Below are 57671 nucleotides of genomic sequence, written 5' to 3' on the forward strand. Positions count from 1 at the left end.
CGTGCTCGATCGCCGGGCCCGCCTGGTGGTGAACGGCGAGGCCGGCGTGCTCATCGCCCAGGCCGGGCAGGACATGACACTGCAGGCGGCCGAGATCAGGAACGAAGGCAGCGGCCCCACCGTCCTCCTTGCCCAGCGCGACCTGCTGCTGCCCACGGTGAGCACCGGGGGCACGGACGACATCCACTGGAGCGCCGACCACCGCCAGAGGACCGAGCGGCGCGAGGACATCGGCACCGACATCGAAGCCAATGGCGACGTGACGATGCTGGCCGAACGCGACCTGCTCGGTCGCGCCGTGAACATCCAGGCCCAGGGCGACATCGACGCCCGCGCCGCCGGTGCCCTGCTGCTGCAGGCCGGCGAGCGCAGCCTGAGCGTGGACGAGCACCACCGCGTGCGCCACGGCGACAGCTTCAGCCGCAAGACCGTCACCGAAGACTTCACGCTGCGCGAGAGCAACGCGATCCCCAGCGAACTGAGCGGGCGCAAGAACAAGTGGATTGGAACCAGTGACAGTGGTATTCAGATTGAAGGATACCGGCAGCCGAGAACTACCGCATATCCCCTGAGAGAAGAGAGGAAGCCATGAAAGCGCGCTACTACGTTCACTGCTTCGAGGGATTTGATCCGCTCGATGAATATCGGCTCTTGCGTGTCGGAGGCCTCATCAACAGCGCCGAATCTCTGCGAAGTGTTTTCAATAGCTACCTTTTCAGTTCCATAACATCGGATTTCTACGAGAACCGTTACGGCGATGTGGACGAAACGCTGGTCGCGATCGAACAGATTGAACACGGCAAGCTCGACGCATACGACACGGGTGGGAATGGCTTCTCTCACCACATCACCCGCGAGCGCGTGCGCTTCGAACACAGCGTCTTCGGCGAATGCCCCGAATGGCCTATCTGGTGCTGCACGCTGGCCCAATACAAGGCCGCACTGCAAGGCTACCGACGCTTCCTGGACATGCCCAAGTCCATCGACAGCGAACTGATCATCGACCTACCGGACGGCGAAGCGCGTTGCGATTGAACAGCGTTGAATGCGTAAACGCACCCAACGCCGGCCACCGCAGCGCACCGCCTCAATAGCAAACCATCAACGCTCCCAGTCCCTCTCCGGCTTGGCCCCGCGCGCCTTCATCGCCGCCATGTACTGCGTCAGCAGCGGCTTGGCCTGCACGCCGCGGGCTTCGTTGTTCTTCACCCATTCCTGCGCCAGGTTGGGCAGGCCGTCGATCCACTTGCGGCGCTCGGCGTCGGGCAGCGGCGTCACCGTCACCGGCGGGTTCTGGCCCTTGCCCAGCTCCACCATGCGGTTCATGGCCATCTGGTGGCGCTGCACCAGGTCTTCACCGTGGCGGCGCGTGTACTCGGCACCGGCCTCGCGCATGGCCTGCTGTACCTCGGGCGGCAGCTTGGCCCAGCTGTCCTTGTTGATGGCCACGCCACCCGAGAACACCACGCCCATGTTCACCTTGGTCACATAGGGCGCCACCTCATAGACCTTGGCCGGCAGGATGCCCGTGGCCAGCGAGACCACGCCCTCGCTCACACCCGTCTGGATGTCGGTGTAGTAGGTGGTGAGCGCGCCGTCCACCGGCGTGGCCCCCACGCCGCGCAGCCACAGGCCCAGGATGCCCGGCGCCGAGAGCTTGCGGCCCTTGAGGTCGTCCACCGACTTCACCGGAAACTTCGTCCAGATGTCGTAGGTGTCGGAGCCCGTGGCGCCCAGGAAGACGATGTTGTACTTGTCCCATTCGGCCTTGAAGGCCGGGTTCTTCTCGATCATCTCCGTCATCGCGCCCAGCACGATGCGCGGGTCGCTGGTGGTGAAGGGCGTGTGCGCCGCCAACTGCGACAGCGGCATCTTCGCGGGCTCCAGGTAGCTGAACACCCAGCCGATGTCGGTGATGCCCTGCTCCACGCTGGTGAGCGTGGCGTTGGCCTTGTAGAGCTGACCGCCGAAGGCCTCTTTCCACTCGATCTTGTACTTGCCCCCGGCGGCGAGGCGCTTGTCCACCTCGGGCATGAACACCTGCTGGATGAAGCCCACCCAGGGAATGGTGGTGGGGTGGCTGGAGGCCACCGTGAGCTTGATGGTCTGCTGGGCCGAGGCGGCCAGCGGCAAGGCCATGGCCGCCGAGGCGGCCATGGCGATGGCCGTGAGGCGGACGAAGGTCGAACGTTTCATGCTTGTCTCCTGTTGTGAATGTCTGAACGCGAACACGAAAACGAAAACGGCGAGGGAAATCTCAATCAACCTGCGCGCCCGACTGGCGCACCAGCGCGGCCCACTTGGCCACCTCGCTGCGCGCGAAGGCGTCCATGGCGTCAGGGCCCAGGGGGCGCTGCTCCACGCCTTGCGCGGCCAGCTTGCCGGCCGTCTCGGCCTTGGCCAGCGTGGCGGCCGTGGCCTGGCGCAGGCGTGCGAGCACCGGGGCCGGCGTGGCGGCCGGCGCGTACAACATGAACCAGGCCACGAGGTCGAAGTCGCTGCCGGTCTGCTCGGCGATGGTGGGCAGGTCGCGCGCGGCGGCACTGCGTTGCGCGCTGGACGCGCCCAGCGCGCGCAGCTTGCCACCCTGCATGTGCGGCAGCACGGCGGCCGGGTGGTAGAACATGAAATCGGCGCGGCCGGTCATCACGTCGTTCATGGCCATGCCACCTTCCTTGTAGGGCACGTGCAGCATCTGGCCGCCCAGGCGGGCCTTGAGCAGTTCACCCGCCAGGTGGCCCGAGGTGCCGTTGCCCGCCGAGGCGAAGGTGGCGCCCTGCCCCTGCGCGGCCTTGGCCTTGAGGTCGGCCAGGGTCTTCAGCGGCCCATCGGCCGCCACCACCAGGAAGGTCGGCGTGTAGCCCACCAGGGCGATCGGCGCGAAGTCCTTGAGCGGGTCGTAGCTCAGGTTGCGGAACAGCGTGGCGTTGATGGCGTGCGTGCCCACCGTGCCCATCACGAGTTGGTAGCCATCGGCGGCGCCCTTGGCCACCTGGTTGGAGCCCACGGTGCCGCCCGCGCCGGCGCGGTTGTCCACCACGATGGACTGGCCCAGCTCGCGGCCCAGGCCCTCGCCCACCACGCGCGAAATGATGTCGGTGGTGGTGCCGGCACCAAAGGGCACGACGAGGCGGATCGGGCGGTCCGGGTAGGTCTGCGCGGCGGCGGGCAGCGCGATGGCGCCGGCCGCGGCGCCCAAGGTCAGCAGGGCGTCGCGGCGGGTCAGGGAATGGCGGCTCATGTGTTGGTCTCCTTCTTGGTGTGTGTCGCGCCGGGCCAGCCCTGGGCGTACAGCGCGTTGTGCTCGCCCAGTGTGGGCGGCGGGGTCACGTGCAGGCAACGCTGCCCGTCGAAACTGATGGGCGAGCGCACCGTGCGCGAGGGGCCCATCGTCGGGTGGTTCGTGTCCACGAAGAGCTGCAGGTGCTTCGCCTGCGCGTCCTCGGGCACCTCGTCGGTGCGGTACATGGGCGCGTGCGGCACGTCCTGCGCGAGCAGGCGGTCGCACCACTCCTGGCGCGTGCGGCGCTGGAAGATGTCGCGCAGGATCACGATGAGCGCGTCCTGGTTCTCGATGCGCGCGAAGCGGTCGCGAAAGCGCTCGTCCTCGAAGATGTCGGGCTTCTCCATCGCCTGCGCCAGGCCTTGCCAGAACTTCTCGGGCGAGGACATATGCAGCGCGATCCAGCCGCCGCAGGCGCATTCCAGCACGTAGCTCTGCGACACGCTGGGCCGGCTGTAGGGGCCCATCACCTCGCCCTCGGAGAAGAGGTGGGTGAAGGCGTCCAGGTTGAAGTGGGCCATGGCCTCGAACATGGACACGTCCACGCGCCGGCCGGCGCCCGTGGCGTGGCGCTCGTGCAGCGCCCCCAGGATGCCGAAGGCCGCGTAGTAGCCGGTCATGGCGTCGGCGATGGCCGGGCCCACCACCCGCGGGTTGGCCGGGTTCACCAGCAGGCGCAGGTAGCCGCTGGCGGCCTGGGCCACGGTGTCGTAGCTCGGGCGCGCGGCGGCGGGGCCGTCCTGCCCGAAGCCGCTGATGGCGCAGTAGATGAGGCGCGGGTTGAGTTCGCGCAGGCGCGCCTCGCCGGCCTGGATCTGCTCGGCAAAGCCCGGGCGGAAGTTCTGGATGTACACATCCGCGCCTTCGATCAGGCGGTCGAAGCTGGCGCGGTCCGCGTCCTTGCGCGTGTCCAGCGCCACGCTGTGCTTGTTGCGGTTGTAGGTCTGGTAGTGCGGGCTGTACAGGCCGCCCTTGAAGGCGCGGAAGGGGTCGCCCGTGCCGGGCAATTCCACCTTCACCACCTCGGCGCCCAGGTCGGCCAGCACCATGGCGGCGGCCGGGCCGGTGATGAAGGTGCCGTGTTCGACCACGCGCAGGCCCTTGAGCACTTGGGTCATCGTGCGCCCTCCTCAGTCGATCTTCTGCACCGGCACGAAGCCGGCGGGCACGTGGCCGGTGTAGCGCTGCTCCAGCGTGGCCTGGTAGGACAGCGCAAAGCCGATGGGCTGTTCCAGCTCCTCGCTCATGTGCGCGATGAGCCCGGCGCAGCGCGCCAGCATGGGCACCCCCTTGAGCGCGTTGAGCGGGAAGCCCACGCCCAGCAGCACGGCGGGAATCGCCGCCGACACATTCAGGCGCAGGTCCTTGCCGATCACCTCGGGCAGCACCTGCTCCACCGCTTCGGCGATCTCCACGTAGCGCTGGCCGCCACCGGCCTGCTTCGACACGCGAAACAGCGCCGACACGCGCGGGTCGCGCGCCTTGTGCACGGGGTGGCCGTAGCCGGGCACGGCCTGGCCGCGCGCGCGCCATTCGCCCACCACGGTGCGCGCGGCGGCCTTCAGGTCGCCGCCATGCTGCTCGCTGGCGCGGTGGATTTCATCGAACAGGCGCCCCGCGGTTTCCGAGGCCCCCAGGATCACCGATCCACAGCCCAGGATGCCCGCCGCCACGGCGCCCTGCAGCGCGTCGGGCGCGGCGGCCAGGGTCATGCGCGCGGCCTGCACGCTGGGCACCAGGCCATGTTCGGCAATGGCCACCAGGGTGGCGTTGAGCACGGCGCTGGCGGGCGCGTCGGGGCGCTTGCCGGTGAGCAACAGGTAGAAGTAGTCGCCGAAGCCGAGCTGGCCGATGAGGTCCTGGCACAGGTCCTCGCCGCGCACGACGATGGTGTCGGGGTTGTGCGCGCAGATGGCCGACTGCGGCACGGTGGCCTTGCCGATTTTCAAAAGTCTCTCCGGTGAAAAGGAAGGGTCAGCGCGCCGGCACGAGGCGGAAGTCGTACGTGGCGCTGTGGTACGGCGTGTCCATGCGGCGGCCGTCGGGTGCGGTGCCGGCGGGGTGCTGCTGGAAGGGCACGATGAGGCTGTTGCGCACGCCGAAGACGGCGTCCGAATCGAGGTAGGGGCTGTCGGCCACGAAGAGGTGCGTGGTCACCGTCTGGTGGCCGGGTGCGTACACCTTCATGTGGATGTGGCCGGGCCGGTTGGGGTGGCGGCCCATGCGGCGCAGCATGCGGCCCACGGGGCCGTCGTCGGGCACGGGGTAGAAGCTGGGCTTGATGGACCAGAAGCGGTAGTTCCCCTGCGCGTCGGTGCGAAACCGCGCGCGCAGGCGCATGCCGGCGTCCTCGCCCATCTGCATGTCGTAGATGCCCTCGCCGTCGCCGGACCACACGTCGAGGCAGCAGTTGGCGATGGGCTGGCCCTCGGTGTCGGTGACCTGACCGTGGTAGTACGCGGGCTCGCCGGGCATGTTCTCGCCGATGTCGGCGCCCAGCGCCATCTCGGGCGAGCCTTCCCAGTAGAACGGACCTTGCACCGTGGCCTCGGTGGGCGTCTGGGCGCCACCGCCGCTTTGCTGGAAGGCACGCGCGGCCTTGATCTGGTTCAACGCCACCACCAGCATGGAAATGCCCAGCGTGTCCGACAGCAGGATGAACTCCTGGCGCTTGTCGTCGCACATCTTGCCGGTCTCGGTGAGGAAGAAGATGGTGTTGATCCATTCCTCCTCGCTCAACTCCACCTCTCGGATGAAGGCGTGGGCGTGTTTCACCAGGGCGCTCATCACCTGCTTGAAGCGCGGGTCCTGGCAGTCGGCCATGCGGTCGAGCACGGCCTGGGTGATGTCGTTGGCGTCCAGTTGGGCCATGGGGCTTGTCTCCTGTGGGCGGGTGCCTGTTGTTTTGATTCGCAGCGCAGTCTAGGCACCCGATGACTGCGACGGAAGTGATGAATTTCGACCGCTATGATCGATCGCATCGATCATCCAAGGAAGGACCAAGCGATGGAACTGCGTCACCTGCGCTACTTCGACACCTTGGCCGAGACGCTGAACTTCACGCGCGCGGCCGAGCGGCTGCACGTCACCCAGTCCACGCTGTCGCACCAGATCCGCCAACTGGAGAACGAACTGGGCCTGGTGCTGTTCGACCGGTCGCACAAGAAGGTGGCCTTGACCGAGGCCGGCGAGTTGCTGCGAAGCCACCTGGTGCCCGCCCTGCAGCAGATCGACCGCGGCCTCCAGGCCCTGAGCCACCCGGGCGAGGCGCTGTCGGGCGAGCTGCGCATCGCGGCCACGCACAGCTTCAACACGCGCCTCATCCCGCTGTGTGTGTCGGCCTTCCTGGGCCAGCACCCGAACGTGAAGGTGGGCGTGGAGGAGCTGTCGGCGGAGCACATCGCCAAGCGCCTGTCCAGCGGGCACCTGGACCTGGGCGTGTCCTACCGGCCGGCCGATCGGCCCGAGCTGTGGTTCGAGCCGCTCTACAACGAGGAGCTGCGCCTGTGCGTGGCGGCGACGCATCCGCTGGCCAAGCGCCGTCGCGTGCGCCTGGTGGAACTGCACCAGCGTCGCCTGGTGTTGCTGCCCAAGCAATTCAGCACGCGCGGCCTGCTCGACGAATGCTTCGAAGCGGCGGGCGCGCAGCCACTGGTGGTGGCCGAGCTCAATTCCATCGCCCCCATGATCGAGCTCATCCGCCAGACCGACCTCGCGGGCATCATCGCCGAGACCGCCTTCACGCCCTCGCCCGAGCTGCGGCTGATTCCGCTGGAAGACCCCTCGCCGATCCGCACGCCGGGGCTGCTGTGGAAGAAGGGCGTGAACCGCTCCCCCACGGTGAAGCACATGGCTTCGGTGATCCGCCGCGCGGCGAGCGGGCACGCGGGCTGAGCGGGCCGTGCTGTAAGACGGGCCGGCGTGCCGCGACTACCGCCCAATCGTGTGCCACTTCCACCGGATCGCGCCATGTCGTCTCGCTTCTTCACGTTTTCCGCCGTGCCCCGCGGGCCCTGGCGGGTGCTGGACCAGATCACCGTGTCCGGACCGTCGCTGCCCAGCGCCAGCCACATCCGGGTTCAGGCCGGCCCCGAGGCCCCGGCGCCGAGCGACTGGTCCCTGCGTGGCATCACCAGCCACGAGCGCTACGTGGAACGGGCCGAGCGCGAGGCGCTGGCCGCCCGGCAGGTGGGCCTGGGCCAGCCCGGTCACACCTGCGCCGCGCTGATTCCGATCCGCAAGAACGCCGCCTGGTGGGGCCTCACCCAGGACGAGCGCCGCCGGGTGCTGGAGGAACAATCCCGACACATCCGCCTGGGCATGAACTACCTGCCCCAGATCACGCGTCGCCTGCACCACTGCCGCGACCTGTCGGACAGCGAGCCCTTCGACTTCATCACCTGGTTCGAGTACGCGCCACAGGATGCCGGCCGGTTCGACGAACTGGTGCGGGAACTGCGGCAGACCCCGGAGTGGCAGTACGTGGAACGCGAAATCGACATCCGCCTGCAGGCCGCGTGAGGACTGCTACGGGGAGCCCAACACGGCCTTTGCGAGCCCCACCAGCCCCATCAGCACCGGCTGGTGCAACAGGTAGTAGCTCAGGCTCCAGCGTCCCCACAGGGCCATGAAGCGGCCGACCGCGCCGCCCTGCCCCGAGCCGCCCAGCCAGCCGGGCCGGTGGGCGCACACCCAGCGCCCGGTGGCCAGGCCCCACCACACCACGCCCATCCACGGCAGCAGCGGCACGTAATCTTCGGCGAAGGGTTTGCGGCTGATGAAACCCAGCACATTGAGACCGGGCTGGTTCAACGCTTCCAGCGCGGGCCAGGCGGCCATGGCGGCCGGTGCCAGCCAGGGCAGCACGATGGCCAGTGCGCCCAGCGGCCACAGCCAGCGCCCCCAGCCCCCCGTGAGCCGCGCGATCACCAGCATGACGGCGATGCCGTGCAGCACGCCGAAGTAGATGAAGCTCTTGGGGAACATGAACCACGAGCCCACGGTGACCAGCAGCGCCGCACCCGCCACCTGCGCCCAGCGGCGCCAGAAGCGCGGCCAGCCCTGGCCCTGGTGCAGGGCCACCGCCTGCGACAAGCCGGCCGTGAACAGGAAGAGGCTGACGATGGCGGTGCGCTGCGTGGTCCAGAACGGGTCGCTGAGGAAGGCCTGGTGAGTGAAGCCGAAGTGGTCGAGGTCGAAACAGAAGTGGTAGGCCGTCATCCACAGCAGCGCCACGGCGCGCAGCTGGTCGATGCGGTCGTACCGGGTGGTGCTCATTGGCTGGCTTGCGCGTGGTTCCAGATGCCCAGGAGGTGCTCCGCCAAGGCCTTCGGCTCGCTCACCATGGGGCAATGGCCCGTGGCCATCTCGATGAGGTTCCAGCCCGGCTCGCGCCGCACGCGCTCGCGCGAGGCCTTGATGGTGCCCAGCGCGGGCGCGGTGCAGTCGATGAAGGTGCGCGGCGCGCGCGCCACGGCGTCGCCGTCGAAGTCCAGGGGCTGATCGTAGAGCCGGTAGGGCTGCGGGGTCTGGCGGCGGTTGAGCCAGTCGCGGTCGGCCCCCTGCAGGCCGAAGACCTCGGCGTCCGGCGGCGCGAAGTGCAGGCCCCCGCTGGCCTTGGCCGCCTCGAAGCGCTTGGCCTTGGTGGCCTCGTCGTGCGGCGTGCTCCAGGCCTCGCCGGGGTACGGCAGCACCGCGTCCAGGTAGACGAGATGCGCCAGCGCGCCGGGCGCGGCGGCCTGCAGGCGGTCGGCCACGCCGGTGACCACCATGCCCGCGTAGCTGTGGCCCACCAGCACCACGCGCTTGAGTTCCTCGGCCTCGATCAGGCCGAGGACGTCCTGCACGTGGGTCTGCAGGTCGATGGACTCGCTCATCAGGTGGGCCCGCTCGCCCACGCCGGTGAGGGTGACGGCGTGCGATTCGGCACCGGCCGCGCGCAGCAGCGGCAGCACGCGGCGCCAGACCCAGGCCCCCAGCCAGGCGCCGTGGACCAGGACGATGGACGTGGTGTTGCTCATGCGGGTTCTCCTGGAAAATACCGGACCCACGCATTCTGCCCGCGCCCCATGCTGCCCCACCAGATCGAGCTGCTATCCCCCGCCCGCACGGCCGACATCGGCATCGAGGCCGTCAACCACGGCGCCGACGCCGTCTACATCGGCGGCCCATCGTTCGGCGCGCGCACTTCGGCCGACAACAGCGTGCAGGACATCGCCCGCCTGGCCAGGCACGCCCACCGCTTCGGCAGCCGCATCTACGTCACGGTCAACACCATCCTGCGCGACGACGAGCTGGAGCCGGCCAGCAGGCTCATCCGCCAGCTCTACGACGCGGGCGCCGACGCCCTGATCATTCAGGACATGGGCCTGCTGGAGCTGGACCTGCCGCCCATTCAGTTGCACGCCAGCACGCAGACCGACATCCGCACGGTGGAGAAAGCCGTGTTCCTGCAGAACGCCGGCCTGTCCAAGCTGGTGCTGGCGCGCGAACTCACGCTGCCGCAGATCCGTGCGATCTACGACGCGCTGGACGACCAACGCTGCATCGTCGAGTTCTTCATCCACGGCGCGCTGTGCGTGGCCTACAGCGGCCAGTGCTACGTGAGCCACGCCCACACCGGCCGCAGCGCCAACCGGGGCGACTGCTCCCAGGCCTGCCGCCTGCCCTACGAGGTGAAGGACAGCCAGGGCCGCATCGTGGCGCACGACAAGCACGTGCTGTCGATGAAGGACAACAACCAGAGCGACAACCTGCGCGCCCTCATCGACGCCGGCGCGCGCAGCTTCAAGATCGAGGGCCGCTACAAGGACCTGGGCTACGTCAAGAACATCACGGCGCACTACCGGCGCCTGTTCGATCAGATCCTGGACGAGCGCCCCGAGCTGGGCCGCGCCTCCAGCGGGCGCGCCACCTTCAGCTTCACGCCCGACCCCGACCAGAACTTCAACCGCGAGTTCACCGACTACTTCGTCAACGGCCGCCAGGACGACATCGGCGCCTTCGACACGCCCAAAAACCCGGGCCGTGCCATCGGCTTCGTCACGCAGGTGGGCCCCAACTGGGTGGAGTTGCAGTGCGACGACGAGGCCACGGTGATCCACAACGGCGACGGCCTGTGCTACCTCGACCTGCACCGCGAACTCGTGGGCCTGCAGATCAACCGCGCCGAACCGGCGGGCGCGCCCGGGCGCTTCCGCATCTTCCCCAAGGACGCCATCGAGGGCCTGCGCCACTTGAAGCGCGGCACGGTGGTGAACCGCAACCGAGACATGGACTGGGTGCGCGCGTTGGAGAAGAAGTCGGCTGAGCGGCGCATCGGCGTGTGGATGAAGCTCTCGCGCACGGCCGATGGCCTTCGCCTGGACCTCACCGACGAGGACGGCCATGCCGCCCACGCCGAACTGGCCTGCTCGCTGGAGCTGGCTCGTGATGCCTCACAGGCGCACGACAAGCTGCGCGAGGCCTTGGGCCGCCTCGGCGAAACGCTCTTCACGCCCATCGACATCGCCCTCGCCTTCAGCGAGCCCTGGTTCGTGCCGGCCTCGCTGCTCAACCCGCTGCGCCGCGAGGCCGTGGCCGCGCTGGAGGCCGCGCGCGCCAGGGCATTCAAACGCCTGCCGCGCGGCGTGGCGGTGGAGCCGCCCGCGCCCTACCCCGAGGACACGCTCACCTACCTGGCCAATGTGTTCAACCACAAGGCCCGCGCCTTCTACGAGAAGCACGGCGTGAAGGTGATCGCCAGCGCCTACGAGTCGCACGAGGAGACCGGCGAGGTCAGCCTCATGATCACCAAGCACTGCGTGCGCTTCTCGCTGAGCCTGTGCCCCAAGCAGGCCAAGGGCGTCACCGGCGTGCAAGGCACGGTGCGCGCCGAGCCGCTCACCATCACCCACAACGACGAGAAGCTCACCCTGCGCTTCGATTGCAAGCCCTGCGAGATGCACGTGGTGGGCCGCATCAAGCCTTCGGTCATGAAAGCGGCGGCGCACAGCCCCATCACCTTCCACCGCACACGGCCCACGGCGCGCGGGCCGCACTGACTCAGCCGTCTTCGGGCTCGGCGCCTGAGTCCTCCGGCACCTGGAGCACGGCCAGCAGGCGGTCGAGCATGGCGTAGACCTCCGCCACGAATTCAGGGCCCAGGTCGGCCTCAAGCTGGCGGTAGACGTCTTCGAGGTCGCCGCTGACGTCCTTGAACATGCGCATCGCCCGCGGCGTCAGCGAGACGTGCTGGCGGCGCTGATCGCCTTTCATGCGTTCGCGGCTCACCAGGTCCAGCGCCTCCATGCGGGCCAGCACACCCGCCAGGCTGGGGCTGGAAATGTGGCAGATGGTGCAGATCTGGCGCGGCTCCAGCGTGCCGTAGACGTCGAGCGCGCGCAGGATGCGGAACTGCTGCTCCGTCAGCCCCGTTTTCTTGAGCACCGGCCGAAAGCGCGCGATGAGCCCGCCGCGCACCTGCAGCAGCAACAGGGGCAGGTTGCGGCGCGCGCGCGGAGCGGCTGGGGGAACGGGGGTGGCTGGGGGTGTGCGGGATCGCGGCAAGGTGTCAGAAGGGGTAGGCCTGGGGTTCGGTCTGGATCGTAATCGAGCGCAGATCGGTGAACTCCGCGATGGCCGCCTTGCCGCCGAAACGGCCGTACCCGCTGTCCTTGACGCCGCCGAAAGGCAACTGCGGTTCGCTGCGCACCGTGGGCGCGTTGATGTGGCACACGCCGCAGGCCAGGCGCTGCGCCACCTGCAGGGTGCGGGAGATGTCGCGTCCGAACACGGCGCCGGCCAGGCCGTACTCGGTGTCGTTGGCCACGCGCACGGCCTCCTCCAGGTCGTTCACCCGCACGATGGCCGCGATGGGGCCGAAGGACTCGTCACCATAGACCTTCATGCCCGGCTTCACGTGGTCCAGCACCAGCGGCGCGATGCGCGCGCCGTGGCGCCGCAGCGGCACCCGGAGCTTGGCGCCGAGGGCCACCGCGTCGTCCACCATGGCGGCCACCTGCTCGGCGGCGCGTTCGCTGATGAGCGCGCCCGCCAGCGCGGGCACCTCGCGGGTGGCGAGCCGCTCGGCCTTGTCCGCCAGGGCCTGCGCGAAGCGGTCGGCGATGGACGCTTCCACCACGATGCGTTCCGTGGACATGCAGATCTGGCCCTGGTTCATGAAGGCCCCGAAGGCGGCGGCGTTCACGGCGGCATCCACGTCGGCGTCGGCCAGCACCACCAGCGGCGACTTGCCGCCCAGCTCCAGCAGGGCCGGCTTGAGGTATTGGCCCGCCAGCGCACCGACGATGCGCCCGGTGCGCGTGGAGCCGGTGAAGTTGACCCGGCGCACCGCCGGGTGGGCGATCAGCGCTTCCACCACCTGCGGCGCGATGGCCGGGTCGTGCGCAATGACGTTGACCACGCCAGGGGGGAAGCCCGCGTCATTGAGCAACTCGCCGATGAGGCGGTGGCTGTCGGGGCAGACCTCCGAGGCCTTCATCACCACCACATTGCCACAGGCCAGCGGCATGGCCAGCGCGCGCAATCCCAGCAGCAGCGGCGCGTTCCACGGCGCGATGCCGAGCACCACGCCCACCGGCACGCGCAGCGTCATGGCCACGCAGCCAGGCTGGTCGGACGGAATCGTCTCGCCCCCCACCTGCGTGGTGAGCGCGGCCGCCTCGCGCAGCGCGGCAATGCCGCCCTTCACGTTGAACTGCGCCCAGCCCACGGACGTGGCGGTCTCGGCCACCATGCGCTCGACGAACACGTCGGCACGCGCCTGCAGCAGATCCGCGGCCTTGCCGAGCAGCTCTCGCCGCAAACCCGGGCCGGTGCGCGACCAGGAGACAAAGGCCTGGGCGGCCGAGTCGACGACGGCGCGCGCGCCCTCCACCGTGTGCCAGTTGTGTGTCATGTCGGTAGCTCCTTCAAAGCGGGGCGATGCGCGCGTGCAGCACCGCGCTGCGGCCTTCGTCGAGCGCGCGGATGCAGCGCGCGACGGCGTCGTCGATGTCCTTCGGGTCGCTCACGCGCTCGCCATGCGCGCCGGCGGCTTCGCCCACGGCGGCGAAGTCCATGTCGCGAGGCAACAGCGAGGCGTATTCGCCGCTGTGAAAGGCGTGGCCCCCGGGGTACATGCGCAGGGTCGACTCCTTCACCGCGGCCCAGCCGCTGTTGTCCAGCACCACCGTGAAGATGGGCACGCCATATTCGCGTGCCACCGCGTAGGTGGACGTGGGGTTGCTGAAGTAGAAGGTGCCGTCGCCGACGAAGTGCACCACGCGCCGCTGGGGGTGGGCCAGCTTCATGCCCAGCGCCGTGCCGGCCGAAAAGCCCAGCCCGCCCCCCGGAAGGCCCATCAGCGTGCCCGGCTGTTGGCGCGGCACCTGCTCGAACACGGTCAGCGTGTGGCGGATGCCTTCGTTGAGCACGATGTCGTCTTCACCGAGGGCGCGGTGGATGGCAGCGCACAAGTGCGCGGCGTTGATGGCGCCCGGCTCGCCCGGCGCGCGCGCGGCGTCGGCCACGCGCTGGCCACGCTCGGCGTGCTCGGCGCCCAGCCGCACCAGACGCGCGGCCGCGCGCGCTTCAAAGGCCGGTGTGGCCAGGGCCTTCACCGCTTCGATCAGATCGGTCAGCAGCAGCTCGCTGTCGCCTTGCAGGCGCAGGTCGGTGGCGAAGCCCCACATCGGCATGTCGCGCTTGAGCGCATCCACGTCGATCTGCGCCCACCAGGCCTTGGGGTTGACGTTCGTGGTCTTGGGCACCCAGGGCACGTCCACGTCCAGCATCAGGCCAACATCGGCGCGTTCGGCGAACGGGCCGGGCAGGTAGCCGCCGAAGCAGGGGCTGTCTCGGCGGATGTTCAGGTGCACGCTGTTGAATTCGCACACGCGCATGCCGATCAGCGTGGACAGCGCCTCCACCAGCGCCGGCACGCGGGGGTTGCGGCCGGCGTAGGCGGTGACCAGCAAGGGGTCTTCTGCCGCCACCAGGCGCTCGGCGATTCGTTGGATGTCGTCGGGCCGGGCGCCACCCGCTCGCACGGGCTGGTGATGCGCGGCCGTGAACGGGTGCAGCTCGTCCGGCGGGCACGGCGCGGCCAGCACCTCGCGCGGCAGCATCAGGTACACGGGGCCGGGTGGGTCGCTCTGCATCACGGCGTGCGCGCGCGCGATCACCTCCTCGGCCATCGACGGCCAGGGCAGCGTGTATTCCCACTTCACGTACGGGCGCACCACGCTGCCCTGGTCGAAGGGTTCCTGCACGAAATGCACGTAGGTGTCGCGGCCGCCCTCCACGCCGTTGAAGGTGGTGGCCGGCGCGCGGCCCGCCATCAGCAGGATGGGCACGCGCGCGCGGAACAGGTTGTGCAGCCCCATGGCGGCATTGGCCGTGCCCGCGTCCACGTGCACCAGCACGGCCTGGCCACGGCCGGTGGCCACCGCGTAGCCGCCGGCCATGTGGATCGCCGTGTTCTCGTGCGGGCACAGCACCAACTCTGGCAAGCGCCGGCCCGCTTCGCGCCAGCGCGCCATCTCCTCGATGAGGGGCGCGTGGTCGGTGCCGAGGTTGCAGAACAGGTAGTCGATGCCACGGTCCAGCAGGGCCTGGAGCAGGTGGTGCGAGGCGCTGCGCGCCGTCTCGTGGGGGCTGTCGGGGAGCATGGGTTCCTGGTCAGTTGGTCGTGGCGGCCAGGCCGGCGGCGCGCACGGCGGGCGCGAAGGCCTTCTGCTCGGCCTGAATGCGCTGGCGAATCGCCTCGGGGCCTGCGAAGTCGCTTTCGTGGCCGAGCTTGGCGAAGGCTTCTCGCATGGCCGGCGTGGCCAAGGCCTTTTCCAGCTCGCCCGACAGGCGCTTGAGCACGCCCGGGGGCGTGCCGGCCGGGGCGTACAACGCCAGCCAGACCTCGTACTCCGTGCCGGGGAAGCCCGCCTCGGCCAGGGTCGGCACGTCGGGGAGGAAGGGCGAACGCTTCTGCGAGGCAACGGCCAAGGGACGCAGGCCGCCGGACTTGATCTGCCCACTGAGCGGCGCCAGATCGGCCATCACCATGACCGCACGGCCCGTGACCAGGTCCGAGATCGCTGGCGTGAAGCCGTTGTAGGGCACGTGGATCATCCTGGCGCCGGCACTTTGCACCAGCATCTCGGTGCCCACGTGGGCCATGGAGCCCACGCCATTGCTGGCGTAGGCCAGCGAGCCGTCCTTGGTCTTCGGATCGGCGAACAGCTCCTTCACCGTCTTGTAGGGCTGCGTGCTGGACACGGTGAGGAAGAACGGCAGGCGCGACACCATGCCGACCGGCGCGAAGTCCTTGAGCGGGTCGAACGCCAGCTTGGCCTGCGTGAGCGGCAGCAGCGTCATGGTGGAGCCACCGGTCAACAGAAGCGTGTAGCCATCGGGCGTGGCGCGCGCCACCGTGGAGGCGCCGATCACCGTGTTGCCTCCGGGCTTGGCCTCCACGATCACGCTCTGCCCCATCGAATCGCCCAGCGCCTGCGCCACCAGGCGTGCGGCGGCGTCGACACCGCCCCCGGCCGCATAAGGAATGACGATGCGAATGGTCTTGTTGGGAAAGCTGTCCTGCGCGTGGCCCGCCAGCGTCGCAGCGCACAGCAGCGCGGCGACGGCCCATCGAACGAGTTTCATGCCTTGTCTCCTGGATGTTTTTTCCAGCGGACAACGGTGTCCGCCGCAAATCACTCACATGTGAGTGATTTGCGGAGCATAGGCCTCCGGCGCAGGTGCGGCTCTAGGCAATAACCCGAAGTTGTGCCGGCCTGCTCAGATGTACGGCACCGGCTGCGGCGCGTGCCGCAGGTGCAAGGACAGGCCCAAGGCCGCCATGTGGTTGCCGTTGCGCCCCAGGATGGTCTCGGCCAAGGGCAGGAACTCCGACTCCTCCAGCCGCGCGTGGGCCGAGTAGTCCGCCACCAGGCGGTGCACGTCACCCACGTCCAGCTCGCTGTCCTGCCCACGCGCCACGCGCTTGAGCTCGCGTTCCAGCGAACGCCACAGCGTTTCAAGCTGACGGTGCTGCGTGGTGAGGTGCTCCACCAGCCGCTGCGCTCGTTCGCGTTCCGGCCCGGGTTCGGCGCTGGCCAGCACGGCGGGGAACAGCTCGCGCTCCTCGTCCAGGTGGTGCTCGAAGATTGCCTCGCGGAAGAAGCCCAGCGCATCCTCGGCGATGCGCCGCGCGCGGGCGGCCGGCTCCAGCAGCGCGGGCAGTTCGTCCAGCGCATGCAAGTGGCGCACGATGCCCGCGTGGCACTGGGTGAAGTTGGTCAGAGGTGCTTCGCCGCGTGACGTGATCGTGTCGTTCATGGTGGTCTCCATCGGCTTGGGCCGGATGCGACCCAGTCTAGGCAGCGCGCCGCCGGACGCCTTGACCCAGGTCAAGCCCACCTTCTCTAGGGCAACACCACACCGGCGGGAACGAACACGCCCGGCGTCGTCGCCGACTGCGGATACACCACAGGGCCGTCCACCACGAGATCAACCCGGCCATCGCCGGTCAGCTCGCCAGCGGCGATGAAGCTGGCCGAATACGGGCCTTCCCACACCTGGGACACGGCGTAACTGCCGGGGCTGGCGGGCGTCTGCAGGAGCACCGTGATGCGGGTGCTGTTGGCTTGCGTCTGGTAGACCGTGGAGATCACCGCCAGATCGGGCCGCCCGTCCGCATCGAGGTCACGCACCAGCACGCGTCGCGCGCCATCGGCCACGCCTTGCGCCTGTGCGCTGAAGACGCCCGGCGCGGTCTGGCGCCACCAGCGCACCGCGGCACCACCCGACCCGCCCGACGGCGCATTGCCGGCGTCCGCCGCCACGGCGTCAAGGCGACCATCGCCGTCCAGATCGGCCAGCACCAGGCCCACCAGGGCCACGCCCGTGCCCAACACGGCGGGCGGCGCGATACCGCCACCCGCCTGCGCCCGGCACCACCAGAGGCGATCACCGCCCACGCCCACCAGATCGGCCAGGCCATCGCCGTCCAGATCGCCCACGGCCAGGGCGCTCCAGCCCCGTCCTGCGCCGGCACACACGGGCACTGGCGGCGCGAAGGCACCGGCCGGCAACTGCGTCAACCACAGCGCCCGGCTGTTCACGATGACCCCGTCGGCCACCAGCAGGTCGGTGCGGCCGTCGCCCTGCACGTCGCTCAGCGACACATCGTTCGCCACGCCGCCGGTGGTCAGCACCTGGGCCGCGCCGAACTGTCCGGAGTTCACGGCCGACTGCCGCAGCAGCGCGACCGCGCCGCTGTCGGCCGGCGCGTTGACCGGGGCCGGCTGCGTCATGGGCGAGGCACTCACCAGGTCGGGCCGCCCGTCGCCATCCACGTCGCCCGCGACCAATACCCAGGGGTCGGCCGCAACCGCGTGGCGCTGCAGCGGTGCGAACGCTCCGCTCGTGGTCTGCCGGCGCACGTCGACGTAGCCCGGGTGCGGAGGCGGTCCGTCGACATGGCGGATGGCCATGGCCACGTCGTCCCGGCCGTCGCCATCCAGGTCGCTGACCACCACGCCACCGCTCACCCAGTACGGCGCGATCACGGCTGTGCCGCCATCCCCGCCACAAGCCACCAGCGCGTTGGCCGCAGCGCCCAGCAGCAGGCAGCGCCACGAATGCATGCCGACCGAAGGGAACATGGGGGGGCTCCTGCGCCGCGCGCCCCGTGGGCACCGCGCCCGCGTCACCGCAGCCCGCACCAATCTAGGCCCGTGGCCCGGGCGCGCATTGACGCGCGTCAATGGCCGCGTCAGCCCCCCTGGCGCGACACCAGCTCGAACACGTCGCGCTCGATCTCCTGCCCGGCCGCGCTCATCACTCGGCGCTGCAGGCGCACGTAGCGCCTGACCTCCGGCGCGTACCAGACGAGGTAGTGGATGCGCACCGGTTCCAGCTGGGCCGAGGCCTGCCCGCCCGTGGCCATGCGGTTGCTCCAGACCTCGACCTTCACCGCCTCGAAGCGCCCGGCGGGCACCATGACGGATTCACGGCCCAGGGCCTCGCCGCTGGAGTGCCATTGCGTCCACTGGCCGTCCACGTCGGGCGTGGGGAAACCACGCCCGCGCCAGGACCCGATTTCGCCCGCCACGAGGTAGGGGCTGAACTCCGCGCCGATGCCCGGCCACGACACGAAGCCGCCCTGTCCGGCGCGCGAGCGGCGCTGCACAGGGTCTGCCATGGCGGGGTCTTGCAGGCTATCGACCACCATGTCGCCGTTCACCTGGTTCACGCGGATGACCACGGTGCGGTTCGGGCTGGTGGGCCATTTGCCCCGCACCTGGTACGTCCAGCTCTGGCCCACAGCGGGCAGGCGGCTGTCGGGCGAGCGGACGACGGGCGGGGCGGGCGCAGGTGCGGCGGCAGGTGCAGGTGCGGCGGCAGGTGAAGGTGCGGCGGCAGGTGCGGGCGTGGGTGCGGATGCAGGCACGGTTGGCGGCGCCGCGCGCGTCACGGGTGGCACGGATGCCGGCAGTGGTGGGCGTGACGGTCCACTGGAGGCCGCATGCGGCGCGGGCACGGGCGCCGCTGCCACCACCGTTTCGGGCGGCCGGGGTGCGCCTGGGGCCGATGCCGACCCCGAAGACGCGCGGCGCCCGCCACCGGTGCCGTCCATGACCGGGGCTGGCGCCGACGCCGCCGGGGAAGCCGCGGCCAGCAGGCCCACCTCCTCTTCCTCGATCGGCGGCTGCGGCACGTTCCTCCAGGTCCACCAGGCACCCGCCCCCACCGCCAGCAGGCCGATCCCGGCGGCCACGCTCCAGCGGACCGCGCCCGCTCCGCCTTCGCCCGCCTTCTCGCCCAGCAACTTCTGCAGTGCCTGGATCAGGGTGGCCGTGGAGGCATCCCACTGCTGGTGCTGTATGGCAATGGCCTGGCGCCGCGCCAGCGGCTTGAGTTCATCCGGCAGATCGTCCGCGCCGGGCATGGTGGCTCGGTCCAGCACCACCGGCACCACGCGGATGTCGCGCTTGAGCGCGGCGGCAATCTCCAGGCGGATGAAGTCGTGCGGGTCGTCGAGCCGGCGACGGCCCTGCGCGTCGCGGATGTTGAGCCACTCGTCGCCGATCAGCACGATGAGCACGCGGCAGGAACCCACGGCCTGCTCGATCGCGACGACGAAGTCCGTGCCGGGCTCGATGCCCTCCACATCCATGAACACACGATCGGCGCCAAATTGCGCCTTGAGGCGATCGGACAGTCGCCCGGCGTAGCCGGCCGCGTCGTCGCGACGGTAGCTGATGAAGATCCCGTCCATGCCAGCCCCCGCGCCGCCCTGACGGTGAGCGGCCGAACCATTCTAGGCAGGCACCGGCGCGCGCGATACCCCAGGCGTGGGACGCGTCGAAGCGGCTCAGGCCGCCTTGGGCGTTCCGCGCAAGCGCTTGATCAGTTCAACGACGCCGACCACCACCGCGCCCGCCGCAATGCCCACGAGTGCACCGGCCAGACTGGGCACGAAGGCGCCGAACCAGCCCAGGCTCTCCGACCAGGTCTCCACCCCATGCGCCAGCAGCGGCAGGCCGTGCAGCAGGATGCCGCCGCCCACCAGGAACATCGCGGCCGTGCCCAGCACCGACAGCGACTTCATCAACCAGGGCGCGAAGGCCAGGATGCCGCGCCCGATGGCCTGCTTCCAGGCCCGCGCCTGGCGGGTCAGGTGCAGGCCCAGGTCGTCGAGCTTCACGATGCCCGCCACCAGGCCATACACGCCCACCGTCATCAACAGCGAGATGCCCACCAGCACGCCGATGCGCTGGCCCATGCTGGCGCTGGCCACGGTGCCCAGGCTGATGACGATGATCTCGGCGGAGAGGATGAAGTCGGTGCGGATGGCGCCCTTGATCTTGTCCTTCTCGTAGGCCACGAGATCGACCTTGTCGTCGGCCACGGCCTTCACCAGCTCATCGTGGTGCTTCGTATCGTCGACCTTGTGCGCGCCCAGCGCATGCACGAGCTTCTCCACGCCCTCGAAGCACAGGAACAGGCCGCCCAGCATGAGCAACGGCGTGATGAGCGCGGGCACGAAGGCGCTGATGAGCAGCGCCGCCGGCACCAGGATGGCCTTGTTGACGAAAGAGCCTTTGGCCACCGCCCACACCACGGGCAGTTCGCGGTCGGCCTTCACGCCGGTGACCTGTTGCGCGTTGAGCGCGAGGTCGTCGCCCAGCACGCCGGCCGTCTTCTTCGCCGCGACCTTGGTCATGACCGAGACGTCGTCGAGCAGCGTGGCGATGTCGTCGATGAGGGCGAGAAGGCTGGTACCGGCCATGGAAGGCTCCGTTGGGGGTTCAGGTCGGCGCGGGCGGCCAGACCACGGGAAACAGGGGATCGTCCATCGCCGTGCCCGCCGGCAACCGCGCCTCCAGCCCCGGGAACGGGGGCGAGGTGCGCCAGCGGCGCGGCGCGTGCACGCTGTCGTCGCCCAGGTAGCGGGCCGAGAACACGCGGCGGCGCGCGCCCGGGCCGGTGCCGCTGGAGGCGTGCAGCGCCAGCATGTGGAAGGCCACGCAGTCGCCCGGCTCCAAGGCCCAGGCCAGTTGCGGGTAGCGCTGCGGTTCCTGCTCCACCGGGGGCAGTTCGGCCAGCGTGCCTTCGGGGAACCAACGGGCCTGCTGGTCGCGGAAGGTGCGTGGCATGTACCAGGTGCCGTGGTGCGAGCCGGCCACGAAGCGCAGCGTGCTCTCCAGTGGCACCGGGTCCACGGGAATCCAGAAACTCACGTTCTGCGCGCCGTCGACGTTGTAGTACGGCTGGTCCTGGTGCCAGGGCGTGGGCTGGCGCGTGCCGGGTTCTTTCACCAGCAGGTGGTCGTGGTACAGCCGCACCGAGCGGCTGCTCATGAGCTGGGCCGACAGGTGCGGCAGCGCGGAGTGGCGCAGCACGTCGTCGTAGGCCGGGTTGTCCGCCCATGTGCAGAAATCCTCGACGAAGCGGCCCGGGTCGTCGGGCTCGCTGGCCACCAGGGCCAGCGGGCTCAGGTGCGCGAGGTTGTGCTCGATGCCCTCTTCCAGTCGTTTGAGTTCTGCCGGCGTGAGCACGCCGCGCAGCACCACGGCGCCGTCGCGCGCATAGGCCTGCACGGTGGCGCTGTCGAGGGCGTGTTCGCGCGCCATGCGTTCAGCCTACCCAATGGCGGGCGTTGCGCCACATCCGCGTCCAGCCACTGGGAGCGTTGATGTCCTGGTCGGTCCAGCTCATCAGCACGTTGCGGAACACGCGCTCGGGGTGCGGCATCAGCGCGGTAAAGCGGCCGTCGGCGGTGGTGACGGCGGTGAGGCCGGCCGGGCTGCCGTTGGGGTTGTGGGGGTAGCGTTCGGTGGCCTGGCCCCGGCTGTCGACGAAGCGCATGGCGGCGATGGCCTGGGCCGGGTCGCCGCGGTGACGGAAGTTGGCGTAGCCCTCGCCGTGCGCCACAGCGATGGGCAAGCGCGTGCCGGCCATGCCCTGGAAGAACAGGCTGGGCGAATCGAGCACCTCCACCTGCGACAGGCGCGCCTCGAAGCGCTCGCTCTGGTTGGTGGTGAAGCGCGGCCAGGCCCCGGCGCCGGGGATGATGTCGGCGAGTTCCGCGAACATCTGGCAGCCGTTGCACACGCCCAGGCCGAAGGTGTCGGTGCGCGCGAAGAAGGCCTGGAACTGCTCGGCCAGGCGCGGATTGAAGGTGATGGAGCGCGCCCAGCCGATGCCGGCACCCAGGGTGTCGCCGTAGCTGAAGCCGCCACAGGCGACCACACCGCGCACGTCCTTCAGGTCGGCGCGGCCGGTCTGCAGGTCGGTCATGTGCACGTCGATCGCCTCGAAACCGGCCTGGGTGAAGCACCAGGCCATTTCCACGTGCGAGTTGACGCCCTGCTCACGCAGGATGGCGACCTTGGGGCGCGAGAGGTTCAGGAAGGGCGCGGCCACGTCCTCGGTCGGGTCGAAGGTGAGGTGCGTGTGCAGGCCACCGTCGGCCGGGTCGCCGGCCGCGGCGTGTTCGGCGTCGGCGCAGGCGGGGTTGTCGCGGCGCTGGTTGATCTTCCAGCTCACGCTGTCCCAGACCTGCTGCAGGTCGACCAGCTTCGCGCTGAAGACGGCCTTGGTGTCGCGCCAGACCTGCAGTTCGCCTTTGCCAGCGTCCATCGACGACGACACAGGACGCGTCTTGCCGATGAAGTGGCTGTGCTTCGACAGGCCATGCTCGCGCAGCAACTGCATCACCTCGTTGCGCTCATCCGTGCGCACCTGCAGCACGACGCCCAGTTCCTCGTTGAACAGGGCCTTGAGCGTGAGCTCCTCGCGGCGCGCGCTGACCTGCTGCGCCCAGTTCTTGGCGTCGCCCGTCTCGGCGCGGCTGTCGCTGATGCCATCGCCCTCGGTGACGAGTTGGTCGATGTTGAGCGCCACGCCCACCTGGCCGGCGAAGGCCATCTCGGCCACGGTGGCGAACAGGCCCCCGTCGCTGCGGTCGTGGTAGGCCAGCACGCGGCCCTGCGCGCGCAGGGCGTTGATGGCGTTCACCAGGTTCTTCAGGTCCTGCGGGTCGTCCAGGTCGGGCACCTCGCCGCCGGGGTGGCCCAGGGTCTGCGCGAGCACGCTGCCGCCCAGGCGGTGGCGCCCCTTGCCGAGGTCGATCAGCACCAGCGTGGTGTCCTCGATCTCGCGGTTCAACTGCGGCGTGAAGGTGCCGCGCACGTCGGCCAGCGAGGCGAAGGCGCTCACGATCAGGCTCACCGGCGCGGTGACCTTCTTCGTCTGGCCGTCGGCCTGCCACTGGGTGCGCATGGACAGGCTGTCCTTGCCCACGGGGATGGAGACGTCCAGCGCCGGGCACAACTCCATGCCCACGGCCTTCACGGTCTCATACAGCGCGGCGTCCTCGCCGGGTTCGCCGCAGGCGGCCATCCAGTTGGCGCTGAGCTTCACGCGCGGCAGCTCGATGGGCGCGGCCAGCAGGTTGGTGATGGCCTCGGCCACGGCCATGCGGCCCGAGGCGGCGGCGTGCGTGGCGGCCAGCGGCGTGCGCTCGCCCATGCTCATGGCCTCGCCCGCGAAGCCGGCGTGGTCGGCCAGGGTGACGGCACAGTCGGCCACGGGCACCTGCCAGGGGCCGACCATCTGGTCGCGGTGGCTCAAGGCCCCCACCGTGCGGTCACCGATGGTGATGAGGAAGCGCTTGGACGCCACCGTGGGGTGGCTCAGCACGTCGATCACGCTCTTCTGCAGATCGACGCCGGTGAGATCCATGGGCGGCGATGTGCGCGCCACGGTCTTCACGTCGCGGTGCATCTTGGGCGGCTTGCCCAGCAGAACATCCATCGGCATGTCGACCGGGCTGTCCTGGCCTCCGTCGACCAGCTTCAGTTGCCGTTCTTCCGTCGCCACGCCCACCACCGCGAACGGGCAGCGCTCACGCTCGCAGAAGGCGGTGAACTGCGGCAGCGATTCCGGCGCGATCGCCAGCACATAGCGCTCCTGGCTCTCGTTGCTCCAGATCTCCTTGGGCGCCAGGCCGCTTTCTTCCAGCGGCACGGCGCGCAGGTCGAAGCGCGCGCCGCGGCCGGCGTCGTTGGTGATCTCGGGAAAGGCGTTGGAGAGGCCGCCCGCGCCCACGTCGTGGATGGCGAGGATGGGGTTCTTCTCGCCCTGGGCCCAGCAGTGGTTGATGACCTCCTGCGCGCGGCGCTCGATCTCGGGGTTGCCGCGCTGCACGGAGTCGAAGTCGAGCGAGGCGGCATTGGTGCCGGTGGCCATGGAGCTGGCCGCGCCGCCGCCCATGCCGATCTTCATGCCCGGGCCGCCCAACTGGATGAGCAGCGTGCCGGCCGGGAAGAGCACCTTCTTCGTGAGCTTCGCATCGATGGTGCCCACGCCGCCCGCAATCATGATGGGCTTGTGGTAGCCGCGCTGCACGCCGTCCACCACCTGCTCGTATTCGCGGAAGTAGCCCAGCAGGTTGGGCCGGCCGAATTCGTTGTTGAAGGCCGCGCCGCCCAGGGGGCCCTCGGTCATGATCTGCAGGGGGCTGGCGATGTGCTCGGGCTTGCCGCCCGGCTGATCGGACAGGCCGCCCCAGAGCTTGCCCACCGTGAAGCCGGTGAGGCCGGCCTTGGGCTTGGAGCCGCGCCCGGTGGCACCCTCGTCGCGGATCTCGCCGCCCGCGCCGGTGGAGGCGCCCGGGAACGGCGAAATGGCCGTGGGGTGGTTGTGGGTTTCCACCTTCATCAGCACGTGCTGGGTGGCGGGCTCGGCGCGGTAGGCGGGCGCCTGGCCATCGGGGCCGCCGTCGTAGCGCGCCACGAAGCGCTGCACGTCATGGCCTTCCATCACGGACGCGTTGTCGGCGTAGGCGATGACCGTGTGCTGCGGGCTGTGCTGGTGCGTGTGGCGGATCATGCCGAACAGGCTCTTGTCCTGCGCCACGCCGTCGATGGTGAACTGCGCGTTGAAGATCTTGTGGCGGCAGTGCTCGCTGTTCGCCTGCGCGAACATCATCAGCTCCACGTCGGTGGGGTTGCGGCCCAGGCCGTTGAAGGCGGTGATGAGGTAGTCGATCTCGTCCTCGGCCAGGGCCAGGCCCCAGTCGGCGTTGGCGCGCTCCAGGGCCGCGCGACCACCACCGAGCACGTCCACGCGCTCCATGGGCGCGGCCTGCAGTTCGGTGAACAGGGCGTGGGCCTCGTCGCGCGTGGCCACCACGGCCTCGGTCATGCGGTCGTGCAGCAGGCTGGCCACGGCCCAGCGCTGCTCGGGCGTGAGCGCGGGCTTGCCGCCCAGCAAACCGGGCTTGAGGGCGATGCGGTACTCCACCAGGCGCTCCACCCGGTGCACCACCAGGCCGCAGTTGCGCGCGATGTCGGTGGCCTTGGAGGCCCAGGGCGAGACAGTGCCCAGGCGCGGCATGACCAGCAGCGCAGGGGCGCCGTCGGCTTCGAGCTTGAGGTGTTCGGCTTGCGCGGGCTCGCCGTAGGTGAGCAGCTCGCCCAGGCGCCGCTCGGTGGCGCTGTCAGGGGCGGCGTCGAAGGCCACCAGGTGCACGAAGCGCGCGCTCAGGCCGACGATGCGGTCGTGGATGGAGGTGAGGCGGGGAAGAAGCTGCTGGACTCGGAAGTCGCTGATGGCGTGACCGCCATCAAAAGTGCGCAGGTGCAGGGACACGGTGGGGCCTGAGGTGCGTTGAACCACCCGCGGGCGGGGTGGTGGAAAGCCCGCGATTTTACCTGCCACCCCCATGGTGATCGGCCCGCCAGGGCTGCCCGGACGGGGTCCGGTGGGATAATCGCGCCCCATGAGCATCACCTACAAGGACGCCGCCGGCATCGAGGGCATGCGCACCGCCTGCCGCCTCGCCTCCGAAGTGCTGGACTACCTCACGCCGCTGATCCAGCCCGGCATGACGACGCTCGAGATCGACCGCCTCTCGGCCGAGTACATGAAGCAGCAGGGCACGCGCTCGGCCACCATCGGCTACCAGCCCAGCGGCTACCCGCCCTACCCCGGCCACCTGTGCACCTCCGTCAACCACGTGGTGTGCCACGGCATCCCGAACGACAAGCCGCTCAAGAAGGGCGACATCCTCAATGTGGACGTCACCGTCATCACGCCCGAGGGCTGGTACGGCGACAACAGCCGCATGTTCCTCATCGGCGGTGAGGCCGCCTGTTCCATTCAGGCCCGCCGCCTGAGCCAGGTGACCTTCGAGGCCATGTGGAAAGGCATCGTGCTGGTGCGCCCCGGCGCGCGCCTGGGCGACATCGGCCACGCCATCCAGACCTACGCCGAGGGCAACGGCTTCAGCGTGGTGCGCGAGTTCTGCGGCCACGGCATCGGCCAGCGCTTCCACGAAGAACCCCAGGTGCTGCACTACGGCCGCCCGGGCACGCTGGAAGAACTCAAGCCCGGCATGACCTTCACCATCGAGCCCATGATCAACGCCGGTCGGCGCGAGATCAAGGAACTGGGCGATGGCTGGACCATCGTCACGCGCGACCGCTCGCTCTCGGCCCAGTGGGAGCACACCGTTCTGGTCACCGAGACCGGCTACGAGGTGCTCACCTGGTCGGCCGGCAACATCGCACCGCCGGCCTTCGTGACCCCCGCCCCGGCCAGCGTCGCGGCCTGAGGGCACCCCGCGCGTGGCCACGCCCCACAACGGCATGGACGAGCTCGCCGCGCTGCGGCAGCAGTACCGCGACGACAAGCAGGCGGTGTTCGCCACCCTGCTGCAGACCGGCGCCTCCACCCGGGGCGTGCGCCAGGCGCTGCACCAGCTCGCCCGCCTCACCGACCAGACCTTGCGCACGCTCTGGCAGCGCGCCGGCTTCGGCCCGCGCTTCGCCCTGGTGGCCGTGGGCGGCTATGGCCGAGGCGAGCTGTTCCCGCATTCCGACGTCGACGTGCTCGTGCTGCTGCCCCAGGGCTGCGAGCCCGACGCCGACGACACGCTCAAGGCCCGCATCGAGGGCTTCATCGGCGCCTGCTGGGACCTGGGGCTGGAGATCGGCTCCAGCGTGCGCACCATCGACGAGTGCGTGGCCGAGGCCGAGAAGGACGTGACCGTCCAGACCTCGCTGCTCGAATGCCGGCTCGTCGCGGGCCACCAGGAAGGCTTCAGGCAACTGGTCACCCGCCTGGGCGAGGCCATGGACCCCAAGGCCTTCTTCGTCGCCAAGTCACTGGAGATGCGCCAGCGCCACCACAAGTACGAGAACACCCCCTACGCGCTGGAGCCCAACTGCAAGGAATCGCCGGGTGGCCTGCGCGACCTGCAGATCATCCTGTGGGTGGCCAAGGCCGCCGGCCTGGGCCGCAGTTGGGACGAGCTCGCCCGCACCGGTCTGGCCACGCCGCTGGAGGCGCGCCAGATCAAGGCCAACGAGGCCCTGCTGAGCCTCATCCGGGCGCGGCTGCACCTCATCGCGCACCGGCGCGAGGACCGACTGGTGTTCGACCTGCAGACCGCCGTGGCCGAGTCCTTCGGCTTCAAGGCGCAGTTGCCCGCGCCCGGCGAAACCAACCCGCGCGGCACGCGCCGCGCGAGCGAGGCGCTGATGAAGCGCTACTACTGGGCGGCCAAGGCGGTCACGCAGCTCAACCAGATCCTGCTGCTCAACATCGAGGAACGCCTGGGCGACACCGAACCCGGCGTGCAGCGCCTGCGCCCCATCAACGAGCGTTTCTTCGACAAGGGCGGCATGCTCGAGGTGGCCAGCGACAACCTCTACATCCAGCAGCCGCACGCCATCCTGGAGACCTTCCACATCTACCAGACCACCGTCGGCATCAAGGGCCTGTCGGCGCGCACGCTGCGCGCGCTGTACAACGCGCGCGCCGTGATGAACGCGAAGTTCCGCGCCGACCCGGTCAACCGCGCCATGTTCCGCCGCATCCTCATGGAGCCGCAGGGCATCACGCACGCCATGCGGCTGATGAACCAGACCTCGGTGCTGGGGCGCTACCTCTGGGTGTTCCGCCACATCGTGGGGCAGATGCAGCACGACCTGTTCCACGTCTACACGGTGGACCAGCACATCCTGATGGTGCTGCGCAACATGCGCCGCTTCTTCATCCCCGAGCACTCGCACGAGTACCCGTTCTGCTCGCAGCTCGCGGCGGGCTGGGACAAGCCCTGGATCCTCTACATCGCCGCCCTCTTCCACGACATCGCCAAGGGCCGTGGCGGCGACCACTCCGAACTCGGCGCCAGGGACGTGCGCAGCTTCTGTCGCCAGCACGGCATCGAGCGCGAGGACACGAAGCTGATCGAATTCCTGGTGTCCGAGCACCTCACCATGAGCCGGCTGGCGCAGAAGGCCGACCTGTCCGACCCGGACGTCATCGCCGACTTCGCGAAGCGCGTGGGCAACGAGCGCTACCTGACGGCGCTGTACCTGCTCACCGTGGCCGACATCCGCGGCACCAGCCCCAAGGTGTGGAACGCCTGGAAAGGCAAGCTGCTCGAGGACCTGTACCGCTACACCCTGCGCGTGCTGGGCGGGCGCGCGCCCGACCCGGGCGCCGAGATCGAGGGCCGCAAGCGCGAGGCCCTGCAGTTGCTGGCGCTGCACACCCTGCCCCACAACGCGCACAAGGCGTTGTGGGACACCCTGGACGTGAGCTACTTCATGCGCCACCAGGCCGACGAGATCGCCTGGCACACGCGCGTGCTCACGCGCGAGCTGGCCAAGCCGGGGCGCGACGCGGACCGCGCCATCGTGCGTGCGCGCCTCTCACCGGCGGGCGAGGGCCTGCAGGTGCTGGTGTACGCGGCCGACCAGGCCGACCTGTTCGCGCGCATCTGCGGCTATTTCGACATGTCGCAGTTCAGCATCCTGGATGCGCGCGTGCACACCACGATGACCGGTCACGCGCTGGACACCTTCCAGGTGATCGTGCCCGAGATGGCCGAGCACTACCGCGAACTCGTGGCCATGGTCGAGGCCCGGCTGCCCCAGGTCATCGACCAGCGCGGCCCGTTGCCGCCGCCCACCAAAGGCCGGCTGTCGCGGCGCGTGAAGAGCTTCCCGATCACGCCGCGCGTGGACCTGCGACCGGACGAGAAGGCGCAGCGCTGGCTGCTGTCGGTGTCGGCCAGTGATCGAGCGGGCCTGCTCTACGGCATCTCGCGCGTGCTGGCGCGGCACGAGATCAGCGTGCAGCTCGCCAAGATCACCACCCTGGGCGAGCGGGTGGAGGACACCTTCCTCATCAGCGGGCCTGAGCTGCAGGTGAACAAGCGGCAGATCCAGATCGAAACGGAGCTGCTGGAGACGCTGCAGGGTTGAGGCCTAGGCGTCAGGCTGCAACAGCGCCAGCATCGCCGCCTCGTCGATCACCGCCACGCCCAGCTCCCGCGCCTTGTCCAGCTTGCTGCCGGCCTCCTCGCCGGCCACCACGTAGTCGGTCTTCTTGCTCACCGAGCCAGCCACCTTGGCACCGGCCGCTTCCAGCATCGCCTTGGCGTCCTCGCGCTTGAGCGTGGGGAAGGTGCCGGTGAGCACGAAGGTCTTGCCCAGCAAGGGCTGCGGGGTGTTGTGCTCGCCCTCGTTCTCGGGCCAGTGCACGCCGGCCGCGCGCAACTGCTCCACCACCTCGCGGTTGTGCTCCTGCTCGAAGAAGGTGCGGATGCTCTGCGCCACCACCGGGCCCACGTCGTTCACCTGCAGCAGCTCGTCCACGCTGGCGTCCATGATGCGGTCCAGGCTGCCGAAGTGGCGCGAGAGGTCCTTGGCGGTGGCCTCGCCCACGTGGCGGATGCCCAGGCCGAACAGCAGGCGCGGCAGCGTGGTCTCGCGGCGCTTCTGCAGCGCATCCAGCACGTTCTGCGCCGACTTCTCGGCCATGCGCTCCAGGCCCGCGAGCGCGGTGAGGCCGAGCTTGTACAGGTCGGGCAAGGTCTTGATCAGACCGCTGTCCACGAGTTGCTCCACCAGCTTGTCGCCCAGGCCCTCGATGTCCACCGCGCGGCGCTGCGCGTAGTGCAGGATGGCCTGCTTGCGCTGCGCGGCGCAGAACAGGCCGCCAGTGCAGCGGTGGTCGGCCTCGCCCTCCTCGCGCACGGCGTCGCTGCCGCACACGGGGCAGTGCGCGGGCATGGTGAAGGGCTCTCCCCGTTCGGGCTGAGCTTGGCCTGTCCTGAGCTTGTCGAAGGGTCGAAGCCCTTCCCGCGATGCGCCTTCGACAGGCTCAGGCTGAACGGACGGGAGGACGACCGACACCACCTCGGGAATCACGTCCCCCGCGCGTCGCACGATCACGGTGTCGCCCACGCGTACGTCCTTGCGGCGGGCCTCCAGTTCGTTGTGCAGGGTGGCGTTGGTGACGGTGACACCGCCCACGAACACCGGCGCCAGCTTGGCCACGGGCGTGAGCTTGCCGGTGCGGCCCACCTGCACGTCGATGGCCTGCACGGTGGTGAGCTGTTCCTGCGCGGGGTACTTGTGGGCCACGGCCCAGCGCGGCTCGCGCGTGACGAAGCCCAGGCGCTTCTGAGTGTCCAGGCTGTTGACCTTGTAGACCACGCCGTCGATGTCGTAAGGCAATGCGTCGCGCTGCTCGCCGATGCGGCGGTGGAAGGCCACGAGTTCGTCGGCGCCGCGGCACACCGCCGTCTGTTCGGCCACGGGGAAGCCCCAGGCCTTCAGGCGCATGAGCCAGTCGTACTGCGTGGCGGGCGGCGACTCATCGCCCACCACCTCGCCCCAGGAGTAGGCGAAGAAGCTCAACGGCCGCTCGCGGGCGATGCGCGAGTCGAGCTGGCGCACGGCGCCGGCGGCGGCGTTGCGCGGGTTCACGAAGGTTTTTTCGCCCTTGGCGCCCTGGGCGATCTTCTCGCGCTGGCGCTCGTTGAGGGCCTCGAACTGGTCGCGGCGCATGTAGACCTCGCCACGCACCTCCAGCACCTCGGGCACGTCATTGGGCAGCCTCAGGGGAATCTGCCCGATCGTGCGCACGTTGTGCGTCACGTCCTCGCCGGTCTCGCCGTCGCCGCGCGTGGCGGCGCGCACCAGCACGCCCTGCTCGTAGCGCAGGCTCATGGCCAGGCCGTCGAACTTGAGTTCGGCCAGGTACTCCACGGGCGGATCCGCTTCGGCCAGGCCCAGCTCGCGGCGCACACGCGCGTCGAAGGCGGCGGCGCCGCTGGCCTCGGTGTCGGTCTCGGTGCGGATGCTGAGCATGGGCACCGCATGGCGCACGGGCGCCAGCGCCTTGAGGATGGCACCGCCCACGCGCTGCGTGGGCGAGTCGGGGGTCATCAGCTCGGGGTGTTGCGCCTCGATGGCCTGCAACTCCTGGAACAGGCGGTCGTACTCGGCGTCGGGGATCTTGGGCGCGTCCAGCGTGTAGTACAGGTGGGCGTGGTGGTGCAATTGAGCGCGCAGCTCGGCGGCGCGCTCGGCCACCGACGCGGGCTGCGGCGGCTCGGCGAAGAGGTCAGGGGTCATAGGTCTGACGCCGGGCCGCCCCAAGTCAGACCGGCCCCCTTGGGGGGCAGCGACCCGCGAAGCGGCGGAGCGTGGGGGCTCATGTTGCTTAGGAGAACAGCCGCCGCGCCTGCGGCGAACCGGCGGCGAGGTCGCGCTCGTCGAGCGCGTCGTACAGGCTTTCCAGGTCGGTGCCGATGTGGTCCATGGCCTCGGCCGGCAGCGGCGCGCCCGCGTCGTCGGTAACCAGGCCGTCCATGGCCTCGGCCAGGGCCTGCGCGGCCTGGCGCAGCCGGCTGAAGGGCTGTTCGTCGCGCGCCACATGCGTCACCTCCAGTGACAGCGTGATCTCGCGCAGCGCGCTCTGCTCGGGGTCGTCGGCCATGGCGGCCTGGGGGTCATAGGTCAGCACCAGCACGGGGGGCTGACCAGGCTGGCTGGCGGGCAGCACCATGCGCCCCGGCAGCGTGCCCGCCACGAAGCCCAGGCGGCTGGCGTGTTGCGACACGTAGCCCGGGCTCCAGGCGGCGCGGCGCGCGCGCAGGGTGAAACCCAGTTGCGCGTCGTGGCCACTGGCGAAGGCGTCGAGCTCGCGCGCGCGCGCCACCTCGGCGCGCATGTCGGGGAAGTCGGGGCTGGCGCCCACGGCGTCGGCGAAGGCCTGGGTCTTGACCACGAACTCGGAGAATTCGATGTCGTTGAGCGGCCCCGCTCGGTTGGCCAGTTGCACGCCGGCCTGCAGCGCGCGGTAGCGCTGATGCGGCCGGGCGCCTTCCCATTCGCCGCTCTGGGCGTTGAGGCCTTCCACCGCGAAGGGCTTGCTGCCCACGCGCCGCGTGGCTGGCAGGGCCGCGAGCACGGCGTCGCCCGAGACCTCGTGCTCCAGCGCCAGCGGCGCGATGACGTCGATCAGCGCGTCCAGCGCGGGGTCGGGCCGGCGCTGGGGCAGCGGCGCCAGGGTGGGCTCGATCGGCTCGGGTTCGTCAGGCGCGTCCAGGGTCTCGACCGCGTCGGGCACTTCAAGCGAGCTGTCGTCGAGCACCGGATCCTGCCGTTCGGCCAACGGCGCCAGCACCGGCTCGCCACCTTCGTCCGGCGCCGCCCCGCGCTCACGCACCGTGCGCGGGACGCTTTGGCGCGTGACCCATGCGTTGTAGGCCACCACCGCCGCGAGCACGAGGCCGCCGACGATGGTCAGTCCGATCTGCAGGCTGGTCATGCACTGCCCTCCTCGAACACGACGCGACGTGCGCCGAGGTCGAACCCAGAGGCACCGCGGAACCGGCTTTGCCGGGCCGCAGGTGCCGCCCCCTGAAGGGGGGCACGCGAAGCGTGGCGGGGGAATTCCATGGTCACGTGGCTTCGAGCATGCCGGCCGCCGACTCCATATCGACGGCCACGATGCGCGAGACGCCCTGCTCCTGCATGGTCACGCCGATGAGCTGCTGCGCCATCTCCATCGCGATCTTGTTGTGGCTGATGAAGAGGAACTGCGTTTCCTTGGCCATGGCGCTCACCAGTCGGGCGTAGCGCTCGGTGTTGGCGTCGTCCAGTGGTGCGTCCACCTCGTCGAGCAGGCAGAACGGCGCGGGGTTGAGCTGGAAGATGGCGAACACCAGGGCGATGGCGGTGAGCGCCTTCTCGCCGCCCGAGAGCAGGTGGATGGTCTGGTTCTTCTTGCCGGGCGGCTGGGCCATCACCTGCACGCCGGCGTCCAGGATCTCCTCTCCCGTCATCACCAGCCTGGCGTTGCCGCCGCCGAACAGCTCGGGGAACATGCGGCCGAAGTGTTCGTTGACGGTCTGGAAAGTGGCGCCCAGCAGCTCACGGGTCTCGTTGTCGATCTTCTTGATCGCGTCTTCGAGCGTGGTGATGGCCTCGTTCAGGTCGGCCGACTGCGCGTCGAGGAAGGTCTTGCGCTCGCGCGAGGCCGTCAGTTCGTCCAGCGCCGCCAGGTTGACTGCGCCCAGGCCCTGGATGTCGCGGTGCAGGCGGTCGATCTCACCCTGCAGGCCGGCCAGGCGCACGTTGCCTTCGGTGATGCTCTGCGCGATGGCGGCGCGGTCGGCTTCGGCCTCGTCGAGCATCTGGCTGTACTGCTCCACGCCCAGGCGCGCGGCCTGTTCCTTGAGCTGGAAGTCGGTGATGCGGCTGCGCAGCGGCTCCAGCTCACGTTCCAGTTGCAGGCGGCGCTCGTCGCTGGCGCGCAGCTTGGTCGTCAGGTCGTCGTACTGGCTGCGCAGCGCCGACAAGGCCTGCTCGCGCTCGGTCTTGGCGGCCAGGGCGGCCTGCAGGCCGGCCTGGGCGGCGGCATCGGTCAAGCGGGTCAGCTCGTCCTGTGCGCGCTGCTGCTCGTCGGCCAGCGATTGTTCCTGCTGGCCCGCGGTGTCGATGGCGCGCTGTAACTCGGCCTGGCGCGCCTGCAGGCTGCGCAGCGAGAAGGTGGCCTCTTGCGCCTGGCGCTCCAGTGAACGCTGCTGCTCGCGCGCGTGGTTGAGTTTTCGCTCGGCCTCGATCACGGCGTCGTCGAGCTGGGCGTGGCGCTCTTGGCTGTCGGCCAGTTGCATGTCCAGTTCCTCGAAGCGCGCCTCGGCGATCACACGGCGTTCTTGCAGCGATTCGAGCTGCGCGTCCACCTCGGCCAGGTCGGCGTTGATCTGCTCGCTGCGCGCGCGCGTCTGCTCGGCCTGCTGCGTCAGGCGCAGGGCCTCCACCTGCAACTCGTGCGATCGGCTCTGCGCCTCGGCGGCCTCGCGGCGCGCCACCACCAGGCGCTGGGAGGCGTCGGTGAAGGCGGCGTCGGCGCGCACCAGGGCCGAGCGCGCCTGCTCGGCGATGAGCGCCTGTGCCTTGAGCTGCTTGTCGAGGTTCTCGATTTCCTGCGCGCGCGCCAGCAGGCCGGCCTGCTCGTTGTCGGGCGCGTAGAAGCTCACGCTGTGCGCGCTGACGGCGTGGCCGCTGGCGACGTAGATGGCCTCGCCGGCCTGCAACTGGCCGCGCTGGGCCAGGGCTTCGTCCAGCGTGGCGGCGCTGTAGCAGCCGCGCAGCCAGTCGCCCAGCAAGGCCTGCTGGGCCGCGTCGTTCAGGCGCAGCCAGCTGGCCAGGGGCTTGAGCGCGCCGTTGCCCGCGCCAGCGGTAGCGCCCGGCGGCGGCTGATAGAAGGCCAGGCGCGTGGGTGGCGCGTCGGTGGCGAAGGCGCGCACCATCTCCAGGCGCGACACCTCCAGCGCGCCCAGACGCTCGCGCAGCGCGGCCTCCAGGGCGTTCTCCCAGCCGGTCTCCACGTGGATGCGGCTCCACAGGCCCTGCAGGCTGTCCAGCCCGTGCTTGGCCAGCCAGGGCTTGAGCTTGCCGTCGGTGCGCACCTTTTCCTGCAGGGCCTTCAGGGCCTCCAGGCGCGCGCTCAGGTCGGCCTGCTTCGCGGATTCGGCGTTCACCGCGGCCTGGGCCTGGCGGCGCGCCTCGTCGAGCTGCGGCACGCTGTCCTGCAGTTCGTGCAGGCGGGCGTCGGTTTCTTCGGCCAGGGCCTGGGCCGTGGCCATGGCCTGCTGGGCCGCGGTGACGCGGGCCTCATCGGGCGCGGCCAGGGCGTTGCGGTCGGCCATCAGGCGCTCGCGGCGCTGGCCCAGGCCGCGCGACTGCTCCTCGACGTTGCGCTGCTCGGCCGCCAGCACCTGGATCTGCTGCTGCACCTGCGCGACGGCGCTGCGCTGCTCGGTGGAGCGGGCCTGTGCGGCGCGCAGGGCGTCTTCCAACGCGGGCAGCGCACCCACTTGCTCCTCGCCCTGGGCCGCCAGCACCACGGATTGCTCCTCGGCGCCCACAATCTTCTCGGCCAGTTCCTCGATCTCCACGGCCGCGTCCTGGCTGCGGGTGGACCAGGAAGCGATTTGCTCCTTCAATTGCGCCAGGCGCTGCTCCACGCGCTGGCGGCCCTCCACCACGAAGCGGATCTCGGCCTCCAGCTTGCCCACCTCGGCGCTGGCCTCATACAACTTGCCCTGCGCCTGATTCACCTGGTCACCGGCCGCGTAGTGGGCCTGGCGGATGGTCTCCAGCTCGCTCTCGATGCGGCGCAGGTCGGCCGTGCGCGATTCGAGGTCGGTGGCGGCCTGGGCGGCGTCCTTCTGCACGCGGGCCTGCTCGGCCTCGGCGTCGGCGCGTTTCAGGAACCACAACTGGTGCTGCTTGAGCGTGGCGCTGGCGTTGAGCGCGTGGTACTGCGCGGCCACCTCGGCCTGTTTCTCCAGCTTGTCGAGGTTGGCGTTGAGCTCGCGCAGGATGTCGTCCACCCGGGTGAGGTTCTCGCGCGTGTCGGCCAGGCGGTGCGCGGTCTCGCGGCGGCGCTCCTTGTATTTGGAAACACCTGCAGCTTCCTCCAGGAACAGGCGCAGTTCCTCGGGCTTGCTCTCGATGATGCGGCTGATGGTGCCCTGGCCAATGATGGCGTAGGCGCGCGGGCCCAGTCCGGTGCCCAGGAACACGTCCTGCACGTCGCGGCGGCGCACGGGCTGGTTGTTGATGTAGTAGCTGCTGGTGCCGTCGCGCGTGAGCACGCGCTTGACCGCGATCTCGGTGAACTGGCCCCACTGGCCGCCGGCGCGGTGGTCGCTGTTGTCGAACACCAGTTCCACGCTGGCGCGGCTGGCCTGCTTGCGGCTGGTGGTGCCGTTGAAGATGACGTCCTGCATGGACTCGCCGCGCAGCTCGGAGGCCTTGGACTCCCCGAGCACCCAGCGCACCGCGTCCATGATGTTGGACTTGCCGCAGCCGTTGGGGCCCACCACGCCCACCAGTTGGCCGGGCAGCATGAAGTTGGTGGGTTCGGCGAAGGACTTGAAGCCGGAAAGCTTGATGGAGTTGAGGCGCACGGCGGTCCGGGTGAAGCGGCGTTGGCGGGAGACGGAGGGTCCGCGGACGGACCATCGCGGGATGATACCTGCGGCCCTGTGGCGCCCCTGAACGGTCGGGGTGGTGCGGTTTTTAACGGGACGTTTTAACGGCGTCGGCCTTTTGGCCTAGGTAACAGCTTGTTTCATCAGAAGCATGCCAACAGAATCGTCCCCGTTCTGCAAACCAAGTCATCACACCGCGCCCTCCCCATGAACACCATCGTCAACACCAACTGGGATCCTGGCCTCATCGCCCTGTCCTTCGCCTTCGCCGTCATCGGCTCCTTCGTGGCCCTCAGCGCCGCCACCCGCATCCGCAACCGCCGTGGCGCGCTGGACTGGAACAGCGTGTTCACCGTGGGCATCGCCCTGGGCGGCGTCGGGGTCTGGTCCATGCACTTCATCGGCATGCTGGCCCTGCAGATGGACGTGGGCAGCAGCTATTCCATGCTGGAGACGCTCGTCTCCCTGGTGGCCGCCATCCTGGCCACGGCCGGTTCGGTGGCTTTCGCCGCGCAACGTCCCGAAAGCTTCACCCGCCTGCTGAGCGCGGGCGTGCTGCTGGGCATGAGCGTGGTCGTCATGCACTACCTGGGCATGTTCGGCCTGAAGATCTACGGCTTCATCACCTGGGACATGGCCCTGGTGGGCGCGTCCATGGTGATCGCCGTGGTGGCCGCCACCGCCGCGCTGTGGCTCGCCTTCAACAGCAAGACGCTGAGTCGCCGCGTGGCCGCCTCGGTGGTGATGGGCATCGCCGTCTGCGCCATGCACTACACCGGCATGGCCGCGGCCGAATTCGTCTGCACGACCACCGAGCGCGCCGCCATTCCGCAGGGCACGGGCTTCATCTCGGCCTTCCGCCTGCCGCTGCTGGTCATCGCCACCACGGTGATGCTGACGGTGCTGCTGTCGCTGGACCAGCTGTACCAGCACCTGCGTGGGCGGGCGCTGCGGGCCGCGCGGGCCTGAGTCAGTTGAGGAACACCGTGTCATCTGGGTCGAAGTAGCCCATGCGCGAGGGCAGCGGCTCCGTCGAGGTCGACGGCGCGGTCTTCTTCCGCGATGGCGGATCAATGAACACCGTCGCATCGTGGTCGAAGTAGCCCATACGCGAGGGCAGCGGCTCCGTCGAGGTCGGCGGAGAAATCTTTTTCCCCGATGGACTTGCTGCCTCGAACTTGCTCCCTGGATTCCTCTCTTTGAGTCGAGCTGGAGCCCGCGGTGCATAAACCGGCCCCTTGACGGCATGTGGCTCACTGGCGCTCGACGTTGAAGAGTCCGAAGCGCGCCTCAGGATGGACTGATTGCTCTTTTCATCCGATGCCTTGGTGCGCTTTTCGCCCGTACCTCTGGCATCCTTCTTGTTGGCGTGGGACGAACCCGTGTCCTTCCTGGAAAAAAACTTCGAGAGGGAACGCATGACAACTCCTTGGTCAATGAAGAAACTGAACTGAAACAAACCGGGAAACGTGAAAAGTGACGGCGTGTCAGGGCCGGTCAAGAAGCCGCATACATCCAGCAGGATCGGGGCTGCCTCCAGCCGACGGAGTGACTTCCAGCGCGCGCCCCGCCCGGGTATCAATGTCCTCGCCTCTGCACATCGAATCGAGTTGGCGACAGAACACATCCAACATGTGCGAGAAATCTTCCACCGCCCATACAGCCACTGGCGCGCGCAGAGCCAGCGTGGTTCGGCCGGTGATCAGGTCTTCATGCAACCACCATTGGCCCAGGCGGTCGCGGCCCAGGTCGTGCACCGCCTCATGTTCCTCATCGCCAGCGCCATGGCGCGTATCGCGCGGCTCGCGCCCCTCGAACGGGTGCGCGCAAATCAACGCGGTGTCATCGACCGGGCACCAGTCGACGGCCACGCAATGACCATCAATGGGTGAGAGCACGGTGAAGGCGTCGTCCGAAGAGCGGCCTCCCGGCTGGGCGCCGGGCAACTGCAAATAGGCCCGAACGAGGCTGGCGAGGTGTTGGCGGGACATGGGTTGGTCGGCACCCGGGCGGGCGTTGTGAAGGGTGGCGCTTCGTGGCGACGCGCGGGCCGAACGTTCCACGCATCGGTCATCCGGACCTTCGGCGTCGCAGTCATCGATTCGCTGCTCGCGCTCAGAGCCGCTACCCACTCCCGGCGCATACCCCCACACCCCCGATAATCCCGGCCCATGAACCCCCTGCTCCAGCGGCTGCAGCCCTACCCCTTCGAGCGGCTGCGCCAGCTCTTCGCGGGCGTCACGCCCTCGCCCGCCCACCGCCCCATCAGCCTGGGCATCGGCGAACCCAAACACGCCGCCCCCGATTTCCTCAAGCGCGCCCTGGCCAGCGCTTTGGACGACGGCCTGTCGAACTACCCCGCCACCGCCGGCACGTCCGCACTGCGCGAGGCCTGCGCCGGCTGGGTGCAGCGCCGCTATGGGGTGGCGCTCGACCCGGCCACGCAGGTGCTGCCCATCAACGGCTCGCGCGAGGCGCTGTTCGCCTTTGCCCAGGTGGTGGTCGACCCCACCCTGCCCGGCGCCACGGTGCTCTGCCCCAACCCCTTCTATCAAATCTACGAAGGCGCGGCCCTGCTGGCGGGCGCCCAGCCGCACTATGTGCCCAGCGTGGCCGAGCGCAACTTCGCCGTGAACTGGGACGGCGTGCCCGAGGACGTGTGGGCCCGCACGCAGTTGATCTACGTGTGCTCGCCCGGCAACCCGGCCGGCGCGGTGATGCCGCTGGACGAGTGGCGCCGCCTGTTCGAGCTGAGTGACCGGCACGGCTTCGTCATCGCCTCGGACGAGTGCTACAGCGAAATCTATTTCCGCGACGAGGCGCCCCTGGGCGGCCTGCAGGCGGCGCAGCAATTGGGCCGCACGGATTTCCGCCGCCTCATCGCTTTCACCAGCCTGTCCAAGCGCAGCAACGTGCCCGGCCTGCGCAGCGGCTTCGTGGCGGGCGACGCCGCGCTCATCAAGCCCTTCCTGCTCTACCGCACCTACCACGGCGGCGCCATGAGCCCGGTGGTGCAGGCCGCCAGCGTGGCCGCCTGGAACGACGAGGACCACGTGGTGGAGAACCGCCGCCTGTACCGCGAGAAGTTCGCCCAGGTCACGCCGCTGCTGGCCGAGGTACTGGACGTGGCCCTGCCCGACGCCTCCTTCTACCTGTGGGCCGGGGTGCCGGGGCGCTTCGCCTCGCACACCCCCGGGCTCAGCGCCGACGAGGCCTTCGCCCGCGAATTGCTCGCTCAATACAATGTGACGGTTCTGCCCGGCAGCTACCTCGCACGCACGGCGCAGGGCGCCAACCCCGGCGCCGGCCGGGTGCGCCTGGCCCTGGTGGCCGGCGTCGACGAATGCCTCGAAGCCGCGCAGCGCATCGCCGCCTTCTGCCGCGCCGGCGCCTGACCACCGTTTCCCCTGAACCTCAACGTTTCATTCCAATGAGCCAACAACTGCAAGCCATCATCGACACCGCCTGGGACAACCGCGCCACGCTCTCGCCGTCGGCCGCGCCGAAAGAGGTGAGCGATGCGGTCGAGCACGTGATCGCCGAACTCAACAAGGGCCGCCTGCGCGTGGCCACGCGCGAAGGCGTGGGCCAGTGGACGGTGAACCAGTGGATCAAGAAGGCCGTGCTGCTGTCCTTCCGCCTGAAAGACAACGAGATCATGCGCGCCGGCGACCTGGGCTTCTTCGACAAGGTGCAGACCAAGTTCGCCCACCTGAGCGAAGACGAGATGAAGGCCACCGGCGTGCGCGTGGTGCCACCGGCCGTGGCCCGCCGCGGCAGTTTCATCGCCAAGGGCGCGATCCTGATGCCCAGCTACGTGAACATCGGCGCCTATGTGGACGAAGGCACCATGGTCGACACCTGGGCCACCGTGGGCAGTTGCGCCCAGGTGGGCAAGAACGTGCACCTCTCCGGCGGCGTGGGCCTGGGCGGTGTGCTCGAGCCCCTGCAGGCCAACCCCACCATCATCGAGGACAACTGCTTCATCGGCGCGCGCTCCGAGGTCGTCGAGGGCGTCATCGTCGAGGAGAACTCGGTGCTGGGCATGGGCGTGTACATCGGCCAGAGCACCCCGATCTTCAAGCGCGACACGGGCGAGATCCTCTACGGCCGCGTGCCCGCGGGCAGCGTGGTCATCAGCGGCGGCCTGCCCAAGCAGACGGCCGACGGCAAGGCCTACACCACCTACGCGGCAGTCATCGTCAAGACGGTGGACGCGCAGACGCGCGCCAAGACCAGCCTGAACGACCTCTTGCGCGATTGAGTTCAACCCACCCCACCTGAGCGAGGGAGACGGCATGAGCAGCGGAACGATGGAGCGCATCCTGCGCCTGATGGCCGAGAAACGCGCCTCCGACGTGTACCTCACGGCGCACGCGCCGGCGATGATCAAGATCAACGGCCAGACCATCCCCATCAACAGCCAGGTGCTGCCACCCGAGGCGCCGCGCAACCTGCTGTCCGAGATCATTCCCGCCACGCGCATGGAAGAGCTGCTGGAGACCGGCGAGCTCAACATGGGCGTGCCGCTCGACGGCCTGGGCAACTTCCGCGTGAGCGCGCTGCGCCAGCGCGGCTCCATCGCGGTGGTCATCCGCTACGTGCCCAGCGACATCCCCGCGCTGGACACGCTCAACGTCGCACCCATCCTGGCCGACCTGATCATGGAAAAGCGCGGGCTGATCCTGATGGTGGGCGCCACGGGCGCGGGCAAGAGCACCACCATGGCCGCCATGATCGACCACCGAAACGAGCGCGTCAGCGGCCACATCCTCACGGTGGAAGACCCGATCGAATACACCTACTGCAACCGCAAGTCGGTGGTGAACCAGCGCGAGATCGGGCCGGACACGGCCTCGCTGCAGGTGGCGTTGAAGAACGCGCTGCGCCAGGCGCCCGACGTGATCCTCATCGGCGAGATCCGCGACCGCGAGACCATGTCGGCCGCCATCGCCTACGCCCAGTCGGGCCACCTGGTGCTGGCCACGCTGCACGCCAACAACAGCTACCAGGCGCTCAACCGCATCCTGAGCTTCTACCCCGTGGAAGTGCGCCCCACCATGCTGGGCGATCTGGCCGCCGCGCTGCGCTCCATCGTGTCGCAGCGCCTACTGCGCACCCAGCAGGGCAACGCCCGCGTACCGGCCATGGAGGTGCTGCTCAACACCGCGCTGGTCGCCGACCTGATCCAGAAGGCCGATTTCTCCGGCGTGCGCGAGGCGATGGAGAAATCCCTCGCCGAGGGCTCGCAGACCTTCGAGCAAGACCTGGCCCGCCTCATCCACGAGGGCGTGGTGTCGCGCGAAGAAGGTCTGGCCCACGCCGATTCGCCCAACAACCTGCTCTGGCGCCTGCAGAACGACTTCGAGCACAGCCGCTCCAGCAGCTTCGAGGCGGCTGAAGAGGAAGCCAGCGACGCCCCCTCCTTTACCGAGTTCACGCTGGACGTCAAATTCTGATGACCGACACCCTGCGCCTCGCCGAGGCGCTCATCGCCCTGCCCTCCGTCACCCCGCGCGACGCGGGTTGCCTCGAGCTGATCGCGGACCGGCTGCAGGCCGTTGGCTTTCGGTGCGAGCGCATCGACAGCGGGCCGGACGATTTCCGCGTGAGCAACCTGTGGGCGCGGCGTGGGACGGGCGATCGGCTCACGCTGGTCTTTGCCGGCCACACCGACGTGGTGCCCACCGGCCCGCTCGAGGCCTGGACCAGCGACCCCTTCGTGCCCAGCCACCGCGACGGCGCGCTGTTCGGCCGCGGCGCCAGCGACATGAAGACCTCGATCGCCGCCATGGTGGTCGCCTGCGAGCGCTTCCTGGCCGATCAGCCCGACCCGGGCATCGACATCGCCTTCCTGCTCACCAGCGATGAGGAAGGCCCGGCGCTGGACGGCACGGTGGTGGTGTGCAACGCCCTCAAGGCGCGTGGCGAACGGCTCGACTGGTGCATCGTGGGCGAGCCCACCTCTGTCGAACGCACGGGCGACATGATCAAGAACGGCCGGCGCGGCACGCTCAGCGGCAAGCTCACGGTCAAGGGCATCCAGGGCCACATCGCCTACCCGCACCTGGCGAAGAACCCCATCCACCTGGCAGCGCCCGCGCTGGCCGAGCTGGCGGCCACCGAATGGGACCGTGGCAATGACTTCTTCCCGCCCACGAGCTGGCAGATCAGCAACATCCACGGCGGCACCGGCGCCAGCAACGTCATCCCCGGCACGGTGGTGATCGACTTCAACTTCCGCTTCAGCACCGAGCGCACGCCCGAGTCGCTGCAGGCGCAGGTGGTCGACATCCTTGCGCGCCACGGCCTGCAGGCGGGCGCCGACCACGACATCGCCTGGACCCTGGGCGGACGCCCTTTCCTCACCACGCCGGGCACGCTGGTGGACGCCGTGCGCGACGCCATCCGCGCCGAGACCGGCCTCGAGACCGAGCTCTCCACCACGGGTGGCACCAGCGACGGCCGCTTCATCGCGGCCGTATGCCCGCAGGTGCTGGAACTCGGCCCGCCCAACGCCACCATCCACAAGGTCAACGAGCACGTGCGGCTCGCCGACATCGAACCCCTGACCGCGATCTACCGCCGCACACTGCAACACCTGCACGAGCGCGCGCTCCAGACCGCCTGACACCGTGACACTGCAAGAACTGCTGGCCCAGGCCGAAGCCCGCCTGGCCGCCGCGAACCTGGCCTATGGCCACGGCACCACCAACGCCCACGACGAAGCCGCCTGGCTGGTGCTGTGGCGCCTGGGGCTGCCACTCGACACCGACCTCGACGCGCACGCCGCCGATGCCGTCGGCGCGGACGCGGCCACCGCCGCCCTGGCCCTGATCGACCAGCGCATCACCACGCGCGAACCCGCCGCCTACCTCACGCAAGAGGCCTGGCTGCAGGGCGTGCCCTTCCACGTGGACCGCCGCGCCATCGTGCCGCGCAGCTTCATCGCCGAGCTCATCGCCGACGGCGGCATCGACCCCTGGTTGAGCGACACCACCGTGCGCGTGCTGGACCTGTGCACCGGCAACGGCAGCCTGGCCGTGCTGGCCGCCATGGCCTGGCCCGAGGTGCGCGTCACCGGCGCCGACCTCTCGCGCGAGGCGCTGGAGGTCGCACGCATCAACGTCGACAAACACGGGCTGGCCGATCGCATCGCGCTCATTGAGAGCAACGGCCTCGCCGCCTGCCCCGGCCCCTGGGACCTCATCCTCTGCAACCCGCCTTACGTGAACACGAACAGCATGGCCAAGCTGCCACCCGAGTTCCGCGCCGAGCCCGAACTCGCGCTGGCGGGTGGTGAGGACGGCATGGACTTCATCCGCGCCCTGCTGCGCGACGCCCCCTCGCGCCTGAGCCCGCAGGGCGTGCTGGTGCTCGAGATCGGCCACGAGCGCGCGCACTTCGACGCCGCATTCCCACGCCTGAGCCCGGTGTGGCTGAGCACCACCGCCGGCGACGACCAGGTGTTGCTGCTCACACGCGACGATCTGAAGGAGGCCTCGGCATGATCGTCGTTCGCGATGTGGTGCTGCGCCGCGGCACCAAGGTGTTGCTCGATGGCGCCTCGCTCACCATCAACCCCGGCGAGAAGGTGGGCCTGGTGGGCCGCAACGGTGCCGGAAAGTCCAGCCTGTTCCGCCTGCTCGACGGCAGCCTGCACGAAGACAAGGGCGAGTTCAGCGTGCCCGCGCAGTGGCGCATGGCCCAGGTCGCGCAGGACATGCCCGAGACAGACCAGGACGCCACGCGCTTCGTCGTCGAAGGCGACACCACCCTGCTCGCCGCCGAACGCGAGGTGGCCGAAGCCGAAGCCAGCGACGACGGCGAGCGCATGGCCCACGCCTACATGGCCCTTCACGACGCCGGTGCGCACGACGCCACCGCCCGCGCCCAGGCCCTCATCCTCGGCCTCGGCTTCCGGCTCGACGAACTCGATCGCCCCGTGGACAGCTTCTCGGGCGGCTGGCGCATGCGCCTGCAACTCGCGCGCGCCCTCATGTGCCCGAGCGAGCTGCTGCTGCTCGACGAGCCCACCAACCACCTGGACCTGGACGCCCTGGTCTGGTTGGAGGCCTGGCTGCAGCGCTACCCCGGCACCCTGCTCGTCATCAGCCACGACCGCGAATTCCTCGACGCGGTGACCAACGTCACCGTGCACATCGAGCACGCGCAGCTCAAGCGCTACGGCGGAAACTACAGCCGCTTCGAGGACATGCGCGCCGAGCAGATGGCCCTGCAGCAGGCGGCCTTCTCGCGCCAGCAGGACAAGATCGCCCACCTGCAGAAGTTCATCGACCGCTTCAAGGCCAAGGCCAGCAAGGCCAAGCAGGCGCAAAGCCGCGTGAAAGCGCTGGAGCGCATGGAACGCATCGCACCCGTGCTGGCCGACGCCGAGTTCACGTTCGAGTTCAGCGAACCCGCCAACCTGCCCAACCCCATGCTGGTGCTGCAGGACGTGGACTTCGGCTACCCCGGCGAGGACGGCGCGCCGCCTACCACCATCGTGCGCGGCGTCAACCGCTCGGTGCTCGCGGGCCAGCGCATCGGCATCCTCGGTGCCAACGGCCAGGGCAAGTCCACGGTGGTCAAGACCATCGCACGCACGCTCGCGCCATTGGCGGGCACCGTCACCGAGGGCAAGGGCCTGAATATCGGCTACTTCGCGCAGCAGGAGCTCGACGTGCTCAGCCCGCGCGACAACCCGCTGGAGCACATGATCCGCCTGGCCAAGGACTGTGCCGCGCAGGGCCGCCTGAGCGGCCAGCCCACGCGCGAACAGGACCTGCGCAGCTTCCTCGGTACCTTCAACTTCACCGGCGACCAGGTCTTCCAGGCCGTGGGCAGCATGAGCGGCGGCGAGAAGGCGCGCCTGGTGCTGTGCATGATCGTCTGGCAACGCCCCAATCTGCTGCTGCTCGACGAACCCACCAACCACCTGGACCTCGCCACGCGCGAGGCGCTGTCCATCGCACTCAACGAGTTCGAGGGCACGGTGATGCTGGTGAGCCACGACCGCTCGCTGCTGCGCGCGGTGTGCGACGAGTTCTGGCTTGTCTCGCGCGGTGGCATCGCGCCCTTCGACGGCGACCTCGACGACTACCAGCGCTACCTGCTCGACATGGCCAAGCAGGCGCGTGAGGCGCAGCGCGTGGCCGCGCGCGCGGAGGCGCCTGCCCCCGCCCCCGTGGCCGCACCCGCCGAAGACCGGCGCGCCGACGCGCAGCGGCAGAAGGCCGTCACCGAGCGCCTGCGCCCGATCAAAAAGGAACTGGCCCAGGTGGAGCAGCGCATGGCCGCGCTGACGCAGGAGCGCGAGCGACTGGAGGCCGATCTGCTCACCACGCCCGAGCCGGCGAAGCTGGCCGAGCTGGGCAAGCGCCTGAAGGCGGTGGAGGCCGAGAACGGCACCGTCGAGGCGCGCTGGCTCGAGCTCAGCGAAGCCATCGAGCAGGCGCAGCAGGCCTGAGCCACGCGCGGCCGAAGCGCGCTACAGTGGGCCCGGGCCGTCCAGCGACGGCCCGTCCAACCCCAACAGGAGGCTCACACCATGATGTCCATTCTCGGCACCATCCTCATCGGTCTCATCGCCGGCTTCGTGGCGCGCATGCTCAAGCCCGGAAACGACAGCATGGGCTGGATCATGACGGCCGTGCTCGGCATCGCCGGCGCCTTCGTCGCCAGCTACCTTGGTGCGGCGCTGGGCTTCTATGCACCGGGCCAGGCGGCCGGGTTCATCGCCTCGGTCATCGGCGCGATCGTGATCCTGGTGATCTGGGGGATGTTCAAGAAGTAAGGGGTGGCCGTGGGACTGCCCCGGGCGACACCTGAGGAGATCGGCCCCGGGCGCGTGGGCGTGGTGGGCGCGGCCGCGGGCGCGCTGCTCGTGGCCCTCGTCCTCGCGGGCCTCTACCTGGGCCGCGACATCCTTGTCCCGCTCGCGCTGGCGGTGCTGCTGGGTTTCGTTCTCAGCCCGCTGGCCACGCGATTGCGGCGCTGGGGCTTGCCACACGTGCTGGCCGTCATCGCCGTGGTCGCGTTTGCGTTGGCCATGATCGGTGGCTCCATCGCCTTCATGGCCAGCGAGGTGCGAGAACTCAGCGCCGAGTTGCCCACCTACCAACAGACCATCAAGCGCAAGCTGGCCAGCCTGCGCGAGGCGATCCGCGCGCCCGGCATGTTCGATGGACTCACGCGCACCGTCACCCTGGTGCAGCGCGAGGCCAGCGACATCGCGGCGGCGGCCACGGCCACGCCGAGCCCCTCGCGCGTGCAGAAAGTGGAGATCCAGGGCGAAAGCCGCTCGCCACTTCAGAACGCCATGGACGGGCTCGAGCGCGTGGCCAGCCCCCTGCTCACCGCTGGCATCGTGCTGGTCTTCACCTTCCTGATCCTGCTCGACCGCCTGGATCTGCGTGACCGCCTGATACGGCTGATGGGTGGCAATCTGCACCGCGCCACGGATGCCATGGATGAAGCGGGCGAGCGCATCTCCAGCTACCTGATCGTTCAGCTGTGGGTCAATCTGAGCTACGGCATTCCCATGGCGCTCGGGCTCTGGCTCATTGGCGTTCCAGGCGCCTTCCTGTGGGGCGCGGTGGCGGCCTTGATGCGCTATGTCCCCTACCTCGGTCCCATGATCTCGGCGGTGTTCCCGCTCACGCTGGCCTTTGCCGTCGATCCCGGCTGGTCCATGGTGCTGTCGACGTTGGCACTCATCGTCGTGCTGGAGCTCATCAGCAACAACGTCGTGGAGCCCTGGCTCTACGGGTCGAGCACCGGCCTGTCGGCGATCTCGCTCATCGTGGCCGCCACGTTCTGGACGGCGCTCTGGGGGCCGGTGGGGTTGATCATGTCGACACCGCTGACGGTCTGCCTGCTGGTCATCGGGCGCCACTTGCCCGGGCTGCAATTCTTCGACGTATTGCTCGGAAGCGCCCCGGCCCTCGACGCGCCCACCCGGTTGTACCAGCGCCTGCTGAGCGGTGACATCGATGAAGCGGTGGAGCTGGGCCGGGAGCTGGCGCAAGAGGCCGGCTCCATGCCCGCCTTCTACCAGGACAGCGCCCTGCCCGTGCTGCGCCGCGCCGTCACCGACTACCAGACCGTGTCGACATCGGAACACCGGCTGCGCCTCATCACGGGCATGGAAGCCCTGCTTGAGGAGCTGCAGGAACTCGCGCCAGCGTCAGCCGGTGCCACGCCGACGGTACTGTGCCTTGGTGCCAAATGGGAGGTCGACACCTTGGCCGCGCGCATGCTCGCACATGCGCTGACGCTGGAGGGCGCGCCCGCCCATGCCGACCCCGCCTTGGCCAACAGCGCGGAATCACTGGCCGGCGTGGCCATGCAGGCACCGCGCGCGGTCTGCCTTTCGGTGTTCGCCCCCGAGCCCTGGCGCACGGCGCGACGGGCGTGCCGTCGCATCCAGCGGCGCTGGCCCGGCGCCCGCATCGTGGTCTGCTCCTGGAACATCGGCGATCAGGCACAGGTCGATCCGGCACTGGCCGAATCGCTGGGCGCCCACGCCATCGCCGGCTCATTGGTCGAAGCCGTTTTGCGCGCCCGGGAAAGCCTGGGAGCAGACACCGCTGAATGGGAGCGGGCATCGGTGCCACGCGATGACGCGCAACGCCTGCGCCTGCTGCGCTCCCTGGGCGCGCTCGACGAGCCCGCCATGAACGAGCTGTGCGATCACGCCGCCAAGCGTGCGGCGGCCATCTTCGATGTCCCGGCCGCCATGGTGACCGTCGTTGCCGACAACGAAGTCCGGGTGCTGGGTTTTCACGGCTCGCTTCGCACCACCGTGGACGGACAGGACTCGGTGATCAACAGCGGACAAGCTTTTCAAGTCGCGCGCGAGCACGCCCTGTGTGGTCATGTGATCGCGCAGAACGAAGCGCTGCTGGTTCCCGACATCGCCCAAGACCCGCGCTTCGCGGCCAACCCGCATCTGCGGGGTCTGGGTCTGCGCTTTTACGCGGGAGCCCCCATGCGCATGAAGCGTGGCGGCGCGATAGGTTCGCTCTGTCTGCTGGACACCGCACCGGGCCATTTGACGGAGCGCGACCTCAAGCTCCTGCAGGCCATGGCACAAGACCTGATGGACGCCATCGCGCAGCGCAGGCCTCAGGCGGACGTGGAAGCGGCCGATGCCGACGCGCCCAACGAGCAAGAGCCATCGGCCACTGTGGGCCAGGTCGTTCCCGACCCCTGACCACGACAAAGACAGGCGTCGCCAGCCAAAGGAAGGCAAAAGAAAAAGGCCCTGGTCTTGCGACCAGGGCCTTCTTGTTGGTGGTAGGACGTGGCAGGCTCGAACTGCCGACCAACGGATTAAAAGTCCGCTGCTCTACCAACTGAGCTAACGTCCCACACTTTTCTAACCGTCTCCGCAGCTTGCTTGTCGCTTGCTGCGAAGCCTCAGATTATAGCGTGGCTTTGATGGCTTTCTGAAGACCGATCGCTTTTTTCTTGCGGTGCATTCGCCAGCGTGTCGAGCAGCCAGCCTGCGGCGCACAGGCCAAAGGTGGCAGTGACGGTGACGACCGATCCGAAGCCATGACAGTTGAGCGATCCATCGCCACCATCGAGTCCGCACGACGGGTCCGGCGGCGCCACGGCTTCACGACTGAACACACACGCGGTCCCCATGCGGCCTTGCCGCGCGCCGGCATGGTGCTTGCGCAGACGGTAGCGCAGTTGCGCGAGCAAGGGATCGTGCGTCACCTCGGCGAGGTCGGCCACCTGCACGGCCTCCGCGCGGCGCTTGCCACCGGCCGCGCCCACGCTCACGAAGGGCACGCGCTCGGTCCGGGCCCAGGCCGCCATGGCGGTCTTCGCGCGCACCTGGTCGCAGGCGTCGATGAGGCCGTCCACCCGCTGACCGCGCAACAAGGCGGGCCAGTTCTCCGGCGTCACGAAGTCGTCCACCAGATCGAGTTCCATGCCGGGATGAAAGCCCAGGATGCGGTCACGCATGGCCTCGGCCTTGGCCTGACCCAGCGTCGAGTCCTGCGCGTGCACCTGGCGATTGATGTTGGATTCGGCGACGTGGTCGAGGTCGATCAGCGTGAGGCGGCGCACGCCGCTGCGGGCCAGCGCCTCGGCGGCCCAGGAGCCCACGCCGCCCAGGCCCGCCACCACCAGGTGCGCGCCGAAGATGCGTTGCGCGCCTTGCACGCCGTAGAGCCGCCGCAAGCCACCGAAGCGGCGCTCGAAGCGCTCGGCGTCGAGCGGCGTTGCGTTCACCCCGCGCGCTCCAGCAGCCACATCTGGAACTTGAAGCCCAGCACCGCGCCGCCGACGATGCCCGTAACGGCGATCGCGCTCAACAGGCTCAGCGTGGACAGACCCGAGAGCCCCTGCCCCACGGTGCAGCCCAGCGCCGTGACGCCCCCCACGCCCATGAGAGCGCCACCCACCAGATGCAGCGCGGTGTCGCGCGTGTCGCGAAAACCTTCCCAGCGGAAGCTGCGTTCGATGAGCGCACAGACGAAGGAGCCCGCCACCACGCCGAAGACCGTGACCACGCCGAAGGTGAGCACCTTGGTGGTGTCGCTGAAGTAGATGAGCCAGTCGAGCACGAAGGCCATGGGCGCGGTGAAGGTCAGGGCCTCCATGCGCCCGCTGTTGCTGCCGACGTAGACAGGCTCCAGCGTTTCTGGGTGCTCGGGCACGAAGCCCAGGTGCCCGCTGACCCACCACATGCCGACGATGGTGAGGCCGATGCCGATGCCCGCGAGCAGGTTGTTGCCGGTGCGAAAGTCGGCGCTGCTGAGGCACCAGGCGATGAGCGCGACGCCGATGACCAGGGCGCTGAGCAGGCCCGCGAGGCCCGGCTCCATACCGAGCGCGTTGGCCACCCAGGTGGGCAATGCCGAACCCGAGGGCAGCTCGGCGCTGACGCGGTCCACGGTGTTCACGCGCACCACGCCGAAAATGCCGCGCAGCGTCATGAACGCGGCCAGGCCCATGACGAAGAACACCACCAGGGATTTGAGGCTGCCCGCGCCGATGCGCACCAACGTCTTGCTGCCGCAACCCGACGCCAGCACCATTCCGAAGCCGAACAAGGCACCTCCGACCAGCGCCGAGAGCCAGATGAAGCGGCTGCCGGTGTAGAGCGACTGGCTGGTGTCGATCCAGCCCAGCCACCCCATGCCGTAGAAGCCGATGGCCGCCACGCCCACGGCCATGACCCACATGCGCATGCGGGTCCAGTCACCCATGTTGACGATGTCGCTGATCGCCCCCATGGTGCAGAAGTGGGTGCGCTGGGCGATGAAACCAAAGACCGCGGCCACCGCGAAGGCGGCCCACAGCACGGTCTGGTTCAGGGATTGAAGGGCGGCGAGATCATCCATAGGGCCGCGATTGTAGGTGCGGCCCCATGTCCCTTCACTTCAAGCGTGCGATGCGCTCCTTGGCGGCGCCGGCGGCTTCGCTCTGTGGGTGCTGCTTCACCAGGTCCTCGAGCGTTTTGCGGGCGCCCTTGGTGTCCTTGAGTTCGACCTGGCTGTTGGCCAGGGCCAGCATGGCCTCGGGGGTGCGCGGGTGGTCGGGGAACTCGCGCACCAGGCGCTGGTGCGAGTCCACCGCGTCCTTGTAGGCGCGCGCGGCGTACTGCGCGTTGCCCAGCCAGTACAGCGCCACGGGGGTATAGCCGCTGGTGGGGTAGCGCCGCAAGAAGCCGGTGTAGGCGGCGGTGGCGCCCACGAAGTCGGACTTGCGCAGCGTGGCCATGGCGGCGTCGAACTCGGCCTTCTCGGCCGGCTGCGCGGTGAAGCTGCGGCCGTCGAGCTCGACCTTCACCGGCTCGACCTGGCGCAGGCGCTCGTCGATGCCGGCCTGCACGTCCTTCTGGGCGCGCTGCAGGTCGGCCACCTCGCGCGCGAGCTGCTCGTTCTGGCCGCGCAGGCGGGCGATCTCTCCACGCAGTTGCTCGATCTGGTTGGCCAGTTCGAGCATGCTGCGCTTGATCGAGGCGTCGCTTTCGCGCTGCTGCGCGGCCGCGGCCTCGGACGCCTGGCGGCCCGCCTCGACCTGCTGGCGCAGGTCGACAATGGCCTTGCGTGCCTCGTCGTCGCCGAACAGTGCGTGGGCGGAGGGCGCCCACAGGCCGCCCAGCGCCAGGACGCTGGCGGCAAGCGTGGTGTTCCAGCGCGCAATGCTCATGCCGCGGCTCAACGGTAGGTCAGTTCGACGCGGCGGTTCTTGGCCCAGGCGGACTCGTCGGCGCCGGTCTGCGCGGGCTTCTCTTCGCCGAAGCTCACGGCTTCCATCTGGCTGTCGGGCACGCCCAGCAGCGACATGGCGCGGCGCACGGCCTCGGCGCGCTTCTGGCCCAGCGCCAGGTTGTATTCGCGGCCACCGCGCTCGTCGGTGTGGCCTTCCAGGGCCACGCGCACGTTGCGGTTGGCGTTGAGGTAACGGGCGTTGGCCTCAAGCAGTTGGGTGGCGTCGGGCTTGACCTCGAAGCTGTCGTAGTCGAAGTACACGATGCGCTGCATCTGCGTCGGCTGGGTGCTGCCGGCGCCCGGCACCTGCACGCCGGCCACGCCGCGCTGGTCCACGCCACTGCCCTGTCCGCCCGCGCCGCCAGCACCCGCGGCGGTGCCGGTGCGGTCTTCGACCGGGGGCTCATCGAGGCGAACGTTGGAGCCGCAGGCCGCCAGCACGGCGGCAGCGATCAGGGCGGCAAGCAGGGTGCTGGTGCGTCGGAGAGCGGAGGTAGGGATCATGTTGATTCCTGAGAGGTGTTGTTGAAGGAGAAACGGAAACGAAAAGGGAAACACGTCTGGCAAAAGCCCTGCCGGTCAGCGCAGGAAGGGGCCCCACTCGGGCTCGCGGATGTCGCCCTGCGCGCCCGCCAGGCGGGTCTTGATGCGCCCATCCACCGTGGTGGTCATGAGTGCGTCGCCGCCCTTGTCGCGGGTGGCGTAGATGATCATGCGGCTGTTGGGTGCGAAGCTGGGGCTCTCGTCGCCGCTGGTTTCGGTGAGCGCGGTGACGGTGCCGGTGGACAGCTCCATCACGTGCAGGCGGAAGGCACCGTTGACACGCGAGATGAAGGCGAGCCAGCGGCCGTCGGGGCTGACCGAGGGCGAAATGTTGTAGTTGCCGGTGAAGGTGACCCGCTGCGCATTGCCGCCCTGGGGGGCCATGCGGTAGATCTGCGGCGAGCCGCCGCGGTCGCTCACGAAGTAGATCTGCTTGCCATCGGCACTGAAGACCGGCTCGGTGTCGATGCTGGCGCTTTGCGTCAGGCGGCGCGGCTCGCCGCCGTTGGCGTCCATGGTGTAGAGCTGGGCGTTGCCCGACAGGGACAGCGTGGCCACGACCGAGCGGCCATCCGGCGACCAGGCCGGCGCACTGTTGGAGCCGCGGAAGTTGGCCAGCAGGCGGCGCTTGCCGGAAGCCACTTCGTGCGCGTAGATGACGGGCTTGCGCGACTCGAAGGACACGTAGGCCAGTTGCCCTCCACCGGGCGCCCAGCTCGGCGAGATGATGGGCTCGGGGCTGGTGAGCGCGGCGCGCGCGTTCTCGCCGTCGGCGTCGGCCACCCACAGGCTGTGGCGCGTGCCGGCCTTGGTGACGTAGGCGATGCGGGTGGAGAACACGCCTTTTTCGCCGGTGAGCTTTTCGTAGATGTAGTCGGCGATCTTGTGGGCCGCCAGGCGCAGGTCGGTGGCGCCCACGGGGTAGCTCAGGCCGCCCAGGTCTTGCGCACGCACCACGTCCCACAGGCGGAAGCGCACGTCGAAGCGGCCGTCGGCCAGGCGGGTGACGCTACCGGTGAGCAGGGAGTCGGCGCCGCGCTCGCGCCAGGGGGCGAGGTCGGGCCGCGAGGTTTCGTCGAGCGCGCCGCTCAGGGGCGGCACGGCCACGAACTGGCCCGAGCGTTCGAGGTCGGCGCGCACGATGGCGGCGATGTTCTCGCTCGCGGCCTCATTGCCGCGGAAGCTGACGGCGGAGAAGGGAAAACGCGTGAGGCCCACGCCCGTGACCTCGACCCGGAACTGCGCCAGGGCGTTGGAAGCGGGCCAGCCCAGCAGGGTGGAGGCGGAGAGGAGACCCAGGGCATGCCGGCGCGGCATCCCGGTCGAGGGATGGAGTCGGGGCGGTTGGTGCATGGTGTTGGGGTGGCGGGCAGCGCGGGGCGCGTGGCCCGGTGCCCTTGGAAGTAGCGGCCGATAATAACGGACGTCCGCAGGCAAGCCGTGACAAGATGTGTGCCCTCGCGGCTGCTGGACCGCGCCCGCGTCCATTTGGTTCCCCAAGCGCTTCCTCCGGCGCCCGATCCGAACACCCGATTTGAACCCGACCGACCCGTCTACCGCCCTCCCCTCCGGTCCGCTGCGCCAACGGCTGCTGCGCGTCTGGCCTTATTTCCGCGACGCCAAGACCGGCATCATCTTCGCCGCCTTGGCCACGGTGATCGGCGCGCTGACCGAGCCGCTCATTCCCGCCCTGCTCAAGACCCTGCTGGACGAGGGCTTCAACGACGGGCGCATCCCGCTGTGGATGGTGCCCGTGGCCTTCATGGGCCTGTTCGGGGTGCGTGGCATGGCCTCCTTCGTGGCGCAGTACGCGCTCTCGTACACGGCCAACACGGGCATGCTCAACCTGCGCCGCGCCATGTTCGCCAAGCTCAACGCGGCGCAGCTCTCCCTGTTCTCGCGCCAGAGCGCGAGCAAGCTGTCCAACACACTGGTGTACGAGGTGCAGACCGGCTCGCAGATGCTGGTCTCGTCCTTTCTCACGCTGGCGCGCGACTCGCTCACGCTGCTGGCGCTCATGGGCTATCTGCTCTACCTGAACTGGAAGCTCACGCTGATCGTGATCGCGGTGTTCCCCGGCCTGGCCTGGATCATGCGCGTGCTCTCCAAGCGCCTGTACCGGCTCACGCGCGCCAGCCAGCAGGCCACCGACGAACTGGCCTATGTGGTGGAGGAAAACGCCCTGGCCCACCGCGTGGTGCGCCTGCACGGCGCGCAGCGGCGCCAGGCCGAGCGCTTCGACCACCTCAGCGTGGCGCTGCGCCGCCTCGCCCTCAAAAGCACCATCGCCATGGCGGCCATGACGCCCTTCACCCAGTTGCTGGCCTCGGCCGCGCTGTCGGCCGTCATCGCCGTGGCGCTGTGGCAGAGCAGCACCACGGGCGTCACCGTGGGCAATTTCGTGGCCTTCGTCACCGCCATGCTGATGCTCATCGCGCCGATCCGGCACCTGGCCGAGATCGCCTCGCCCATCACGCGCGGCCTGGCGGCGCTGGAGCGCGGCATCGAGCTCATCGAGCAGACGCCCGAGCAGACCGGCGGCACGCACGTGGCCGAGCGCGTGCAAGGCGCCATCCACCTGCAGGACGTGTGGGTGCGCTACCCCCCCAAGGCGGAGCCGGCGAACGGCGGCGAGGACGCCGGCCTGGCCCTGCGCGGCATCGACCTGGACATCCGCCCCGGCGAGGTCGTGGCCTTCGTCGGCCCCTCGGGCTCGGGCAAGACCACGCTGATCAACCTGCTGCCGCGCTTCGTCGAGGTCGATCGCGGCGCGGTGTCGCTCGACGGTGTGCCCTTGCCCGCGTGGGACCTGGCCAGCCTGCGCCGCCAGTTCGCCCTGGTGAGCCAGGACGTGGTGATGCTCAACGACAGCCTCGCCGCCAACGTGGCCCTGGGCGCGGCCGACAAGGACATCGACGACGAGCGTGTGCGCGCCGCCCTGCTGTCGGCCAACCTGGGCGACCTGTTGGAGCGCCTGCCCCAGGGCATGCACACCAACGTGGGCCACAACGCCACCGAACTCTCGGGCGGACAGCGCCAGCGCCTGGCCATCGCGCGCGCCATCTACAAGGACGCGCCCATCCTCATCCTCGACGAGGCCACCTCGGCGCTGGACAACGAGTCCGAGCGGCTGGTGCAGGACGCGCTGGCGCGGCTCATGCGCGGGCGCACCACCCTGGTCATCGCGCACCGGCTGTCCACCATCGAACACGCCGACCGCGTGATCGTGCTGGCCGAGGGACGCATCGTGGAACAGGGATCGCACGCTCAGTTGCTGGCGGCCGATGGGGTCTACGCCCGGCTGCACGCGCAGGGGCTGGGCTCGGCGGGATCGGACGCCGAGGCGACAGCGCCCCAGGTCGCACCGGATTGAGCGCGGCGGCGCGCGGGTGTACAACCGCGGGACAACAGCCCGCAGCGGAGACACGCCATGCGCAACCTGACCGAGCAGCTCACGCAGTACGCGGCCTACCACCGCGACCGCCGCAACATCCTCACCCACTTCGTCGGCATCCCCATGATCGTGCTGGCCGTGGCCGTGCTGCTGGCGCGGCCGGTGTTCGCACAGTGGGGCGCGGTGGCGCTGTCACCGGCCACCGTGGTCACGCTGCTCACGGTGCTGTACTACCTCAAGCTGGACCTGCGCCTGGGCGTGGTCATGGCGGCGCTGATGGCGCTGTCGCTGTGGTTCGCGCAGTCGGTGGCGGCGCAGTCCACCGCCGTGTGGCTTACGGTGGGTATCGGCCTGTTCGTGGTGGGCTGGGTGATCCAGTTCGTCGGCCACTACTACGAGGGCCGCAAGCCCGCCTTCGTGGACGACCTGGTGGGCCTGATCATCGGCCCGCTGTTCGTGGTGGCTGAGTTGGGCTTCCTGATGGGCCTGCGGCCCGAGTTGCAGCACGCGATCGAGGAACGCGTGGGCCCGGTGCGCGAAGGGCCGCCGGCGCGCGCCGCCTGAACCCAGAGATGCCACGGATCCGGCTCCGCCGGCCCGTCGGCATCGCCCCCTTGGGGGGGGTCGCGCGCAGCGCGGCGGGGGTGCTCACATGAGCACGATGTCGTACTGTTCCTGCGTCATCGAGTTCTCGCTCTGCAGCGAGATCGGCTTGCCGATGAACTCCGACAGCCCCGCCAGGTGCGCGCGCTCCTCGTCGAGGAACAGCTCCACCACCTTGGGTGAGGCCACCACACGGAACTCGCGCGGGTTGAAGGCGCGCGCTTCCCGCAGGATCTCCCGCAGGATGTCATAACAGACGCTGCGCGCGGTCTTCACGTGGCCCTTGCCCCCGCAGGCCTCGCAGGCCTCGCTCAGCATGTGGGCCAGTGACTCGCGCGTGCGCTTGCGCGTCATCTCCACCAGGCCGAGTTGCGAGAAGCCGCCGATCATGGTCTTGACGCGGTCGCGCGCGAGTTGCTTGCGGAACTCGCCCAGCACCGATTCGCGGTGGTCCTCGCGCGTCATGTCGATGAAGTCGACGATGATGATGCCGCCCAGGTTGCGCAGGCGCAGTTGCCGGGCAATGGCCTGCGCCGCCTCGAGGTTGGTGCGGAACACCGTGTCGTCGAAGTTGCGCGCGCCCACGAAGCCGCCGGTGTTCACGTCCACCGTGGTCAGGGCCTCGGTCTGGTCGATGACGAGGTAGCCTCCCGACTTGAGCTCCACCCGCCGGCCCAGCGCGCGCACGATCTCCTCGTCCACGTTGAACAGGTCGAAGATGGGCCGCTCGCCGCTGTAGGGCTGCAGCTTGGCCACGGTGTCGGGCATGAACTCGTCGGCAAAGACCTTGAGCAGGCCGAATTGCTCACGCGAGTCGATGCGGATCGACTGCGTGCCCGCGCCCGAGAGGTCACGCAGAACGCGCTGCATGAGGTTGAGGTCTTCGTGCAGCAGCGAGGCCGGCGGCTGGCGCAGCGCGGCCTCCTTGATGCGAAGCCAGGTCTTGCGCAGGTAGGCCACGTCGTCGGCCAGCTCCTCGTCGTCGGCGTCCTCGGCGTTGGTCCGCAGAATGAAGCCACCCGAGGGGCTTCCGTCACTGGTGGCGGTGAGGGCCAGCAGGCGTTGGCGCAGGGCCTCGCGCTGCGCGGGCGGGATCTTCTGCGACACGCCGATGTGGTTGTCCTGCGGCAGGAACACCAGCAGCCGGCCCGCGATGCTGATCTGCGCCGTGAGCCGCGCGCCCTTGGTGCCGATCGGGTCCTTGAGCACCTGCACCATGAGCGCCTGGCCCTCGAAGATCTGCTTCTCGATGGGCAGCACCGGGTTGGGCGCGAGCACCTTGGGCGCCGTGACGGGCGCGGCGGCGGGTGCGGTTCCCGGCGGAAGGCCGTTCGGGGAGGCCACCGGGTCGGCGTCGGCAGGCGTAGGCGCGGGCACCACGGGCGCGCTCGCGCGCGGCGCCGCGTGCTTGGCCTGGATGTTGGGCATGAGATCGGCCACGTGCAGGAAGGCCGCGCGGTCCAGGCCGATGTCGAGAAAGGCCGACTGCATGCCCGGCAGCACGCGCGAGACCTTGCCCAGGTAGATGTTGCCCACCAGGCCACGCTCCAGCGTGCGCTCGATGTGGACCTCCTGCACGGCGCCCTGCTCCACCACGGCCACGCGCGTCTCCTGCGGAGACCAGTTGATCAGGATGTCCTGGTTCATGGGGTGGTGCTCGTCAAAGGATGGAAAGGCCGGCCGCGCGCAGGAGCTGGGCGGTCTCGAAGGCGGGCAGGCCCACGATGCCGGTGTGGCTGCCGGCGATGCGGCGGATCCACAGGCCCGCGTGGCCCTGGATGGCGTAGGCGCCGGCCTTGCCCATGGGCTCGC

47 protein-coding genes and 1 tRNA gene (1 of these 48 running past the window's edge) are annotated in these 57671 nt (G+C 69.4%); 18 read left to right on the forward strand and 30 right to left on the reverse strand.

Annotated features, from left to right (window positions below):
* Window positions 1-592 (forward strand): hemagglutinin repeat-containing protein (locus tag BN948_RS04885; protein ID WP_035620702.1); only part of this gene is annotated, 592 nt, incomplete at its 5' end.
* Window positions 589-1035 carry a hypothetical protein gene (locus BN948_RS04890; protein WP_009515873.1) on the forward strand — a complete coding sequence of 149 codons (447 nt, stop codon included), beginning with the start codon at window positions 589-591 and terminating at the stop codon, window positions 1033-1035. The genes BN948_RS04885 and BN948_RS04890, both read left to right, overlap by 4 nt.
* 66 nt (window positions 1036-1101) lie before the next feature.
* Here the strand turns inward: BN948_RS04890 and BN948_RS04895 are convergent, their stop codons facing one another.
* The 5 genes from BN948_RS04895 to BN948_RS04915 form a co-directional block, all read right to left on the reverse strand.
* A complete protein-coding gene (locus BN948_RS04895) occupies window positions 1102-2196 on the reverse strand; it encodes a C4-dicarboxylate TRAP transporter substrate-binding protein (RefSeq protein ID WP_009515872.1) in 1095 nt (364 codons plus the stop codon).
* A 61-nt stretch (window positions 2197-2257) separates the two neighbouring features.
* Window positions 2258-3241 (reverse strand): Bug family tripartite tricarboxylate transporter substrate binding protein, encoded by a 984-nt coding sequence (locus BN948_RS04900; protein WP_009515871.1) that lies wholly within the window; start codon window positions 3239-3241, stop codon window positions 2258-2260.
* Complete coding sequence (locus tag BN948_RS04905; protein ID WP_009515870.1) at window positions 3238-4401, reverse strand: CaiB/BaiF CoA transferase family protein; 1164 nt, start codon at window positions 4399-4401, stop codon at window positions 3238-3240. Before BN948_RS04905 ends, BN948_RS04900 begins: the two co-directional genes overlap by 4 nt.
* 12 nt (window positions 4402-4413) lie before the next feature.
* Window positions 4414-5232, reverse strand: coding sequence for a citryl-CoA lyase (locus BN948_RS04910; RefSeq protein ID WP_009515869.1), 819 nt, complete (start codon window positions 5230-5232; stop codon window positions 4414-4416).
* Between the two features lie 25 nt (window positions 5233-5257).
* Complete coding sequence (locus BN948_RS04915; RefSeq protein ID WP_009515868.1) at window positions 5258-6154, reverse strand: dioxygenase family protein; 897 nt, start codon at window positions 6152-6154, stop codon at window positions 5258-5260.
* Between the two features lie 135 nt (window positions 6155-6289).
* Here BN948_RS04915 and BN948_RS04920 point away from each other — a divergent pair, with 135 nt between their 5' ends.
* On the forward strand, window positions 6290-7177 hold the full coding sequence (locus tag BN948_RS04920) for a LysR substrate-binding domain-containing protein (protein WP_009515867.1): 888 nt from the start codon (window positions 6290-6292) through the stop codon (window positions 7175-7177).
* Window positions 7178-7252: 75 nt separating this feature from the next.
* The gene (locus BN948_RS04925; RefSeq protein WP_009515866.1) at window positions 7253-7804 is read left to right on the forward strand and encodes a chlorite dismutase family protein; all 552 of its coding nucleotides are present in this window, start codon (window positions 7253-7255) and stop codon (window positions 7802-7804) included.
* A gap of 6 nt (window positions 7805-7810) precedes the next feature.
* On the opposite strand, the gene BN948_RS04930 is transcribed toward BN948_RS04925, so the two are convergent.
* Together BN948_RS04930 and BN948_RS04935 are read right to left on the reverse strand one after the other, a co-directional pair.
* Window positions 7811-8560, reverse strand: coding sequence for a heparan-alpha-glucosaminide N-acetyltransferase (locus BN948_RS04930; protein ID WP_009515865.1), 750 nt, complete (start codon window positions 8558-8560; stop codon window positions 7811-7813).
* Window positions 8557-9303 (reverse strand): alpha/beta fold hydrolase, encoded by a 747-nt coding sequence (locus BN948_RS04935; protein WP_009515864.1) that lies wholly within the window; start codon window positions 9301-9303, stop codon window positions 8557-8559. The genes BN948_RS04930 and BN948_RS04935 overlap by 4 nt, the downstream gene beginning before the upstream one ends.
* Before the next feature lie 48 nt (window positions 9304-9351).
* Here BN948_RS04935 and BN948_RS04940 point away from each other — a divergent pair, with 48 nt between their 5' ends.
* Window positions 9352-11325 (forward strand): peptidase U32 family protein, encoded by a 1974-nt coding sequence (locus BN948_RS04940; RefSeq protein WP_009515863.1) that lies wholly within the window; start codon window positions 9352-9354, stop codon window positions 11323-11325.
* A 1-nt stretch (window position 11326) separates the two neighbouring features.
* Here BN948_RS04940 and hpaR read toward each other — a convergent pair whose 3' ends face one another.
* The 10 genes from hpaR to purL form a co-directional block, all read right to left on the reverse strand.
* Window positions 11327-11830, reverse strand: a complete 504-nt coding sequence (gene hpaR / locus BN948_RS04945) for a homoprotocatechuate degradation operon regulator HpaR (RefSeq protein ID WP_009515862.1) — start codon at window positions 11828-11830, stop codon at window positions 11327-11329.
* 4 nt (window positions 11831-11834) lie between these two features.
* Entirely contained in the window at window positions 11835-13181 is a 1347-nt protein-coding gene (locus tag BN948_RS04950; protein WP_009515861.1) for an aldehyde dehydrogenase, read from the reverse strand.
* 13 nt (window positions 13182-13194) lie between these two features.
* Window positions 13195-14934 carry a thiamine pyrophosphate-requiring protein gene (locus tag BN948_RS04955; protein WP_009515860.1) on the reverse strand — a complete coding sequence of 580 codons (1740 nt, stop codon included), beginning with the start codon at window positions 14932-14934 and terminating at the stop codon, window positions 13195-13197.
* A gap of 10 nt (window positions 14935-14944) precedes the next feature.
* Window positions 14945-15919 carry a Bug family tripartite tricarboxylate transporter substrate binding protein gene (locus tag BN948_RS04960; protein WP_009515859.1) on the reverse strand — a complete coding sequence of 325 codons (975 nt, stop codon included), beginning with the start codon at window positions 15917-15919 and terminating at the stop codon, window positions 14945-14947.
* Window positions 15920-16054: 135 nt separating this feature from the next.
* Window positions 16055-16594 (reverse strand): hemerythrin domain-containing protein, encoded by a 540-nt coding sequence (locus tag BN948_RS04965; protein WP_009515858.1) that lies wholly within the window; start codon window positions 16592-16594, stop codon window positions 16055-16057.
* An 86-nt stretch (window positions 16595-16680) separates the two neighbouring features.
* Window positions 16681-17922, reverse strand: coding sequence for an FG-GAP repeat domain-containing protein (locus tag BN948_RS27455; protein ID WP_009515857.1), 1242 nt, complete (start codon window positions 17920-17922; stop codon window positions 16681-16683).
* Between the two features lie 110 nt (window positions 17923-18032).
* Entirely contained in the window at window positions 18033-19538 is a 1506-nt protein-coding gene (locus BN948_RS26990; protein WP_009515856.1) for a toll/interleukin-1 receptor domain-containing protein, read from the reverse strand.
* A gap of 96 nt (window positions 19539-19634) precedes the next feature.
* Window positions 19635-20552 carry a DUF808 domain-containing protein gene (locus BN948_RS04980; RefSeq protein WP_009515855.1) on the reverse strand — a complete coding sequence of 306 codons (918 nt, stop codon included), beginning with the start codon at window positions 20550-20552 and terminating at the stop codon, window positions 19635-19637.
* Window positions 20553-20571: 19 nt separating this feature from the next.
* Window positions 20572-21396 carry a phytanoyl-CoA dioxygenase family protein gene (locus tag BN948_RS04985; protein ID WP_009515854.1) on the reverse strand — a complete coding sequence of 275 codons (825 nt, stop codon included), beginning with the start codon at window positions 21394-21396 and terminating at the stop codon, window positions 20572-20574.
* Window positions 21397-21400: 4 nt separating this feature from the next.
* On the reverse strand, window positions 21401-25420 hold the full coding sequence (gene purL / locus BN948_RS04990; RefSeq protein WP_009515853.1) for a phosphoribosylformylglycinamidine synthase: 4020 nt from the start codon (window positions 25418-25420) through the stop codon (window positions 21401-21403).
* 130 nt (window positions 25421-25550) lie between these two features.
* Here purL and map point away from each other — a divergent pair, with 130 nt between their 5' ends.
* A complete protein-coding gene (map, locus tag BN948_RS04995) occupies window positions 25551-26384 on the forward strand; it encodes a type I methionyl aminopeptidase (RefSeq protein WP_009515852.1) in 834 nt (277 codons plus the stop codon).
* A 34-nt stretch (window positions 26385-26418) separates the two neighbouring features.
* Window positions 26419-29046, forward strand: coding sequence for a [protein-PII] uridylyltransferase (locus BN948_RS05000; protein WP_035620752.1), 2628 nt, complete (start codon window positions 26419-26421; stop codon window positions 29044-29046).
* Between the two features lie 3 nt (window positions 29047-29049).
* Here BN948_RS05000 and ligA read toward each other — a convergent pair whose 3' ends face one another.
* The 3 genes from ligA to smc all read right to left on the reverse strand — a co-directional run bounded on the left by ligA (window position 29050) and on the right by smc (window position 36056).
* Window positions 29050-31206 carry an NAD-dependent DNA ligase LigA gene (gene ligA, locus BN948_RS05005; protein ID WP_009515850.1) on the reverse strand — a complete coding sequence of 719 codons (2157 nt, stop codon included), beginning with the start codon at window positions 31204-31206 and terminating at the stop codon, window positions 29050-29052.
* Window positions 31207-31294: 88 nt separating this feature from the next.
* Window positions 31295-32404, reverse strand: coding sequence for a cell division protein ZipA C-terminal FtsZ-binding domain-containing protein (locus BN948_RS05010; RefSeq protein ID WP_009515849.1), 1110 nt, complete (start codon window positions 32402-32404; stop codon window positions 31295-31297).
* A gap of 133 nt (window positions 32405-32537) precedes the next feature.
* Window positions 32538-36056 (reverse strand): chromosome segregation protein SMC, encoded by a 3519-nt coding sequence (gene smc, locus BN948_RS05015; protein WP_009515848.1) that lies wholly within the window; start codon window positions 36054-36056, stop codon window positions 32538-32540.
* Between the two features lie 231 nt (window positions 36057-36287).
* Between smc and BN948_RS05020 the strand changes: the two genes are divergently transcribed.
* Complete coding sequence (locus BN948_RS05020) at window positions 36288-37049, forward strand: MHYT domain-containing protein (protein WP_009515847.1); 762 nt, start codon at window positions 36288-36290, stop codon at window positions 37047-37049.
* A 1-nt stretch (window position 37050) separates the two neighbouring features.
* On the opposite strand, the gene BN948_RS26530 is transcribed toward BN948_RS05020, so the two are convergent.
* Together BN948_RS26530 and BN948_RS26535 are read right to left on the reverse strand one after the other, a co-directional pair.
* Window positions 37051-37500 (reverse strand): hypothetical protein, encoded by a 450-nt coding sequence (locus BN948_RS26530; protein WP_009515846.1) that lies wholly within the window; start codon window positions 37498-37500, stop codon window positions 37051-37053.
* A 67-nt stretch (window positions 37501-37567) separates the two neighbouring features.
* Window positions 37568-38071 carry a hypothetical protein gene (locus tag BN948_RS26535; protein ID WP_039877660.1) on the reverse strand — a complete coding sequence of 168 codons (504 nt, stop codon included), beginning with the start codon at window positions 38069-38071 and terminating at the stop codon, window positions 37568-37570.
* Between the two features lie 180 nt (window positions 38072-38251).
* On the opposite strand from BN948_RS26535, the gene dapC reads away from it, so the two are divergent.
* The 8 genes from dapC to BN948_RS05060 all read left to right on the forward strand — a co-directional run bounded on the left by dapC (window position 38252) and on the right by BN948_RS05060 (window position 48297).
* The gene (dapC, locus tag BN948_RS05025; RefSeq protein WP_009515845.1) at window positions 38252-39475 is read left to right on the forward strand and encodes a succinyldiaminopimelate transaminase; all 1224 of its coding nucleotides are present in this window, start codon (window positions 38252-38254) and stop codon (window positions 39473-39475) included.
* A 35-nt stretch (window positions 39476-39510) separates the two neighbouring features.
* Entirely contained in the window at window positions 39511-40344 is an 834-nt protein-coding gene (dapD, locus tag BN948_RS05030) for a 2,3,4,5-tetrahydropyridine-2,6-dicarboxylate N-succinyltransferase (RefSeq protein ID WP_009515844.1), read from the forward strand.
* A gap of 34 nt (window positions 40345-40378) precedes the next feature.
* Window positions 40379-41539 (forward strand): PilT/PilU family type 4a pilus ATPase, encoded by a 1161-nt coding sequence (locus BN948_RS05035; RefSeq protein ID WP_009515843.1) that lies wholly within the window; start codon window positions 40379-40381, stop codon window positions 41537-41539.
* Window positions 41539-42711, forward strand: a complete 1173-nt coding sequence (dapE, locus tag BN948_RS05040) for a succinyl-diaminopimelate desuccinylase (protein WP_009515842.1) — start codon at window positions 41539-41541, stop codon at window positions 42709-42711. The genes BN948_RS05035 and dapE overlap by 1 nt, the downstream gene beginning before the upstream one ends.
* A gap of 4 nt (window positions 42712-42715) precedes the next feature.
* The gene (gene prmB, locus BN948_RS05045) at window positions 42716-43591 is read left to right on the forward strand and encodes a 50S ribosomal protein L3 N(5)-glutamine methyltransferase (RefSeq protein ID WP_009515841.1); all 876 of its coding nucleotides are present in this window, start codon (window positions 42716-42718) and stop codon (window positions 43589-43591) included.
* A complete protein-coding gene (locus BN948_RS05050; RefSeq protein ID WP_009515840.1) occupies window positions 43588-45549 on the forward strand; it encodes an ABC-F family ATP-binding cassette domain-containing protein in 1962 nt (653 codons plus the stop codon). The genes prmB and BN948_RS05050 overlap by 4 nt, the downstream gene beginning before the upstream one ends.
* Before the next feature lie 81 nt (window positions 45550-45630).
* Window positions 45631-45876, forward strand: coding sequence for a GlsB/YeaQ/YmgE family stress response membrane protein (locus BN948_RS05055; RefSeq protein ID WP_009515839.1), 246 nt, complete (start codon window positions 45631-45633; stop codon window positions 45874-45876).
* Between the two features lie 9 nt (window positions 45877-45885).
* The gene (locus BN948_RS05060; RefSeq protein WP_009515838.1) at window positions 45886-48297 is read left to right on the forward strand and encodes an AI-2E family transporter; all 2412 of its coding nucleotides are present in this window, start codon (window positions 45886-45888) and stop codon (window positions 48295-48297) included.
* Window positions 48298-48378: 81 nt separating this feature from the next.
* On the opposite strand, the gene BN948_RS05065 is transcribed toward BN948_RS05060, so the two are convergent.
* The 6 genes from BN948_RS05065 to tolB all read right to left on the reverse strand — a co-directional run bounded on the left by BN948_RS05065 (window position 48379) and on the right by tolB (window position 53215).
* Window positions 48379-48454, reverse strand: a tRNA-Lys gene (locus BN948_RS05065).
* A 49-nt stretch (window positions 48455-48503) separates the two neighbouring features.
* Entirely contained in the window at window positions 48504-49331 is an 828-nt protein-coding gene (locus BN948_RS05070) for a tRNA threonylcarbamoyladenosine dehydratase (protein ID WP_009515837.1), read from the reverse strand.
* Window positions 49328-50446, reverse strand: coding sequence for a YeeE/YedE family protein (locus BN948_RS05075; protein ID WP_009515836.1), 1119 nt, complete (start codon window positions 50444-50446; stop codon window positions 49328-49330). Before BN948_RS05075 ends, BN948_RS05070 begins: the two co-directional genes overlap by 4 nt.
* Before the next feature lie 34 nt (window positions 50447-50480).
* The gene (ybgF, locus tag BN948_RS05080) at window positions 50481-51257 is read right to left on the reverse strand and encodes a tol-pal system protein YbgF (protein ID WP_009515835.1); all 777 of its coding nucleotides are present in this window, start codon (window positions 51255-51257) and stop codon (window positions 50481-50483) included.
* A gap of 8 nt (window positions 51258-51265) precedes the next feature.
* Window positions 51266-51823, reverse strand: a complete 558-nt coding sequence (pal, locus tag BN948_RS05085) for a peptidoglycan-associated lipoprotein Pal (RefSeq protein ID WP_009515834.1) — start codon at window positions 51821-51823, stop codon at window positions 51266-51268.
* 75 nt (window positions 51824-51898) lie between these two features.
* Entirely contained in the window at window positions 51899-53215 is a 1317-nt protein-coding gene (gene tolB, locus BN948_RS05090; protein ID WP_050980574.1) for a Tol-Pal system beta propeller repeat protein TolB, read from the reverse strand.
* 181 nt (window positions 53216-53396) lie between these two features.
* On the opposite strand from tolB, the gene msbA reads away from it, so the two are divergent.
* Together msbA and BN948_RS05100 are read left to right on the forward strand one after the other, a co-directional pair.
* The gene (gene msbA / locus BN948_RS05095) at window positions 53397-55235 is read left to right on the forward strand and encodes a lipid A export permease/ATP-binding protein MsbA (protein ID WP_411914401.1); all 1839 of its coding nucleotides are present in this window, start codon (window positions 53397-53399) and stop codon (window positions 55233-55235) included.
* A gap of 57 nt (window positions 55236-55292) precedes the next feature.
* Entirely contained in the window at window positions 55293-55820 is a 528-nt protein-coding gene (locus BN948_RS05100; protein ID WP_009515831.1) for an Mpo1 family 2-hydroxy fatty acid dioxygenase, read from the forward strand.
* Window positions 55821-55904: 84 nt separating this feature from the next.
* On the opposite strand, the gene BN948_RS05105 is transcribed toward BN948_RS05100, so the two are convergent.
* The gene (locus BN948_RS05105; RefSeq protein WP_009515830.1) at window positions 55905-57506 is read right to left on the reverse strand and encodes an Rne/Rng family ribonuclease; all 1602 of its coding nucleotides are present in this window, start codon (window positions 57504-57506) and stop codon (window positions 55905-55907) included.
* A gap of 13 nt (window positions 57507-57519) precedes the next feature.
* Window positions 57520-57671, reverse strand: partial view of a Maf family protein gene (locus tag BN948_RS05110; RefSeq protein ID WP_009515829.1) — the 3' end only. It continues 463 nt past the right edge of the window; 152 of the gene's 615 nt are visible here — the last part of the coding sequence; its start codon lies beyond the right edge, outside the window; the stop codon is at window positions 57520-57522.

It is taken from the genome of Hydrogenophaga intermedia (assembly GCF_000723405.1).
Taxonomy (GTDB): Bacteria; Pseudomonadota; Gammaproteobacteria; order Burkholderiales; family Burkholderiaceae_C; genus Hydrogenophaga; species Hydrogenophaga intermedia.

Excerpts from the sequence above, each read along its gene's own strand:
- BN948_RS04890 (WP_009515873.1), top strand. The coding sequence starts at position 589 with ATGAAAGCGCGCTACTACGTTCACTGCTTCGAGGGATTTGATCCGCTC.
- BN948_RS04895 (WP_009515872.1), bottom strand. The coding sequence starts at position 2,196 with ATGAAACGTTCGACCTTCGTCCGCCTCACGGCCATCGCCATGGCCGCC.
- BN948_RS04900 (WP_009515871.1), bottom strand. The coding sequence starts at position 3,241 with ATGAGCCGCCATTCCCTGACCCGCCGCGACGCCCTGCTGACCTTGGGC.
- BN948_RS04905 (WP_009515870.1), bottom strand. The coding sequence starts at position 4,401 with ATGACCCAAGTGCTCAAGGGCCTGCGCGTGGTCGAACACGGCACCTTC.
- BN948_RS04915 (WP_009515868.1), bottom strand. The coding sequence starts at position 6,154 with ATGGCCCAACTGGACGCCAACGACATCACCCAGGCCGTGCTCGACCGC.
- BN948_RS04920 (WP_009515867.1), top strand. The coding sequence starts at position 6,290 with ATGGAACTGCGTCACCTGCGCTACTTCGACACCTTGGCCGAGACGCTG.
- BN948_RS04925 (WP_009515866.1), top strand. The coding sequence starts at position 7,253 with ATGTCGTCTCGCTTCTTCACGTTTTCCGCCGTGCCCCGCGGGCCCTGG.
- BN948_RS04930 (WP_009515865.1), bottom strand. The coding sequence starts at position 8,560 with ATGAGCACCACCCGGTACGACCGCATCGACCAGCTGCGCGCCGTGGCG.
- BN948_RS04935 (WP_009515864.1), bottom strand. The coding sequence starts at position 9,303 with ATGAGCAACACCACGTCCATCGTCCTGGTCCACGGCGCCTGGCTGGGG.
- BN948_RS04940 (WP_009515863.1), top strand. The coding sequence starts at position 9,352 with ATGCTGCCCCACCAGATCGAGCTGCTATCCCCCGCCCGCACGGCCGAC.
- BN948_RS04950 (WP_009515861.1), bottom strand. The coding sequence starts at position 13,181 with ATGACACACAACTGGCACACGGTGGAGGGCGCGCGCGCCGTCGTCGAC.
- BN948_RS04955 (WP_009515860.1), bottom strand. The coding sequence starts at position 14,934 with ATGCTCCCCGACAGCCCCCACGAGACGGCGCGCAGCGCCTCGCACCAC.
- BN948_RS04960 (WP_009515859.1), bottom strand. The coding sequence starts at position 15,919 with ATGAAACTCGTTCGATGGGCCGTCGCCGCGCTGCTGTGCGCTGCGACG.
- BN948_RS04965 (WP_009515858.1), bottom strand. The coding sequence starts at position 16,594 with ATGAACGACACGATCACGTCACGCGGCGAAGCACCTCTGACCAACTTC.
- BN948_RS27455 (WP_009515857.1), bottom strand. The coding sequence starts at position 17,922 with ATGTTCCCTTCGGTCGGCATGCATTCGTGGCGCTGCCTGCTGCTGGGC.
- BN948_RS26990 (WP_009515856.1), bottom strand. The coding sequence starts at position 19,538 with ATGGACGGGATCTTCATCAGCTACCGTCGCGACGACGCGGCCGGCTAC.
- BN948_RS04980 (WP_009515855.1), bottom strand. The coding sequence starts at position 20,552 with ATGGCCGGTACCAGCCTTCTCGCCCTCATCGACGACATCGCCACGCTG.
- BN948_RS04985 (WP_009515854.1), bottom strand. The coding sequence starts at position 21,396 with ATGGCGCGCGAACACGCCCTCGACAGCGCCACCGTGCAGGCCTATGCG.
- map (WP_009515852.1), top strand. The coding sequence starts at position 25,551 with ATGAGCATCACCTACAAGGACGCCGCCGGCATCGAGGGCATGCGCACC.
- BN948_RS05000 (WP_035620752.1), top strand. The coding sequence starts at position 26,419 with ATGGACGAGCTCGCCGCGCTGCGGCAGCAGTACCGCGACGACAAGCAG.
- ligA (WP_009515850.1), bottom strand. The coding sequence starts at position 31,206 with ATGACCCCTGACCTCTTCGCCGAGCCGCCGCAGCCCGCGTCGGTGGCC.
- BN948_RS05010 (WP_009515849.1), bottom strand. The coding sequence starts at position 32,404 with ATGACCAGCCTGCAGATCGGACTGACCATCGTCGGCGGCCTCGTGCTC.
- BN948_RS05020 (WP_009515847.1), top strand. The coding sequence starts at position 36,288 with ATGAACACCATCGTCAACACCAACTGGGATCCTGGCCTCATCGCCCTG.
- BN948_RS26530 (WP_009515846.1), bottom strand. The coding sequence starts at position 37,500 with ATGCGTTCCCTCTCGAAGTTTTTTTCCAGGAAGGACACGGGTTCGTCC.
- BN948_RS26535 (WP_039877660.1), bottom strand. The coding sequence starts at position 38,071 with ATGTCCCGCCAACACCTCGCCAGCCTCGTTCGGGCCTATTTGCAGTTG.
- dapC (WP_009515845.1), top strand. The coding sequence starts at position 38,252 with ATGAACCCCCTGCTCCAGCGGCTGCAGCCCTACCCCTTCGAGCGGCTG.
- dapD (WP_009515844.1), top strand. The coding sequence starts at position 39,511 with ATGAGCCAACAACTGCAAGCCATCATCGACACCGCCTGGGACAACCGC.
- BN948_RS05035 (WP_009515843.1), top strand. The coding sequence starts at position 40,379 with ATGAGCAGCGGAACGATGGAGCGCATCCTGCGCCTGATGGCCGAGAAA.
- dapE (WP_009515842.1), top strand. The coding sequence starts at position 41,539 with ATGACCGACACCCTGCGCCTCGCCGAGGCGCTCATCGCCCTGCCCTCC.
- BN948_RS05050 (WP_009515840.1), top strand. The coding sequence starts at position 43,588 with ATGATCGTCGTTCGCGATGTGGTGCTGCGCCGCGGCACCAAGGTGTTG.
- BN948_RS05055 (WP_009515839.1), top strand. The coding sequence starts at position 45,631 with ATGATGTCCATTCTCGGCACCATCCTCATCGGTCTCATCGCCGGCTTC.
- BN948_RS05075 (WP_009515836.1), bottom strand. The coding sequence starts at position 50,446 with ATGGATGATCTCGCCGCCCTTCAATCCCTGAACCAGACCGTGCTGTGG.
- ybgF (WP_009515835.1), bottom strand. The coding sequence starts at position 51,257 with ATGAGCATTGCGCGCTGGAACACCACGCTTGCCGCCAGCGTCCTGGCG.
- pal (WP_009515834.1), bottom strand. The coding sequence starts at position 51,823 with ATGATCCCTACCTCCGCTCTCCGACGCACCAGCACCCTGCTTGCCGCC.
- tolB (WP_050980574.1), bottom strand. The coding sequence starts at position 53,215 with ATGCACCAACCGCCCCGACTCCATCCCTCGACCGGGATGCCGCGCCGG.
- BN948_RS05100 (WP_009515831.1), top strand. The coding sequence starts at position 55,293 with ATGCGCAACCTGACCGAGCAGCTCACGCAGTACGCGGCCTACCACCGC.
- BN948_RS05105 (WP_009515830.1), bottom strand. The coding sequence starts at position 57,506 with ATGAACCAGGACATCCTGATCAACTGGTCTCCGCAGGAGACGCGCGTG.